56 protein-coding genes and 1 riboswitch (2 of these 57 cut by a window edge) are annotated in these 54,981 nt (G+C 65.9%); of the genes, 27 read left to right on the top strand and 29 right to left on the bottom strand.

Annotation, left to right across the window (positions count from 1 at the left end; all coding sequences use genetic code 11):
• Nucleotides 1–545, bottom strand: partial view of a 3-oxoadipyl-CoA thiolase gene (pcaF, locus tag AC1DS0_RS21230; RefSeq protein WP_476816263.1) — the 5' end (the start) only. The gene continues 664 nt to the left of window position 1, outside the view; the window shows 545 of its 1,209 coding nt (coding positions 1–545); the start codon lies at nt 543–545; its stop codon lies off the left edge, out of view.
• Nucleotides 546–732: 187 nt separating this feature from the next.
• Between pcaF and pcaQ the strand changes: the two genes are divergently transcribed.
• Nucleotides 733–1,683, top strand: a complete 951-nt coding sequence (gene pcaQ, locus AC1DS0_RS21225) for a pca operon transcription factor PcaQ (protein WP_476816262.1) — start codon at nt 733–735, stop codon at nt 1,681–1,683.
• Nucleotides 1,684–1,914: 231 nt separating this feature from the next.
• Here the strand turns inward: pcaQ and AC1DS0_RS21220 are convergent, their stop codons facing one another.
• Together AC1DS0_RS21220 and AC1DS0_RS21215 are read right to left on the bottom strand one after the other, a co-directional pair.
• Nucleotides 1,915–2,157, bottom strand: coding sequence for a DUF2312 domain-containing protein (locus AC1DS0_RS21220; protein WP_152011935.1), 243 nt, complete (start codon nt 2,155–2,157; stop codon nt 1,915–1,917).
• A gap of 79 nt (nt 2,158–2,236) precedes the next feature.
• Complete coding sequence (locus AC1DS0_RS21215) at nt 2,237–3,022, bottom strand: N-formylglutamate amidohydrolase (protein ID WP_476816261.1); 786 nt, start codon at nt 3,020–3,022, stop codon at nt 2,237–2,239.
• Nucleotides 3,023–3,278: 256 nt separating this feature from the next.
• Between AC1DS0_RS21215 and AC1DS0_RS21210 the strand changes: the two genes are divergently transcribed.
• The 5 genes from AC1DS0_RS21210 to AC1DS0_RS21190 all read left to right on the top strand — a co-directional run bounded on the left by AC1DS0_RS21210 (nt 3,279) and on the right by AC1DS0_RS21190 (nt 9,051).
• Nucleotides 3,279–4,577: a glycerate kinase type-2 family protein gene (locus AC1DS0_RS21210; protein ID WP_476816312.1), complete on the top strand. Its 1,299-nt coding sequence runs from the start codon at nt 3,279–3,281 to the stop codon at nt 4,575–4,577.
• 47 nt (nt 4,578–4,624) lie between these two features.
• A complete protein-coding gene (locus tag AC1DS0_RS21205; protein WP_476816260.1) occupies nt 4,625–5,011 on the top strand; it encodes a DUF1036 domain-containing protein in 387 nt (128 codons plus the stop codon).
• Between the two features lie 93 nt (nt 5,012–5,104).
• Nucleotides 5,105–6,544 carry a pyruvate kinase gene (gene pyk, locus AC1DS0_RS21200; RefSeq protein ID WP_476816259.1) on the top strand — a complete coding sequence of 480 codons (1,440 nt, stop codon included), beginning with the start codon at nt 5,105–5,107 and terminating at the stop codon, nt 6,542–6,544.
• A 349-nt stretch (nt 6,545–6,893) separates the two neighbouring features.
• On the top strand, nt 6,894–8,393 hold the full coding sequence (locus AC1DS0_RS21195) for an SLC13 family permease (RefSeq protein ID WP_476816258.1): 1,500 nt from the start codon (nt 6,894–6,896) through the stop codon (nt 8,391–8,393).
• A 52-nt stretch (nt 8,394–8,445) separates the two neighbouring features.
• Nucleotides 8,446–9,051, top strand: coding sequence for a histidine phosphatase family protein (locus AC1DS0_RS21190; protein ID WP_476816257.1), 606 nt, complete (start codon nt 8,446–8,448; stop codon nt 9,049–9,051).
• Nucleotides 9,052–9,053: 2 nt separating this feature from the next.
• Here AC1DS0_RS21190 and AC1DS0_RS21185 read toward each other — a convergent pair whose 3' ends face one another.
• Nucleotides 9,054–9,968 (bottom strand): LysR substrate-binding domain-containing protein, encoded by a 915-nt coding sequence (locus AC1DS0_RS21185; RefSeq protein ID WP_476816256.1) that lies wholly within the window; start codon nt 9,966–9,968, stop codon nt 9,054–9,056.
• 188 nt (nt 9,969–10,156) lie between these two features.
• Here AC1DS0_RS21185 and pncB point away from each other — a divergent pair, with 188 nt between their 5' ends.
• Nucleotides 10,157–11,461, top strand: a complete 1,305-nt coding sequence (gene pncB, locus AC1DS0_RS21180) for a nicotinate phosphoribosyltransferase (RefSeq protein ID WP_476816255.1) — start codon at nt 10,157–10,159, stop codon at nt 11,459–11,461.
• Nucleotides 11,462–11,529: 68 nt separating this feature from the next.
• Here pncB and AC1DS0_RS21175 read toward each other — a convergent pair whose 3' ends face one another.
• Nucleotides 11,530–11,868 carry a hypothetical protein gene (locus tag AC1DS0_RS21175; RefSeq protein ID WP_476816254.1) on the bottom strand — a complete coding sequence of 113 codons (339 nt, stop codon included), beginning with the start codon at nt 11,866–11,868 and terminating at the stop codon, nt 11,530–11,532.
• 119 nt (nt 11,869–11,987) lie between these two features.
• Nucleotides 11,988–12,518: a dihydrofolate reductase family protein gene (locus AC1DS0_RS21170; RefSeq protein ID WP_476816253.1), complete on the bottom strand. Its 531-nt coding sequence runs from the start codon at nt 12,516–12,518 to the stop codon at nt 11,988–11,990.
• Nucleotides 12,519–12,638: 120 nt separating this feature from the next.
• A riboswitch (FMN riboswitch) is annotated at nt 12,639–12,783 on the top strand.
• 77 nt (nt 12,784–12,860) lie between these two features.
• Between AC1DS0_RS21170 and AC1DS0_RS21165 the strand changes: the two genes are divergently transcribed.
• A complete protein-coding gene (locus AC1DS0_RS21165) occupies nt 12,861–13,295 on the top strand; it encodes a 6,7-dimethyl-8-ribityllumazine synthase (protein WP_476816252.1) in 435 nt (144 codons plus the stop codon).
• Between the two features lie 74 nt (nt 13,296–13,369).
• Here AC1DS0_RS21165 and AC1DS0_RS21160 read toward each other — a convergent pair whose 3' ends face one another.
• From AC1DS0_RS21160 to ykgO, 4 genes are all read right to left on the bottom strand, one after another.
• Entirely contained in the window at nt 13,370–14,080 is a 711-nt protein-coding gene (locus AC1DS0_RS21160) for an RES family NAD+ phosphorylase (protein WP_476816251.1), read from the bottom strand.
• Nucleotides 14,077–14,490 carry an MbcA/ParS/Xre antitoxin family protein gene (locus AC1DS0_RS21155; protein WP_476816250.1) on the bottom strand — a complete coding sequence of 138 codons (414 nt, stop codon included), beginning with the start codon at nt 14,488–14,490 and terminating at the stop codon, nt 14,077–14,079. Before AC1DS0_RS21155 ends, AC1DS0_RS21160 begins: the two co-directional genes overlap by 4 nt.
• A 182-nt stretch (nt 14,491–14,672) precedes the next feature.
• Nucleotides 14,673–15,314 (bottom strand): tetratricopeptide repeat protein, encoded by a 642-nt coding sequence (locus tag AC1DS0_RS21150; RefSeq protein WP_476816249.1) that lies wholly within the window; start codon nt 15,312–15,314, stop codon nt 14,673–14,675.
• Between the two features lie 167 nt (nt 15,315–15,481).
• Nucleotides 15,482–15,607, bottom strand: coding sequence for a type B 50S ribosomal protein L36 (gene ykgO, locus AC1DS0_RS21145; protein WP_038363015.1), 126 nt, complete (start codon nt 15,605–15,607; stop codon nt 15,482–15,484).
• 277 nt (nt 15,608–15,884) lie between these two features.
• Between ykgO and AC1DS0_RS21140 the strand changes: the two genes are divergently transcribed.
• Together AC1DS0_RS21140 and AC1DS0_RS21135 are read left to right on the top strand one after the other, a co-directional pair.
• Complete coding sequence (locus AC1DS0_RS21140) at nt 15,885–16,778, top strand: tellurite resistance TerB family protein (RefSeq protein WP_476816248.1); 894 nt, start codon at nt 15,885–15,887, stop codon at nt 16,776–16,778.
• Between the two features lie 70 nt (nt 16,779–16,848).
• A complete protein-coding gene (locus tag AC1DS0_RS21135) occupies nt 16,849–18,162 on the top strand; it encodes an MFS transporter (RefSeq protein WP_476816247.1) in 1,314 nt (437 codons plus the stop codon).
• Nucleotides 18,163–18,168: 6 nt separating this feature from the next.
• On the opposite strand, the gene AC1DS0_RS21130 is transcribed toward AC1DS0_RS21135, so the two are convergent.
• Both AC1DS0_RS21130 and AC1DS0_RS21125 read right to left on the bottom strand, forming a co-directional pair.
• Nucleotides 18,169–18,504, bottom strand: coding sequence for an NIPSNAP family protein (locus AC1DS0_RS21130; RefSeq protein WP_476816246.1), 336 nt, complete (start codon nt 18,502–18,504; stop codon nt 18,169–18,171).
• 2 nt (nt 18,505–18,506) lie between these two features.
• Nucleotides 18,507–19,691 carry a pyridoxal phosphate-dependent aminotransferase gene (locus AC1DS0_RS21125; protein WP_476816245.1) on the bottom strand — a complete coding sequence of 395 codons (1,185 nt, stop codon included), beginning with the start codon at nt 19,689–19,691 and terminating at the stop codon, nt 18,507–18,509.
• A 229-nt stretch (nt 19,692–19,920) separates the two neighbouring features.
• Between AC1DS0_RS21125 and AC1DS0_RS21120 the strand changes: the two genes are divergently transcribed.
• From AC1DS0_RS21120 to denD (AC1DS0_RS21080), 9 genes are all read left to right on the top strand, one after another.
• On the top strand, nt 19,921–21,981 hold the full coding sequence (locus AC1DS0_RS21120) for a C1 family peptidase (RefSeq protein WP_476816244.1): 2,061 nt from the start codon (nt 19,921–19,923) through the stop codon (nt 21,979–21,981).
• A 341-nt stretch (nt 21,982–22,322) separates the two neighbouring features.
• Complete coding sequence (locus AC1DS0_RS21115; RefSeq protein WP_476816243.1) at nt 22,323–24,161, top strand: IlvD/Edd family dehydratase; 1,839 nt, start codon at nt 22,323–22,325, stop codon at nt 24,159–24,161.
• A 147-nt stretch (nt 24,162–24,308) separates the two neighbouring features.
• Entirely contained in the window at nt 24,309–25,148 is an 840-nt protein-coding gene (locus tag AC1DS0_RS21110) for an isocitrate lyase/PEP mutase family protein (RefSeq protein ID WP_476816242.1), read from the top strand.
• Entirely contained in the window at nt 25,145–25,471 is a 327-nt protein-coding gene (locus AC1DS0_RS21105; protein WP_476816241.1) for a hypothetical protein, read from the top strand. The genes AC1DS0_RS21110 and AC1DS0_RS21105 overlap by 4 nt, the downstream gene beginning before the upstream one ends.
• Nucleotides 25,468–26,142, top strand: a complete 675-nt coding sequence (locus AC1DS0_RS21100; protein ID WP_476816240.1) for a GNAT family N-acetyltransferase — start codon at nt 25,468–25,470, stop codon at nt 26,140–26,142. Before AC1DS0_RS21105 ends, AC1DS0_RS21100 begins: the two co-directional genes overlap by 4 nt.
• 1 nt (nt 26,143) lies before the next feature.
• Nucleotides 26,144–26,590, top strand: coding sequence for a GNAT family N-acetyltransferase (locus AC1DS0_RS21095; RefSeq protein WP_476816239.1), 447 nt, complete (start codon nt 26,144–26,146; stop codon nt 26,588–26,590).
• A gap of 38 nt (nt 26,591–26,628) precedes the next feature.
• Nucleotides 26,629–27,375: an SDR family oxidoreductase gene (locus tag AC1DS0_RS21090; RefSeq protein WP_476816238.1), complete on the top strand. Its 747-nt coding sequence runs from the start codon at nt 26,629–26,631 to the stop codon at nt 27,373–27,375.
• 9 nt (nt 27,376–27,384) lie between these two features.
• A complete protein-coding gene (gene denD / locus AC1DS0_RS21085; protein WP_476816237.1) occupies nt 27,385–28,377 on the top strand; it encodes a D-erythronate dehydrogenase in 993 nt (330 codons plus the stop codon).
• Nucleotides 28,378–28,405: 28 nt separating this feature from the next.
• A complete protein-coding gene (gene denD / locus AC1DS0_RS21080) occupies nt 28,406–29,389 on the top strand; it encodes a D-erythronate dehydrogenase (protein ID WP_476816236.1) in 984 nt (327 codons plus the stop codon).
• 89 nt (nt 29,390–29,478) lie between these two features.
• On the opposite strand, the gene AC1DS0_RS21075 is transcribed toward denD (AC1DS0_RS21080), so the two are convergent.
• The 3 genes from AC1DS0_RS21075 to AC1DS0_RS21065 all read right to left on the bottom strand — a co-directional run bounded on the left by AC1DS0_RS21075 (nt 29,479) and on the right by AC1DS0_RS21065 (nt 32,201).
• On the bottom strand, nt 29,479–30,303 hold the full coding sequence (locus AC1DS0_RS21075; RefSeq protein WP_476816235.1) for an AprI/Inh family metalloprotease inhibitor: 825 nt from the start codon (nt 30,301–30,303) through the stop codon (nt 29,479–29,481).
• Entirely contained in the window at nt 30,288–31,262 is a 975-nt protein-coding gene (locus AC1DS0_RS21070; protein WP_476816234.1) for a 2-hydroxyacid dehydrogenase, read from the bottom strand. The genes AC1DS0_RS21075 and AC1DS0_RS21070 overlap by 16 nt, the downstream gene beginning before the upstream one ends.
• 177 nt (nt 31,263–31,439) lie before the next feature.
• The gene (locus tag AC1DS0_RS21065; RefSeq protein WP_476816233.1) at nt 31,440–32,201 is read right to left on the bottom strand and encodes a FadR/GntR family transcriptional regulator; all 762 of its coding nucleotides are present in this window, start codon (nt 32,199–32,201) and stop codon (nt 31,440–31,442) included.
• Nucleotides 32,202–32,445: 244 nt separating this feature from the next.
• Here AC1DS0_RS21065 and AC1DS0_RS21060 point away from each other — a divergent pair, with 244 nt between their 5' ends.
• The 5 genes from AC1DS0_RS21060 (at nt 32,446) to AC1DS0_RS21040 (ending at nt 37,763) form a co-directional block, all read left to right on the top strand.
• On the top strand, nt 32,446–33,498 hold the full coding sequence (locus AC1DS0_RS21060) for an ABC transporter ATP-binding protein (RefSeq protein ID WP_152011907.1): 1,053 nt from the start codon (nt 32,446–32,448) through the stop codon (nt 33,496–33,498).
• A 106-nt stretch (nt 33,499–33,604) separates the two neighbouring features.
• Nucleotides 33,605–34,912, top strand: coding sequence for an ABC transporter substrate-binding protein (locus AC1DS0_RS21055; RefSeq protein WP_476816232.1), 1,308 nt, complete (start codon nt 33,605–33,607; stop codon nt 34,910–34,912).
• A gap of 59 nt (nt 34,913–34,971) precedes the next feature.
• Complete coding sequence (locus AC1DS0_RS21050) at nt 34,972–35,925, top strand: carbohydrate ABC transporter permease (protein ID WP_476816231.1); 954 nt, start codon at nt 34,972–34,974, stop codon at nt 35,923–35,925.
• Nucleotides 35,918–36,823 (top strand): carbohydrate ABC transporter permease, encoded by a 906-nt coding sequence (locus tag AC1DS0_RS21045; protein WP_476816230.1) that lies wholly within the window; start codon nt 35,918–35,920, stop codon nt 36,821–36,823. Before AC1DS0_RS21050 ends, AC1DS0_RS21045 begins: the two co-directional genes overlap by 8 nt.
• Before the next feature lie 49 nt (nt 36,824–36,872).
• Nucleotides 36,873–37,763 (top strand): NAD(P)-dependent oxidoreductase, encoded by an 891-nt coding sequence (locus AC1DS0_RS21040; RefSeq protein WP_476816229.1) that lies wholly within the window; start codon nt 36,873–36,875, stop codon nt 37,761–37,763.
• 109 nt (nt 37,764–37,872) lie between these two features.
• On the opposite strand, the gene AC1DS0_RS21035 is transcribed toward AC1DS0_RS21040, so the two are convergent.
• The gene (locus AC1DS0_RS21035; protein WP_476816228.1) at nt 37,873–38,958 is read right to left on the bottom strand and encodes a LacI family DNA-binding transcriptional regulator; all 1,086 of its coding nucleotides are present in this window, start codon (nt 38,956–38,958) and stop codon (nt 37,873–37,875) included.
• Nucleotides 38,959–39,062: 104 nt separating this feature from the next.
• On the opposite strand from AC1DS0_RS21035, the gene AC1DS0_RS21030 reads away from it, so the two are divergent.
• Nucleotides 39,063–39,965, top strand: coding sequence for an NAD(P)-dependent oxidoreductase (locus AC1DS0_RS21030; protein WP_476816227.1), 903 nt, complete (start codon nt 39,063–39,065; stop codon nt 39,963–39,965).
• 132 nt (nt 39,966–40,097) lie between these two features.
• Here the strand turns inward: AC1DS0_RS21030 and AC1DS0_RS21025 are convergent, their stop codons facing one another.
• The 6 genes from AC1DS0_RS21025 to AC1DS0_RS21000 form a co-directional block, all read right to left on the bottom strand.
• The gene (locus tag AC1DS0_RS21025; protein ID WP_476816226.1) at nt 40,098–40,970 is read right to left on the bottom strand and encodes a DMT family transporter; all 873 of its coding nucleotides are present in this window, start codon (nt 40,968–40,970) and stop codon (nt 40,098–40,100) included.
• A gap of 149 nt (nt 40,971–41,119) precedes the next feature.
• Entirely contained in the window at nt 41,120–41,593 is a 474-nt protein-coding gene (locus tag AC1DS0_RS21020; RefSeq protein ID WP_091836494.1) for a MarR family winged helix-turn-helix transcriptional regulator, read from the bottom strand.
• Nucleotides 41,594–41,674: 81 nt separating this feature from the next.
• Entirely contained in the window at nt 41,675–42,268 is a 594-nt protein-coding gene (locus AC1DS0_RS21015) for an NAD(P)H-dependent oxidoreductase (protein WP_476816225.1), read from the bottom strand.
• Between the two features lie 8 nt (nt 42,269–42,276).
• Complete coding sequence (locus AC1DS0_RS21010) at nt 42,277–43,704, bottom strand: FAD-binding oxidoreductase (protein ID WP_476816224.1); 1,428 nt, start codon at nt 43,702–43,704, stop codon at nt 42,277–42,279.
• The gene (locus AC1DS0_RS21005) at nt 43,701–45,029 is read right to left on the bottom strand and encodes a cytosine deaminase (protein WP_476816223.1); all 1,329 of its coding nucleotides are present in this window, start codon (nt 45,027–45,029) and stop codon (nt 43,701–43,703) included. The genes AC1DS0_RS21010 and AC1DS0_RS21005 overlap by 4 nt, the downstream gene beginning before the upstream one ends.
• 1 nt (nt 45,030) lies before the next feature.
• The gene (locus AC1DS0_RS21000) at nt 45,031–45,255 is read right to left on the bottom strand and encodes a hypothetical protein (protein WP_476816222.1); all 225 of its coding nucleotides are present in this window, start codon (nt 45,253–45,255) and stop codon (nt 45,031–45,033) included.
• On the opposite strand from AC1DS0_RS21000, the gene folD reads away from it, so the two are divergent.
• Both folD and AC1DS0_RS20990 read left to right on the top strand, forming a co-directional pair.
• A complete protein-coding gene (folD, locus tag AC1DS0_RS20995) occupies nt 45,254–46,108 on the top strand; it encodes a bifunctional methylenetetrahydrofolate dehydrogenase/methenyltetrahydrofolate cyclohydrolase FolD (RefSeq protein ID WP_476816221.1) in 855 nt (284 codons plus the stop codon). The two genes, AC1DS0_RS21000 and folD, sit on opposite strands and share 2 nt — an antisense overlap.
• A gap of 101 nt (nt 46,109–46,209) precedes the next feature.
• Nucleotides 46,210–47,001 (top strand): class I SAM-dependent methyltransferase, encoded by a 792-nt coding sequence (locus tag AC1DS0_RS20990; protein ID WP_476816220.1) that lies wholly within the window; start codon nt 46,210–46,212, stop codon nt 46,999–47,001.
• 142 nt (nt 47,002–47,143) lie between these two features.
• Here AC1DS0_RS20990 and lpdA read toward each other — a convergent pair whose 3' ends face one another.
• From lpdA to sucC, 7 genes are all read right to left on the bottom strand, one after another.
• Nucleotides 47,144–48,544, bottom strand: a complete 1,401-nt coding sequence (lpdA, locus tag AC1DS0_RS20985; protein ID WP_476816219.1) for a dihydrolipoyl dehydrogenase — start codon at nt 48,542–48,544, stop codon at nt 47,144–47,146.
• A gap of 21 nt (nt 48,545–48,565) precedes the next feature.
• A complete protein-coding gene (locus AC1DS0_RS20980) occupies nt 48,566–48,997 on the bottom strand; it encodes a VOC family protein (RefSeq protein ID WP_476816218.1) in 432 nt (143 codons plus the stop codon).
• Nucleotides 48,998–49,015: 18 nt separating this feature from the next.
• Nucleotides 49,016–49,399: an MAPEG family protein gene (locus AC1DS0_RS20975; RefSeq protein ID WP_476816217.1), complete on the bottom strand. Its 384-nt coding sequence runs from the start codon at nt 49,397–49,399 to the stop codon at nt 49,016–49,018.
• A 9-nt stretch (nt 49,400–49,408) separates the two neighbouring features.
• Nucleotides 49,409–50,632 (bottom strand): 2-oxoglutarate dehydrogenase complex dihydrolipoyllysine-residue succinyltransferase, encoded by a 1,224-nt coding sequence (gene odhB / locus AC1DS0_RS20970; protein ID WP_476816216.1) that lies wholly within the window; start codon nt 50,630–50,632, stop codon nt 49,409–49,411.
• Between the two features lie 37 nt (nt 50,633–50,669).
• On the bottom strand, nt 50,670–53,627 hold the full coding sequence (locus AC1DS0_RS20965) for a 2-oxoglutarate dehydrogenase E1 component (protein WP_476816215.1): 2,958 nt from the start codon (nt 53,625–53,627) through the stop codon (nt 50,670–50,672).
• Nucleotides 53,628–53,760: 133 nt separating this feature from the next.
• Nucleotides 53,761–54,645, bottom strand: a complete 885-nt coding sequence (gene sucD / locus AC1DS0_RS20960; RefSeq protein WP_476816214.1) for a succinate--CoA ligase subunit alpha — start codon at nt 54,643–54,645, stop codon at nt 53,761–53,763.
• Nucleotides 54,646–54,654: 9 nt separating this feature from the next.
• Nucleotides 54,655–54,981, bottom strand: the end of a protein-coding gene (gene sucC / locus AC1DS0_RS20955; RefSeq protein WP_152011888.1) for an ADP-forming succinate--CoA ligase subunit beta. 870 nt of this gene lie beyond the right edge of the window; only the last 327 of its 1,197 coding nucleotides appear in the window; its start codon lies off the right edge, out of view — the gene reads right to left on this strand; the stop codon is at nt 54,655–54,657.

Genomic DNA, 54,981 nt, shown 5'->3' with positions numbered 1-54,981 from the left:
TCCTGGTCGGCGCGGCTGATCTTGCAGTCGGCCGCGACGTTCTCGCCGGTCTCCGGCATGGAATCGACGCCGTACTGCGCCTTCATCAGCGGGTTGATGAAGCGCCAGCCGATGGTGGTGTCATGGATCTCGGCATGGCGCGAGAAGGCGCTGTCGGCCTTGGGCAGGACGAAGGGCGCCCGCGACATGCTCTCGACGCCGCCGGCGATCATCAGTTCGGCCTCGCCGGCCTTGATCGCCCGGGCCGCGGCAATGACCGCATCCATCCCTGAGCCGCAGAGCCGGTTCATGGTCGTGCCGGGCACCTCCTTCGGCAGGCCGGCGAGCAGCAGCGACATCCGCGCGACGTTGCGGTTGTCCTCACCCGCCTGGTTGGCGCAGCCGAAGATCACGTCGTCGACGGCGCCGAAATCGACGCCCGGATTGCGCTCGACCAGGGCCTTCAGCGGCACAGCGCCGAGATCGTCCGCCCGCACCGAAGACAGGGAGCCGCCGAAACGGCCGATCGGCGTGCGGACATAGGCGCAGATGAAGGCTTCGCTCATGCGGGAAAACCCTTGTTGTTTCCTCGAAGTCCACTCGTCGCCGGACGCGACGAAGGCGATTGTCTTTTTGCCTGGGCCGCTGGTGCCAAAGCGGCAGGCCCTTGTTTGTGCCGGGAATATGCAGCAGCGAAACTCTTATGTTAAATGAAATCACCGCCTAAGATAATAACCAGGGGGTTATCGAGCCATGGCCGAGCCGCTCCTGTCGGCGATGGATCTGCGCATCAAGTTCCGCCATCTGCGCTGCTTCATCGAGGTTGCGCGGCTGAAGAGCGTCGTCAAGGCGGCTGCAGTGCTTCATGTCAGCCAGCCCGCGATCTCCAAGACCGTGCAGGAGCTCGAATGCGTTCTCGGCATCGCCCTGTTCGAGCCCAACCGCCGGACCATGCTGCTCACCAGCTCGGGCGAGATCTTCCTGCGCTATGCCAGCGCCAGCGTCACGGCGCTGAAGCAGGGCGTCCGGATGGTGGGCGGCGACGAGATGTCGCCCGAGCATGCCTTCACCGTCGGGGCACTGCCGACGGCGTCGGCCCGGATCCTGCCAGCAGCCATCGCCCATGTGACGCAGCGCTATGAGCGCCTCAGGCCGCGGGTCGTGACCGGGGCGAACGACGTGCTCATGGCGCAGCTCCGGCTCGGCGACCTCGATCTCGTCATCGGCCGCATGGCCGCGCCGGAGACGATGACCGGCTTCACCTTCGAGCACCTCTATTCCGAGCGGATCGGGCTGGTCGTCCGGCCGGGGCATCCCCTGCTTCATGCGGAGGCGTTCGCCCTTGCCGCGATCGCACAGTATCAGCTGCTCATGCCGCCGCCGGGATCGGTGATCAGCTCGACGGTCGAGCGCTACATGATCGCCAATTCGATCCAGCCCCGCTCGGGCGTGATCGAGACCGTCTCGGACTCCTTCGCCCGCGGCTATCTCAGGCAGACCGATGCGATCTGGTTCATTTCCGAAGGCGTGGTCGCCGAGGATATGGCCAGCGGCCAATTGGCCCTGCTGCCGGCCCATACCGAAGATACGCTGGGGCCGGTCGGCCTGACGACCCGCGCCGATGCCGTGCTGTCGCTGTCGGCCCAGATCTTCATCACGGCGCTGAGGGAGATCGCCGCCGGCTGGCGCTCGGGAGGCTCCTGAAGAGCCAAGACCGCAACGATTTCGAGGGCGCTTTCCAGCTGAAAAAAGCGCGGGTCGTCCCGGGCGACCGGAGGGAGACCCGGGACCCATTCCGGAACCTCTTTCGGAAAGGCTCCGGAATGGATCCCGGATCTCCGCTTCGCTTCGTCCGGGATGACGGCGTGATAGATATCGAAGCCTGAGCTCGCGAAAACGCGCGCCCTATTTTTTGGCCAGGCCCTGACGATGGCCTCAGGCGCTCTCGCCGACCGCCTGCAGATAGAGATCGAGGATCGCCTCTTCCTCCTTGCGCTCGTCGAGGTCGCGCTTACGCAGCGCGATCACCTTGCGCAGCACCTTGACGTCGTAGCCATTGGCCTTGGCCTCGGAATAGACCTCCTTGATGTCGTCGGAGATCGTCTTCTTCTCTTCCTCGAGCCGCTCGATGCGCTGCACGATGCTCTTGAGCTGATCGCCTGCAACCGGATCGTCCATTCTCAAAACCCTTCTTCGGAAATTGGCCGCAGGGGTTCGCAAGGATAGGCGGCAAGGTCAAGCAAGAACGGCCCGAAGTTCACATCTCTCGCGCCGCAGCCAGCGCTCCCGGCAGCAATCTGGCCAGCCTGAAGCCCCAGGCGCGGGCCGCATGCGGCTCGCCGATCAGGTCCTGCCTGATCTCGATCAGCGCATCGAGCAAGCCGCGACGCGTCGCATGGCGGTCGATCGTGTCGCCCGGCAGGCCGCCGTTGTAGGGCTCGTTGTCGCCGACGATCAGGTCGCCCTCCGCCTGAAGCGCCGCGATCAGCGCCTGCGCGAGGCGCCCTTCCCTGTCCCAGAGCACGCCGGCATGCCAGGGCCGCGGCACGCCCTTCCAGAACGGCGTGAAGGAGTGCAGCGAGACGATCGCCGGCGGATGGCCGATAGCGATCGCCGTCTCGATCGCGGCGTCGATCGCAGTGTCATAGGGCGCGTAGTAGCGTGCAGTCCGTTCGGCGATCCCGGCTTCGTCAATCCGGGCATTGCCCGGTACGATCGCGCCGTCGGAAATCCGCATCACCAGGGTCGGATCGTCGCGTCCGCGATTGGGATCGATCAGCAGGCGCGAGAAATTGCTGAGCACGGCGGGAGCGCCCAGCGCCTGCGCCATCGCCCGCGTCATCTCGGCGGCACCGATATCGTAGGCGATATGGCGTTCGAGCTGCTGCGGCGGCAGGCCGAGCAGGTTCAGCTCAGGCGGGATCGCATTGGTCGCATGGTCGCAAAGCAGCAAGATGCCGCTCGCCGGATCCCCCGCGATGATCTCGACATCGCCGGGCTGCCGCACCGGAGCACCACCCTGCAAGCCCTCGTCCGCACGCATCATGACCTCGGACCATCCGTCGCATCGCGAGCTGCGCCCGCGCCGGCGCGACATAGCGCGCTTTCGTCTCGCCCGGAACGGCAGGGTGGCAAGAATCCACGCTGCCGCAACATCCTGGAACATGTGCTGATCGCAAAAGCGGTATCCACTTTTGCGGGACATGCTCTAGTAAGGGGCCGATAAGAGGCTAAGACGAAAGTCGATTGCCAGCAGCAGATTCGCACGGGGAAGGCGCTTGGAGCAGCGGCAGGACGCAATTGCAGAGCGGCATCGGGTCGCCCGCCGGATCTTCGACGCCGCCGTGGACAGAGCCCATCCACGCAGCTGGCTCGCCGCGCATCTGCCTCCTCCACCGCCGAAGGGGCGCCTGATCCTGCTGGCCGCCGGCAAGGCCGCCGGCAGCATGACTCTGCTGGCGGAAGCCCATTACCTCGACACGCTGAAGCTCTCGCCCGACCGCTTTCTCGGCCATGCCGTGGCGCGCCATGGCTACGAGGCGCAGACCCGCCACATCCCGATGCTGGCCGCCGGCCATCCCGTGCCCGACGAAGGCAGCATCGCCAGCGCGACGCGGGCGCTCGAACTCGCCGCTTCCGCCACCGCCGACGATCTCGTCCTGGTGTTGCTCTCCGGCGGCGGCTCGGCCAACTGGGTCGCTCCCGCCGGCTCGCTCGCGCTCGCCGAGAAGCAGGCGGTCAACAAGGCGCTGCTGCGCTCCGGCGCGCCGATCGGCGAGATGAACATCGTCCGCAAGCGTCTCTCGCGCATCAAGGGCGGCCGGCTCGCGCTCGCCGCCGCACCGGGCAAGCTGCTGACCCTCGCCGTCTCCGACGTGCCGCATGACGATCCCGCCGCGATCGCCTCGGGGCCGACCGTGCCCGATCCGAGCACGATGGCCGATGCCCGCGCCATCGTCGCCCGCTACGGGCTGACGCTGCCGCCCGCGGCGCAGGCCCTGCTCGCCGATGACGCCAGCGAGACGCCCAAGCCCGGCGATCCCGCCTTCGCCGGTGGCGAATATCGTATCGTCGCCCGCCCGGCCGACGCCATCGCCGCTGCGGTGAAGGCCGCTGCCGAGGCCGGCTACGAGCCGATCGATCTCGGCCCCGATCTCGAAGGCGAAGCGCGCGACGTCGCCGCCGCCCAGGCGAAGCGGGCACGCGAGCTGAAGGCGGCCGGGCGCCGCGTTGCGCTGATCTCCGGCGGCGAGCTCACCGTCACCATCGCCGGCAATGGCCGCGGCGGCCCGAACCAGGAATTCGCGCTGGCCTTGGCGATCGCGCTCGCTGGCGAACCTGGCATCGTCGCGCTCTCGGGCGACACCGACGGCACCGATGGCGGCGGCGGCGAGGCGACCGACCCGGCCGGCGCGGTGATCGACGAGACGACGCTGGCGCGCGCCCGCGGCCTCGGCCTCGATCCTGCCCAATCGCTGGCCCAGAACGACTCGACCGGCTTCTTCTCGGCTCTCGGCGACCTGTTGCAGACCGGCCCGACCCTGACCAATGTCAACGATTGCCGCGTGATTCTGATCGATCCAAGAAGCGATTCATGAGCCGAAGCGCACGTCTCCATTCGATGTTGCTGGCAGGAGGGCTGCTGATGGCCGGCGCCAGCCCGGCGCTGGCGGATCTGCGCATGTGCAACACGACCGGCAGCCGCGTCGGCATCGCGCTCGGTTATCGCGATGCGCAAGGCTGGATCACCGAGGGCTGGTGGAACCTGGCTCCGCGCGCCTGCGAGACCTTGCTGCGCGGCACACTGGCGGCGCGCTTCTACTACGTCCACGCCGTGGACTACGACAAAGGCGGCGAGTGGACCGGCAAATCCGTCATGTGCACGCGCAACAAGGAATTCACCATCCGCGGCATCGAGGACTGCCTGGCGCGCGGCTATGAGCGCTCCGGCTTCTTCGAAGTCGACACTGGCGAGCAGAAGGGCTGGACGATCCAGCTTACCGACACGGCCGGCGCCGCGCCGCGCCCGTGATTGCGGTGCAGCAAATCGCTTGCCCTAATCGGTTGAATCGGCGAGGCCTGCCGGAAGCGGGTCCAAATGGGTTTTTGAAGGGGGAATGACGTGATGAGGCGGGAACGGCGGATCAAGATCATCGCTACGCTGGGGCCGGCCTCGTCCACTTCGGAGATGTGCGCCGCCCTGTTCAAGGCCGGCGTCGACGTCTTCCGCATCAATATGAGCCACACCCAGCGCGAGGATCTGCCGGCAAGGATCGCGATGCTGCGCGGGCTGGAGAAAGAGTTCCGCCGCCCGGTCGGCATCCTCGCCGACCTGCAGGGGCCGAAGCTGCGCGTCGGCCAGTTCGGCGGCGATGGTGGTGTGATGCTGGAGAAGGATGCCCGCTTCATCCTCGACGCCGACCCCGCGCCCGGCACCGTCAAGCGCGTGCACCTGCCGCATCCGGAGATCCTCTCGGCGCTGGAGCCCGGCCATCACCTCATCCTCGACGACGGCAAGATCCGTCTCGTCGTCGAGAAGGCTTCGCCCAAGCAGGCCGTGACCAGGGTCGTCGTCGGCGGCCGCCTCTCCTCGCGCAAGGGCGTCAGCCTGCCCGACACCATCATCCCGGTCTCGGCCATGACGGACAAGGACCGCTCGGATGCCGAGGCCGCCGCCGATGCCGGCGTCGACTGGATCGCCCTTTCCTTCGTGCAACGGCCGGAGGACATGGCCGAGCTGCGCAAGATCGTTCAGGGCCGGGCGCTGGCGCTCGCCAAGATCGAGAAGCCGCAGGCGGTGCTGCGCCTGCAGGAGATCATCGAGGCTTCCGACGCGATCATGGTGGCGCGCGGCGATCTCGGCGTCGAGATGCCGCTCGAGAAGGTGCCGGGCACCCAGAAGCGCATCACCCGCATGGCCCGGCGCATGGGCAAGCCTGTCGTCGTCGCGACGCAGATGCTGGAGAGCATGATCACCGCGCCGGTTCCGACCCGCGCCGAGGTTTCCGACGTCGCCACCGCCGTGTTCGAGGGTGCCGACGCCGTCATGCTCTCGGCCGAGAGCGCCGCCGGCCAGTATCCGATCGAGGCGGTCGCGATGATGAACCGCATCGCCGAGGAGGTGGAGAGCGACTCCGTCTACCGTTCCATCCTCGAATCGCAGAAGGCCGAGCCGGAAGCGACCGGCGCCGACGCCATCGCCAAGGCCTCGCACGAGATCGCCGACGCACTGCACCTCAAGGCGATCGCCGCCTGGACCTCCTCCGGCTCGACCGCCTTTCGCATCGCCCGCGAGCGCCCGAACTCGACCGTGGTCGCGCTGACGCCGAACGCGGCGACCGCGCGCCGGCTCACCCTCGTCTGGGGCGTCCACTCGGTGGTGACCAAGGACGCCAGCGACGTCGACGACATGGCTTTCCGCGCCTGCAAATTCGCGGTGCGCGAGGGCTTCGCCTCCGAGGGCGACCGGCTCATCGTCGTCGCCGGCGTTCCGTTCGGCACGCCGGGCGCGACCAACATGGTCCGCATCGCCTTCGTCGCGAAGGAGCATGTCGAGCAGGCGTGAGCCGCCCAGCCATCCGCCACCTGTTATTCCGGGACTTCGCGGAGCGAAGGGCCCGGAATCCAGAACCGATACCGGTTGTGGAGAGGCGCGGCGGCCGGTGAGGCTTGTTCCCGATCCCATCGGTTCTGGATTCCGGGCTCAGGCCTGTTGGCCTGCCCCGGAAAGACGACGAGACTAACATGCAGCAACGCCCGGATCGCCATCGGTCCGGGCGTTTTCCGTTGTCCCGGCGCCGCTACTCAGCTTGCAAGCTCATAGCTAATTATTATCAAGTAAATAAAGATATTAAATTTTCGTTTTGAATGAGCCGAAGCTATCGTCCTGCGAAATACGGTCCGGGGAGGGACGCATGAGCGGCGAGGCAGTGAAGAGCTTAGGCTCCGCGGATTTCTCCGGCGGCACTGAGGCCGGCGGCGGGAAATCCGAATCTGTTCTGAAGAAGATCGGCATCCCGCTCGCGATTGCTGTCTTCGCCGCGCTGTTGCTGATGCCGACACCGGCGGGCCTCAGCTATTCCGGCCAGAAGGCGCTGGCGATCTTCTGCGCGGCCCTGACGCTCTGGGTCGCCGGCTCGATCCCGATCTACCTGACCTCGATGCTGGCGATCATCGCGCTGACCCTGACCGGGACGGTGAAGGAGCGCGTCGCCTTCGAGACGCTGGGCTTCGACGTGATCTGGCTGATGGTCTCCGCCTTCGTGCTGACCGCGGCGATGGTCAAGTCCAACCTCGCCCGCCGCTTCGCGCTCTGGATGATCACCTCCTTCGGCGGCACGCCGAAACGGACCCTGCTGGTCCTGATCTTCATCAACTTCGCGCTCGCCTTCTTCGTGCCCTCGACCACGGCGCGCGCCAGCCTGATGGTGCCGATCTGCGTCATCCTGCTGGAGATCTATCGCGCCGTTCCCGGCCAGAGCAATTTCGGCCGGCTGATGATGCTGCTCGGCGTCCAGGCCGACGCCGTCGCCACCTCCGGCGTGATGACCGGCACCGCCGCCAACATGATCGCAGTGAAGTTCATCAAGGAGCAGGCCGGCACCGATATCGGCTACATGGACTGGCTCCTGGCCGCGATGCCCCCGGCGATCCTGACCATGCTGCTGACCTTCTTCGTCGGCCTGAAGCTCTTCGATTTCCGCGGCGAGACCGGCTTCTCGGAGGGCATGGCCAAGCTCAAGGAGCAACTCGCCGGCCTCGGCAAGCTGACCATCCCTGAGAAGAAGGCGATGGCGATCTTCGTCCTGACGCTGCTGCTCTGGGCGACCGAGGACTATCAGGAGGCCTGGTTCAACGGCTTCGGCCTCTCGGTCTACATGACCGCCGTCATCGCCGCCACGCTCTGCCTGATGCCCGGGATCGGCCTGATCACCTGGAAAGAGGCGAACATCAAATGGGACCTGATGATCTTTGCGGCCGGCGCCTATGCCGCCGGCAACGCGCTCGAATCGACCAAGGGCGCGCAGTGGATCATCGGCAAGCTCGTCTACGGGCTTGGTCTGGAGGCGATGGCGCCGGCCACGGTCTATGTCGTCGTGATCTTCATGAGCATGTTCAGCCACATGATCTTCACCTCGAAGACCGTGCGCACAACGATCATGATCCCGGCCTTCATCGCGCTGGCCAAGACGCTCGGCATGAACCCGGTGACGCTCGCCCTCGCTGCATCGTTCACGCTGACCTACACGATCACCCTGCCGCCGCACTCGAAGGTCAACACGATCTACTTTGCGACCGGCTATTTCTCGGTGCTCGACCAGCTCAAATACGGGCTGGTGACCTGCTTCATCGGCGCCGTCCTGATCTCGCTGTCGGTGTTCACCTGGTTCCGGCTGCTGGGTTACGGCCTCTGACGCACCGACCAACCGCGCCGACAACCAACGCCCCGACGACAGAGCCGATCCGATGAGACTGATCCTGCTTCGCCACGGCGAAACCCTCTGGAACACGCAGAAGCGTCTGCAGGGCCATGACGACTCTCCCCTCTCCGAACGCGGCGTCGCACAGGCGCAGGCGATCGCGCCGAGCCTGCGCACGCTCGCCCCGGCCCGGATCGTCTCGTCCGATCTCGGCCGCGCCCGCCAGACGGCACGGCTCGTCGGCTATGGCGATGCCGTGCTGGAGCCGCGCCTGCGCGAGCTCGACATGGGCGCCTGGACCGGCCGGGCCAAGGACGAATTGATCGCCAGCCAGCCCGAGGACTATGCCGCCTGGCGCGCCGGCCGCCTGACCCCGGCCGGCGGCGAGAGCTGGCACCAGTTCACGGCGCGCATCCGCGATGCGCTCGCAGACTGGGTCGGGCGCGGCGGCGGCGATCTCCTCGCCATCGTCCATAGCGGCGTCGTCCGCGCCGCCTGCAACGTGCTGCTCGGCCTCGCCCCCCACCAGATCCTGCCGGTGACGCCGGGCACGCTGACCATCTTCGATTTCGCCGACGGCAATGCGGCAGCGCCCCGGCTCGAAGCCTATAACCTCGGGGCGTTCACGCCCGATCTCGACGTGGCCGACTGATATCAGCGCAGTGCCGCAACCCGCCCGGGCAAGGGCTCGCTGACCAGAAGATCGAGGAAGCGCGCCGTCGCCGGCGAGAGCAGCTTGCCGCGATGATGCGCGATCCTGATGCCGCGCTCGAAGGTGGCGCCCGCGATCGGCACCTCAGCGAGCAGGCCGCCGGCGATGTCCTGCGCCACCGCCATCCGCGAGACGATCGAGACGCCGAGGCCGTGCATCACGCCCTGCTTGATCGCTTCCAGGCTGGAGATATGCATCTCGGTGCCGAGCCTGATCCCGCTGCGGCGCATCCGTTCCGTCAGGAATTGCCGCGTCGCTGAAGGCTCGGGCTTGATCAGGAAGGTCTCCTTGGCGAACTCCCCCGGCATCATCTCGCCGCGCCGCGCAAAGGGATGGCCCGGCGCCGTGATCAGCACGAGCTCGTCGCGGCAGAGCTCGCGGAACAGGAAGCGCTGCGGATCGAGCTCGATCTGGTCGGAGACGATCAGGAACTCGACGCTGTTGGCTTCGAGCCGGCGGATCAGCTCAGAGGAAGAGGCGATGTCGAGCTCGAAGGCCAGTTTTGGCGCAAGCTGCTTGTGCCGGGCGATGATCGCCGGGACGAGATAGACCCCGATGAAATTGCTGGCGCCGAAATGGATGGTACCGCTCAGCGGGTCGCCCATCTGGCGCAGGTGCTCGCGCGCCGCGCCGAGCGCGTTGACGACCTGCAGCGCGTAATCGCGAAAGGCCACGCCCTGCTGCGTCAGATGCATCCGCTTGGCGATCCGGTCGAACAGCATCGTGTCGAGCTCCTGCTCGAGCATGCGGATGCGCATGGTCACGGCCGGCTGCGTACAATGCATCCTCCGGGCGGTCTCAGTGACGCTGAGGCACTCCGCCAGCACTAGGAAGGCCTCGATCTGGTTGATGTTCACCGGCCTGTCCCGACGGCTGCACGATGCTGCCATCGTTGTTTATCGATCGGAGAAGATCAATCAGGGATGATTATGACCCGGCGTAAGCCACTCAGGCTGGAGCGCCCTTGCCTCGCCCGCCGCCATTCCCCTGCGCCCATCCCTGCTCTACTGCTTGAACGTCTGCCCCCCGCGAGCCAGCGAGCCCCATGGCCCTCACCGACATCGCCACCCGGACCTATAACCACAGCTGGCGGCTCGACCCGATCATCCGGAGCCTGCTCGACACCGATTTCTACAAGCTGCTGATGCTGCAGATGATCAGGAGCTTCCACCCGGAGGTGCAGGTCACTTTCGGCCTGATCAACCGCTCCAAACAGATCCGCCTCGCCGACGTGATCGAGGAAGCCGAGCTGCGCGCCCAGCTCGACCATGCTCGCGGGCTGCGCTTCACCAAGAAGGAGCTGATCTGGCTCGCCGGCAACAGCTTCTACGGCAAGACCCAGATGTTCACGCCGGACTTCATCGCCTGGCTCGCCGAGTTCCGCCTGCCCGACTACGAACTGCGCAAGGTTGACGGCCAGTACGAGCTGACCTTCGCCGGCCCCTGGACCCATTCAATGATGTGGGAAATCCCCGCACTCGCCATCGTCAATGAATTGCGCTCGCGCCAGGCACTGAAGGGCTGGGACCGCTTCGCGCTCGACGTGCTCTATGCCCGCGCCAAGTCGAAGCTCTGGGACAAGGTCGAGCGGCTGAAGAAGCTGCCGGACCTGCGCATCTCCGATTTCGGCACGCGCCGCCGCCATGGCCATCTCTGGCAGCGCTGGTGCGTCGAGGCGCTGAAGGAGGGCCTGGGGCCGACCTTCACCGGCACCTCCAATGTCCTGCTCGCCATGGAACACGATCTCGAGGCGATCGGCACCAACGCCCATGAACTGCCGATGGTGCTGGCGGCGCTGGCCGACAGCGACGAGGAGCTGAAGCGCGCGCCCTATCGCGTGCTCGACGAATGGCGCCAGGTCTATGGCGGCAACCTCCTGATCGTGCTGCCCGACGCCTTCGGCACCACCGCCTTCCTGCGCGACGCGCCCGCCTGGCTCGCCGACTGGACGGGCTTTCGCCCCGACAGCGCCCCGCCGATCGAGGCCGGCGACCAGATCATCGCCTGGTGGAAAGCACAGGGCCGCGATCCCAGGAGCAAGCTCCTGATCTTCTCCGACGGCATGGACATCGACTCGATCGAGGAGGCCTATCGCCATTTCCACGGCCGCGTCCGCACCGGCTTCGGCTGGGGCACCAACCTGACCAACGACTTCGTCGGCTGCTCGCCGGTCGGCACGCCCGATCTCGACCCGATCTCGCTGGTCTGCAAGGTCGTCAGCGCCAATGGCCGCCCGGCCGTGAAGCTCTCCGACAACCCCAACAAGGCGACCGGCGACCCGGCCGAGATCGCCAGGTATCTGCGGGTATTCGGCGGGGCTGACCGGAAGGCGAAGGCGGTGAGGGTTTAGGGCGAGCTTTTGCGCGGGCGGCTGCTTTCGGCCCCGTAACGGACCGGGCGCCGACGCCCCGTACTGAACTATCGAGAGGTAGCGTAGGCGATAATTGCTCGGCACGCGATGCGGATCGGCTCAGCAAGCCGCTCCTCTGCCTCGGCTAACTCGGATTGCTTTTGATCACGCACGTCGGGGTGCCATGCCTCAATATTCTCGCCGATAAAACCAATTCGATCTGCTTCGTCGCAGGCCGCATAGATTATGGCGAGTGGTCCATGAGCACCTTTAGTTCCTTCCCAAATTGGTTGGGCAGGGTCGACATGCGGCACTAAACGCAGAGCAGCTTGGAGCGGTCTCAATCGGCCCTCTAGCATCGCCGATGCGATATTCGCCGCCGCCTTGATGTCGCCGCAGTCCGCCATGCCAGTGATCCTGATCCTTGCGCGATCCCGTTGCCGATACAGATTTCCAGCGCTGAAGTCTGCTTTCGACCGAGAGAAGACCTGCCGCTTCAGCTTGGACCAGCAAGCGCCCTGCACGACTAGCCAGGCACATACGTCAGCCTGATCACGCTCTCGCCAATGCGATCGCTGGCGACGGGGCGGAGCGGCGGCCGGGGGCCTGCGAAGAACGGCGTGCCGTGGCCGAGCACATAAGGGTGGAAGTAGAGCCGATACTCGTCGATGAGACCAAGCTCGGTCACGCTTCCCGCCAGTCTTGGCCCGGACACCGTAATCTCGCCGGCCAGCTCGTCTTTCAGCCTGCGGATCGCCGTCTCCAAGTCATCCACGACAAGGGTTGCGTTGGGGCCTACCGACGTCAGCGAGCGCGACACGACCCATTTCGGCAGGCGCCGCCATGCCGCCGCGAAGTCGCGATGATCCGCGGTCCATTCGGGATGGTCCTCGTCCCAATAGCGCATGATCTCGTACATGCGGCGACCGTAGACGCTGCCCGCCAAGCCCTGCACATGCTCGATCCAGTGACGGAAGAGCGTGGCATCTGGCGCGAAGGCCTCGTGATCGACATAACCGTCCAAGGACAGGTTCATTCCGAAGATGAGCTTAGCCACGCTGCAAGGCCTCCACGCCAGGTCGTTCAGGATAGCTTGAGCCGCAGCTAGGCAGAAGCGCGCCCGCTTCCAGCGCATGACGGCTGTTCCTTGCCGCGCCGTGCGAGTCGGCTATCGTTGAGGTGTTCTCAGGGCGGGGCGAAATTCCCCACCGGCGGTATGCGGCTCCGGCCGCGAGCCCGCGAGCGCCTTTCGCGAGGAAGGGTCAGCAGATCAGGTGCGATGCCTGAGCCGACGGTCACAGTCCGGATGAAAGAGAACGTGCCCGTCGTCCGCGCTTTCTGGCGTGGCGCGCGGCCGTGATCGCCTTGGGTGACGTGTCTGTCGCGAAAGGAGATCACTGTGACACTCGCCCGTTTTGCCTTCATCAAAGCCGCCTGGCACGCTGATATCGTCGACCAGGCCCTCAAGGGCTTCCTTGAAATCATCCCTCCCGATCAGGTCGATGTATTCAACGTGCCGGGAGCATTCGAGATGCCGCTGCTCGCGCGCGACCTCGCAGCGACCGGCCGCTACGCTGCCGTTGCCGCTGCGGCTCTGGTCGTGGACGGCGGCATCTACCGCCACGACTTCGTCGCACAGGCCGTGGTCGACGGATTGATGCGCGCCGGGCTCGATACCGGCGTGCCTGTGCTCTCGGTCTCGCTGACCCCGCATCATTACCGGGAGGCGCCGCATCACGCCGAGATCTTCCGGGCGCATTTCGTCACCAAAGGTCGCGAAGCGGCCGAGGCGGCCCTGATGATCATGCGAACGCGCGCCCGCCTGGCAGCCTGACAACAGCGACAGGTGAGACCGCTTCTCGCGCGATCGAGAGGCGGTCTCACGCCGATGTCATCGATGATCGCCACCTACCCGATCCGGAATACCTTACCGGTTCCGGCCTCGCGGTAGAGATCGACCCGCTCGCCGTTCCAGTGATAGTCGAGATGCCGGCCCTGGACGGGATTGCCGGCGAGATCGGGCCAGAACAGCCCGGCGCACTCCCCGCCCGGCCGACGCACGCTCGGATAGGCCACGCCATCCGAGCCGGCGGCGCGCAGCCTCAAACCCAGCGCCTGGCTTTCCGAATAATCCTCAGGCCGCAGCAGCGCGCTCTCGCCTGGCCGCTCGCCGCGCAGATCGTGCAGAGACGCCTCGATCGACAGCACCAATTCCCGGAACTGCGAGGTCCAGCCGGGCGGCTCCTTCGTCCGCGCCATGAAGCGACCATGGTGGTGGATCGTCTCGAACAGTGCCGTCTCGAAGCTCTCGGCGATATAGAGCACGCCGAAGCTGCCATCGCTGAACCGGCTCGGCCGGTCGCGGCTGACATGGGTGAACGGTGCCATCAGCCAGCTCGCGCCCAGTCCGGAGACGCGGCGGGTGGGTGGCACCAGGTCGAGATTGCCGATCGTCTCCATCAGCCGCGGATTGGTCTTCATCTCCGCCAGGATCAGCAGCGGCCAGTCGGCGGGATCGGCGATGTCCTCGAACAGGTCGATCGGCGGGAAGGCGCTGCGGATGATACGGACCGCGCCAGGCCAAGCGACCGGCGCGACCGGAAAGTCGTCCGTGCTCACCAGAGCCCGCGCTCCGCGTCGAGATAGCGCCGCACCCGCATCAGATCGGTGAGCTCACCGCCGAGCATGACCTCCAGCGCCGACCTGCCGGCGAAGGCCTCGTTACGCGCCTTGATCCAGGCATAGCCGCGCTGCGGCTCGCGGAAGATCAGGCGCAGCGCCTTGTGGATGCCCATCAGGTTGGAGAGCCGCGCTTTGGCATCGCGGTCGATGCGGCCGATCTCGCCTGCCTTCCAGCGCCGATAACTGCGCACCGGCTGGTCGAGCAATACGGCGGCCTCCTCGTCGGTCAGCCCCCAGAGGCGGAAGAGGTTCACCGACGCGCGGAACATCGCCGCAGCCTCGGCCTCAGTGATTGCAGCAGGCGAGAAGGCATCGGGCGAGGTCGGAACCGGTGAGAGCTGACTCATCAAGCAATCTCCATTTGGCAGAATATAGATAAAATGCTGCCAAATGGCAAGAGCGTGACCACGCGTCATTCTCGGACGCAGCGAAGCGGAGATCCGAGAATCTCAGGACGAGAAGGTGCCGATCAGAGTTTCATCCGGACAGAGATGCTCGGGCCAAGCCCGAGCACGACGCACGAAGCGACTCACGCGTCGCGGCCGTCGACCTCGAGCTTGAGCGATTCGACGGCGTCCTTCACCGCGTCGAGCTGCGGATAGATGACGAGCGCCCGCCGATAGGCGACCATGGCGCGCTTGTCGTCGCCTTGCTGGCGCAGGATCGTGCCGAGCCCCATCATCGCGCCGTAATGGCGCGGCTCGCGCTTCAGCGTCTCGGCGATGTCGAGCAGCGAGCGAATCGGATCGCCCGAGAGGAACAGCGCATTGGCCCGCTGATTCCAGCCCTCGGCCCAGTCAGGCTCCAGGGTGACGACCCGGTCGAGCAATTCGATTGCCAGCGGCAATTCACGCGCCTTGAGCGCATCCTGCGCCCGCGTCATCAGGAGATCAGCCGTATCCGACCCCGACCGCGCCCAGCGCCGCTGGATCAGATTGGCGATTCCCTTCGCCTCTTCCGGCGTCTTGGCGCCGGCAAGCCGCTCGAACAATTTATCGAGCGTGACGGGGCTGCGCGGCGGCGGCGCTTCCGGTAGGTTGGGCTTGTCGTCGCGATCGGCGTGCGGCACGGCGCCGTCACGCAGCGGTTTGTCCTGTGCAACAGCACCGGGGGCAGCCGCGAGCAGCAGCCCCGGAATCAGCGCAAGGCGGGCAAGACGAGCGAGTCTCATGCTCTCAAGGTGGGCCTGACGAAGCTCGGCGTCAATTCACGGCCCAGCGAGATCGCTGGAGAAGCGAGGTCGCGCACAAGCCAAAAAAGCGGGCCGCACACTGTGCAGCCCGCTCTTTCAATCTCGACAAGGAAGCTTCCAGCGCGGCCTGACGGCCGCGCGAAACCTCAGCCCTGACGCGCCTTGAAGCGCTTCTGGACCTTGTTGATGATGTAGACGCGGCCCTTGCGGCGCACGAGCTGGTTGTCGCGATGACGCGCGCGCAGCGACTTCAGCGAATTGCGGATCTTCATAACCGGTACTCCCATCGGCCCGCCCTACGGCAGAACCGGTCAAAAAACTGAAGGCGACGCGAACCGGAGGCCGGCTCTCATCGAGCAAACGACATGCGCGCCTGATGCGATGGCCGGCTGTATAAGGATTTTGCTGGGATTGGCAAGGCCCCGCCGCGTTTTTCCGCTACGCGATCGCATGCGTCATGCTCTCGTCGTAATTGCATGGCCGCCCTAGCATCCCGGTGGACGCATGCCTAGATTGCGGCCGCGGCAGACCTATCAGGGAGCTCTCTCGATGTTCAACGCCAAGTCCCTCCTCGATGCCCTCGTCAATGCGGGCAGCCAGGCCGGCGCCCAGGGCGGCCAGGCTGGCGGGCTGGGCGGCGTGCTCGGCAATCTCGCCCAGCAGGTCCAGCAAGCCGGCGGCGCCGGCGGCCTCGCCGGTATGGCCGGCCAGATCTTCGGGCAGGCCAGCCAGGGCGTGCAGGACGCAGCCCGCAATACCGGCTTGCAGCAGGGTGCGACCGACATCGTCGGCCAGTTCTCCGGCGGCAAGACACCCGAGCAGTTGATCGAGCAGGCCAAGGGCATGCTCGGCGGCAACCAACTCGCCGCCGGCGCTGTGCTCGGCGGCCTCGGCGCGCTGATCTTCGGCACCTCGGCGGGCCGCTCGATCGCCGGTTCCGCCGCCAAGATGGGCGGCCTCGCTCTGGTCGGCGGCCTCGCCTACAAGGCCTATCAGAATTACCAGGCCGGCAAGCCGCTGCTCGGCGCCGACCAGCAGGCCGCACTGCCAGCCCCCGCCGGCTCCGGCTTCGAACCGGAAGCGGCGAAGAACGAGCATGCGCTGCTCTTCATCCGTGCCATGATCGCGGCGGCTGCAGCCGACGGCAAGATCGACGCGACCGAACGCAACGCCATCCTCGGCGGCCTGCGCGAAGCCGGTCTCGATGCCGAAGCCAATCAATGGCTTAGCCAGGAGCTGGCGAACCCCGCCAGCGTCGATGCGCTGGTCGAAGGCGCCGAGACGCCCGAGCTCGCGGCGCAGATCTATACGGCTGCCCGGATCGCCATCAATCCGGATACCCCGGCCGAGAAGGACTTCCTCGCCGGCCTCGCCGGCTCGCTCGGCCTCGATGCCGAGCTGGTCGCGAACATCGATGCTGCTGCGAGCGCCGCAAAGGCCTGACCTCTGACGCAGGTCTGCAGTGCGCCGGGCAAGGATTGACCGCCCGGCGTACCCAGCCGTCCAATGCGGCATGCAATCATCGCCCCCGCATTGGTCGGCGCGCCTGCCGTTCTATTATGGCTGGCTCGTCATCGGCATCGCCTTCGTCACCATGGCGGTGGCCGTCAACGCGCGCACAGCATTCTCGCTGCTGCTGCCGCCGCTGATCGACGAATTCGGCTGGGATCGCGGCCTCGCCTCGGGCGCCTTCTCCTTCGGCTTCCTGCTCTCGGCCGTGACCAGCACCTTCGTCGGCCGCATGATGGACAAGCGCGGCCCGCGCGTGGTGATCGAGACCGGCGTGGCGATGCTGGCAGCGGGCATGCTGATCGCGCCTGCGATCGGCGCCGCCTGGCACCTCTATCTGACGCTCGGTGTCCTCGTCGGCTGCGGCGCCAACCTGATGAGTTTTTCGGCTCAGTCGCTGTTCCTGCCCAACTGGTTCGTGCGGCGCCGGGCCTTCGCGATCAGCATCGCCTTTTCCGGCGTCGGCGTCGGGGCGCTGCTGCTCCTGCCCTGGCTGCAATCGATCATCAGCCGGGACGGCTGGCGCGCCGCCTGCTGGATCATGGGCCTGCTCGTCCTGTTCCTCCTCGGCCCGCTCAACCTGCTGGTTCGGCGCCGGCCGCAGGATCTCGGCCTGCAGCCGGATGGCGAGACTGGCCCGGCCGGCGCCGTCGCCGCGCAACGGAAGGCGGCGGTGGTCGATCCGGCCTGGGTCGCGGTCGAATGGACGCTGGCGCGAGCACTGCGCACCGCCCGCCTCTGGTGGATCATGATCGGCTATTTCTGCGCGCTGGTCGCCTGGTACGCCGTTCAGGTCCACCAGACCAAGTACCTGATCGAGGTCGGCTTCACACCGCTCATGGCGGCCTGGGCGCTGGGGCTGGTCAGTGCCGTCGCCATTCCCGGCCAGATCGCTCTCGGCGCCCTGTCGGACCGGATCGGACGCGAATGGATCTGGATGATCGGCTGCCTCGGCTTCGCCATCTGCTATGCCGCGCTGATCGCGCTGGAGCATACCCCATCGCCCGCTCTGCTCTACCTGATGGTGATCACGCAAGGCTTCCTGGGCTATGCAATCACCTCGGTGCTGGGCCCGATCGTCTTCGAAATTTTCGAGGGGCCGCATTTCGGCGCGATCTTCGGAACGGTCACCGTGGCGCTGCTTGGCGGCGGCGCCGCCGGACCCTGGCTCGCCGGCACGATCCACGACGCCACCGGCAGCTACCGCCTCGCCTTCCTGCTGGTCATCGCCTGCTGCTTCATCTCGGCGGCGGCGATCTGGCTGGCAGCGCCGCGCAAGGTCAGATTGGTGCCAGGACGCGTCAAGTCTTCCGGGTGAACCGCTTCAGGGCGCGCGCTTGACGCCCTGATCGTCCTCGAACACCGGCCGGAAGAAGCTGCGCTCATAGCTGATGATGAATCGGTGCTTGTCGTTCTCGGCGACCACGGCAAGGCATTCGGCATCCTTGAACGAAGCCTCGCGATAGGTCTCGTATGCGGCGAAGGACGGGAAGCTGAACATCGCCAGCGCGACGTTCGACGTCCCTTCCGACGGCATGAAATAGCCGTGATGCTTGCCGCCGAACCGCTCGACCAGCCGAATCCAGGCCTTGCCATAGGCCTCGAAGGCCGGGAGCTGGTAGGGGTCGACGACATAGCGCAGATGGCAGGTGATCGTCATGGTCAGGCCGCCTTGGCGTTCTTGAGGAACTCGGCCATCCGCCCGAGCGCACGTTCGATATTCTCGAGCGAATTGGCGTAGGAGAGCCGGATATAGCCCTCGCCATGCACGCCGAAATCGGGCCCGCCGATCGTGGCGACGCCGGCTTCATCGAGCAGGGCCGAGGCCAGCTTCTTCGCCTTCCAGCCGGTCTGCGAGACATTCGGGAAGGCGTAGAAGGCGCCCTTCGGCACGATGCAGGAGACGCCGGGCAAGCCGTTCAGCCCGGCGACCACCGCCTTCCGGCGCCGGTCGAACTCCGCCAGCATCATCGCGACCGCGTCCTGCGGGCCGGTCAGCGCGGCGAGCCCCGCCCATTGCGCGGGAGCGTTGACGCAGGAATGCGAGTTCACTGCGAGCTTGCGGGCATTGTCGTAAAGCGGCTTCGGCCAGACCGAGAAGCCCATGCGCCAGCCGGTCATGGCATAGGTCTTCGACCAGCCATTGAGCAGGATCAGCCGGTCGCGGATCTCGGGATAGCTCAGCAGGCAGACATGCTTTTCGCCGTCATAGAGCATCTGGTCGTAGATCTCGTCCGACATCACGGCGACATCGGGGAAGCGGGCGAGCCCCGCGACGAGCTTGTCGACCTCGGCCTTGGGTGTGACGCCGCCGGTCGGGTTCGCCGGCGAGTTGACGATCAGCAGCCGGGTCTTCGGTGTGATCAGCGCCAGCGTCTCCTCGGCCGAGAAGGCAAAGCCGTTCTCCTCGCGGATCGGCACCGGCACCGGCGTCGCGCCGGTGTACTCGATCATCGAGCGATAGATCGGGAAGCCGGGATCGGGATAGAGGATCTCGGCGCCGGGCTCGCCGAACATCAGGATCGCCATGAACATGGTGACCTTGCCGCCCGGCACGATCATCACCTCCTCAGGCGAGACATTGACCGAGAAGCGCTTGTGCAGATCGGCGGCGACCGCTTCGCGCAGCGGCAGGATGCCATTGGCCGGAGTGTAGCCATGATGGCCGTCGCGCAGCGCCTTCACCGCAGCCTCGACGATATGCTCCGGCGTCGGGAAGTCCGGCTGGCCGATGCCGAGATTGATGATGTCCTTGCCCTGGCGCTGCAATTCGGTGGCGCGGGCGAGCACGGCGAAGGCGTTCTCCTCGCCGATCCGGCCGAAGGATGGGACGACGTGCAGCGTCATGGCAGTTTCCTCTTCGCTTGCGGCGCCACCCGGCCGCGTCTTTCACACTCTCTTCCGTGCAAAGCGCCGACCTGGCAAGAGGACCGCCCCCGTCGTCATCACGGCACGCCAAGCCCTGCGGCGCATCTCGACATGGGAGACCCGCGATGCAATCCTGACGTTCATAAGAACGGCCGGATACGCGGCTTCGCCATTGCTTGCCTCGACCGCGATCGTTTGGGGGAGAGACATGGCAAAAGCGACGACACCGGGGAAGCCGCCAGTCGGCCGCACCAGCAAGGCTCAAAAGCCGATCGAGCCGGTGACCCCTTCGGAAGCAGCGGCCAAGATCGGAGTGGAGCCTGCCCCGGCCCCGATCGAGATGCCGTCCGACACGGTTGCCGACACCGATGTCCCAGAGATCCGGATCGCCAATCGTAGTTTCAGCGCCAGTCCCAAAGAACTTTCGGGGCGCAGGCTGGATGTCCTGCCGGACCTGCCGGATATCCGCGACCGCGTCTACCAGCCCCATTTGCGGGCTTTGAGGCCGAGCAGATACCCGTCGATCCCCTTCAAGATCCGCGATCAGGGCAGCAGCAACAGCTGTACGGGCTACGCGCTCGCCCATGCGGTGGACATGCTGCTGCATCGCGCCGGCCTCGACGCGCCGGCGATAAGCGTGAGCGCCCGCATGCTCTACGAAATGGCCAAGCTCAACGACGAGTGGACCGGCACCCGTTATGAAGGGTCGAGCATTCGCGGCGCGATCAGCGGCTTCTACCGCAACGGCGTCTGCACCCAGGGACTGGTCGACGATGACGCGACCGATCCGTGGGTCCTGACCTATGAGATCGGCAAGGAGGCGCGCCAGAACCGGATCGGCGCCTACTACAGATTGATGCCGGACCTCGCCGACTACCACGCCGCCATCGACGAGATCGGCGTCATCGTCGCCTCCGCGCAGATTCATTCCGGCTGGGCCAGGCCGGAGAAAAACCAGATCGTGCCGAGCGGCGTATCCGCCGGCGGCCACGCCTTCGCCATCGTCGGCTATGATGCCACCGGCTTCTGGGTGCTGAACTCCTGGGGCAGTTCCTGGGGCGATGACGGCATTGCCCACTGGTCCTATGAAGACTGGGCCGCGACCGTCATGGATGCCTGGGTGTTGCAGCTCGGTGTCCACGCTCCAACCGCCTTCAGCGCCTTGCCGCGACGCACGCTCGCCAATGCCGGCATGCTCCGGGAAACCGCGTCGTCTCCGGTACGGACGGATATCGTCGGCCATTTCATCAATATCGACGACGGCGCCTACGTCACCGGCGGCCGCTACTATTCGCCGACGCCAGCTGAAATGACCGAAACCGTCAAACGCCTGATCGATGCGGAATCGAACGATGGGCAGGGTTACCAGCATCTCGTCATCTACGCGCATGGCGGCTTGAACAGCACCAACGACGAAGCCAACCGAATCGCCACGTGGAAGCGCAATGCGGTCTTCAGCGGCAACGGGATCTATAACTTCCATCTGATGTGGAACACCGAGGCGATCGGCGAGATCTTCGGCAAGATGTCCGAGGCGCAGGAGGGACGCGCCGCCGGCTTTCTCGGCGACCTCGCGCTCGAGACGCTGTTGCGCCCTCTTGGCCTGCGGGCCTGGCGCAACATGAAACAGGATGCCGCCATGTCCTTCGCCAGAGGCACGACCTATGACGGTGGCTTCTACGGGCTGAAGCCGCTGCTCCAGGGCCTCGACAAGGCCGCTGAACGGCCGTTGCTGCACCTGGTCGGGCATAGTGCCGGCGCGATCATGCTGGGAGAATTGCTTGCAGCGATGCCCCGCTTCGGCCTGTCGCAGCTCGAATTCGGCTCGATCCACCTGATGGCGCCGGCCTGCACCGCCGAGTTCTTCCAGGAGACTTACGCGCGCTATCTCGCCAAGCCCGGCGGACCGGCGCTGAAGGACAAGATCTACCTCTACAATCTCGATGACGAACGCGAGCGGAACGACGTCGTCGGCTGGGGTGGACCGTTCGGCTACAGCCGCTCGCTCCTCTGCCTCGTCTCCCGCGCTTATGAAGAGAAAGCCAACATGCCGTTGGCTGGCATGCAGCGCTTTCGCGACGAGTTGCGCCCCTCGAACAAGATCCAGATCGATTATTCGTCGAGCGCGAACGACAAGCTCAACCTGACCCGCTCGACCAGCCATGGCGGCTTCGACAACGATGTTGCGACGCTGACGACCATCATGACGCGAATTCTTGGCAAGGCCCCCAAAAAGCCTCCGACCAGCGACGAGTTGACGGGCTATTGAAAGCCGGCCACCGGTCTGCGGACACGGACCGATCCACATCAAGGCGGTGTGACGCGAGAATGCGGGTCGGCGATTTTCCTGCTCTCACGGCGCGCGGCTGCGCTGCCTGGGAGGCAGGGGCGCATTTGAAACACTTGCAAACTGCGCCGCAGCGACTTTTGCTGGCAGCGGCGCCCACCAAGCGATTGGCACGGCGCCATAAGCTGCTGTATGCAGAATACAGTAGCCGGCAAGCGCCCTTGCCGATCCGCTTGCGACCGGCATGACCTGCCGGTCAAATCGATTTAAAGACGATGCTGAAGCGGCGCGAACGCCGCCTGGCTGCGAGAGGGAATGACGGGATGGCCAAGACGCCTAATGGCAAGACGCCTAGTGGGAAGAAGCCGGCGCGGAAGATCAAGCCGGAGCAGTTGCGCTCGAAAGCCTGGTTCGACAATCCCGCCAATGCCGACATGACCGCGCTCTATATCGAGCGCACCATGAATTTCGGCCTGTCGCGCGAGGAGTTGCAGTCCGGCCGCCCGATCATCGGCATCGCCCAGACCGGCTCCGACATCGCCCCCTGCAATCGCCATCACCTTGAACTCGCTAGCAGAGTCCGCGACGGCATCCGCGAGATGGGCGGCGTGCCCTTCGAATTCCCGATCCATCCGATCCAGGAAACCTGCAAGCGGCCGACCGCCTCGCTCGACCGCAACCTGCAATACCTCAGCCTCGTCGAGATCCTCTACGGCTACCCGATCGACGGCGTCGTGCTGACCACCGGCTGCGACAAGACCACCCCGGCCCAGATCATGGCCGCCGCGACCGTCGACATCCCGGCGATCGCCCTGCCGGGTGGGCCGATGCTGAACGGCTCCTTCCGCGGCGAGCGTACCGGCTCGGGCACCATCGTCTGGAAGGCGCGCCAGATGATGGCCGCCGGCGAGATCGACTATCGCGGCTTCGTCGACCTCGTCGCCTCTTCGGCCCCGTCGGCCGGCCACTGCAACACCATGGGCACGGCCTCGACCATGAACGCGCTCGCCGAGGCCATGGGCATGACCCTGCCCGGCGCCGCCGCGATCCCCGCGCCCTATCGCGACCGCTACGAAATGGCCTATCTCACCGGCCGCCGCATCGTCGAGATGGTCTGGGAGAACCTGATCCCCTCGAAGATCCTGACACGCGAGGCCTTCGAGAACACCATCGTCATCAATTCGGCGATCGGCGGCTCGACCAATGCGCCGATCCACGTCAACGCCATCGCCAAACATATCGGCGTCAAGCTCGACAACGAGGACTGGACCAGGATCGGCTACGACACGCCGCTCTTGGTCAACATGCAGCCCGCGGGCGAATATCTCGGCGAGGATTACTACCGCGCCGGCGGCCTGCCGGCCGTGATCGCCGAGCTGATCGCCAAGGGCAGGCTCAAGCCCGCGATCACCGCCAACGGCAAGACCCATATCGAGAACTGCGAAGGCGCCTTCACCGGCGACCGCGAGGTCATCAAGGCCTATGATGAACCGATGAAGAAGGAGGCCGGGTTCCTCAACCTCTCCGGCAACCTGTTCGACTCGGCGATCATGAAGACCTCGGTGATCACGCCGGAGTTCCGCAAGCGCTATCTCGAGAACCCGAAAGACCCGATGGCCTTCGAGGGCAAGGCCGTCGTCTTCGACGGGCCGGAGGATTATCACCACCGCATCGACGATCCCGCGCTCGGAATCGACGAGCATACCGTGCTGTTCATCCGCGGCGTCGGCCCGGTCGGGTATCCCGGCGCGGCCGAGGTGGTGAACATGCGGCCGCCGGATTACCTGATCAAGAAGGGCGTGACGGCACTCGCCTGCGTCGGCGACGGCCGCCAGTCCGGCACTTCGGGCTCGCCCTCGATCCTCAACGCCTCGCCGGAAGCGGCGACCGGCGGCGGGCTTGCGCTCCTCAAGACCGGCGACAAGGTCCGCATCGACCTGAAGAAGCGCACCGCCAATATCCTGATCTCGGACGAGGAGCTGGAAAAGCGCCGCGCCGAGCTCAAGGCGGCCGGCGGCTACAAGTACCCGAAGAGCCAGACGCCCTGGCAGGAGATCCAGCGCAAGATCGTCGACGAACTCTCCGAGGGCATGGTGCTGAAGCCGGCGGTCAAGTACCAGAAGATCCACAAGAAGTTCGGCATTCCGCGCGACAACCACTGATATCGCGCATGACCGGCGGCGGGGCTCCTGCCGCCGGTCATTCCCGCCGTGCATCGCGCCTCGCCGGCAGATGCGTGGGAGCGGGGCTGACAAATCGGCTCAGGGACGACAGTATGACGCCCCTGAGCTCATTTGAAACGATTTAAAATGACTTACAGCCCGCAAGTCGACGCGTTTCGCAAACTCCACCAATCCGGCTGCTTCGTCATGCCGAACCCCTGGGACGAGGGCTCGGCCCGCTGGCTGCGCGGCCAGGGCTTCAAGGCGCTCGCCTCGACCAGTGCCGGCTTCGCCTTCACGCAAGGACGGGCCGACCAGGACGTGCCGCGCGACATGATGCTGGCGCATCTCGCCGAGCTGGTGAAGGCGGTGCCGGATCTCCCGATCAACGCCGATTTCGAGAACGGCTATGCCGACACGCCCGACGGCGTCGCCGCCAACGTCAAGCTCTGCATCGCGACCGGCGTCGCCGGCCTCTCGATCGAAGACGCCACCGGCCGCAGCGACGAGCCGCTCTATCCCTTCGAGCTCGCCGTCGAGCGCATCAGGGCCGCCCGCCGTGCTGTCGACGAGACTGGCACCGGCGTCGTGCTGACGGCCCGCGCCGAATGCTTCCTGACCGGCCATCCCGACGCGCTGAACGAGTCGGTGCGACGCATCCAGGCCTATGCCGAAGCGGGCGCCGATGTGCTCTACGCCCCCGGCCCGAAGACGACGGCCGATATCGATGCCATCGTCGCGGCGGCCGGCGGCAAGCCGGTCAATACGCTGGTCTATGGCGATTTCGGCCTCAGCGTCTCCGACATCGCCGCCACCGGCACGCGCCGCATCTCGATCGGCGGAGCCCTGGCCCGCGCTGCCTGGTCCGCCTTTATCGAAGCGACCCGCCTGATCAAGGACGAAGGCAGTTTCAAGGGCTTCGCCGGCAACGGCGCCTCGGCCCCGCTCAACCCGTTCTTCCGCGACGATCTCAAGGCGCGCTCGTGAGCGGGCAGCTTCTCATTGCCCCGGAATGGCTCGGCAAGAGCGGGCTCTGGCAGATCGACGCCAAAGGCAAGCGCAAGCCGGTCGATGCCGACGATGTCGGCTTGTCCGATGCGCTCGCCGACCGGCTGGAAAGCTGGATGGACGCCTTCGACGCGATCTATGACGAGGCCAACGAGGCCGCCTCCGACTTCGCTGGAGAGGCCGAGCGCATTGCGTGGGAAGCAGAAGGCGCAGCGCTCGCCGCCGCCATCGCCGCCGAGCTCGGCCCGGATTGGCAGATCACTCACGACTTCACCGCCTGGCGCAGGACGATCAAGGCATGACGACGCTGAACTGGACGCCCCGCTCCTTCCCGCCGGTGAAGGTGCTGCAGGGCCGCTATTGCCGGCTGGAGCCGCTCGATCCCTCCCGCCATCTCGACGAGATCTGGCAGGCCATGGACGGCCATCCTTCCGTCTGGGATTGGCTGCCCGCAACGCTGCCGCCGAGCCGCGAGGCCTATCGCGAACTGCTGACGATGATGGCGGGAAAAGCCGGCATCATCCCCTTCGCCGTGATCGACGAAGCCGACGGCAAGGCCAAGGGCCATCTCTGGATGATGGAGATCCGGCCCGAGCACGGCGTCTTCGAGGTCGGCTGGATCACCTATTCACTGTCGATGCAGCGCACCCGCATGGCGACCGAGGCCGTCTATCTCGTCGGTGAATACGGCTTCTCGCTCGGCTATCGCCGCTATGAGTGGAAGTGCAACAACCGCAACGAGCCCTCCAAGCGCGCCGCGCAGCGCTTTGGCTTCCAGTACGAAGGCCTCTTCCGCCAGCATCAGGTGGTGAAGGGCGAAAACCGCGACACTGCCTGGTTCTCGATCCTCGACGGCGAATGGCCCAAGGTCGGGCAGGCCTTCCGCAACTGGCTCGCGCCGGAGAATTTCAACGCGCAGGGCCAGCAGAAGAGCTCGCTGGCCGAGTTTATGAAGACTGCGGGGGCCGCCTGAGATGGCCCTGCGTCGCGCCACGACGGACGACATCCCGGCGATCGTCGCGCTGACGCAGGCCGCCTATCTGCCGAACGAGAACATCATCGGCGTGCCCTCCCTGCCGCGCATCGCCGATTATCGTGAGGTGCTGGCGGAGCACGAGGTCTGGCTCGCCGAGAGCGATGGAGCGCTCGACGGCGTCCTCGTGCTCGAGGAGGAGCCGGCGAAATTCACGCTCTGGAGCATCGCCGTCTCGCCCGCGGCTACCGGCAGGAAGATCGGCTCGCAGTTGATGGATTTCACCGAGGAGCGGGCCAAGGCGCTCGGCCACGACGCCGTCCATCTCTACACCCACGAGAAGCTCGCCGACCGCATCGGCTGGTACGAGCGCCTCGGCTACCAGACCACCCATTTCGAGGATCTGCCGGATCGCCGGCTGATCCATATGCGCAAGAACCTTCGGTAACCAGCCTTCCGATAATCGGACAAAAGGGAAGAAACGACATGGCAGGACGTTTGAAGGGCAAGGTCGCGGTCGTCACCGCTGCCGGCCAGGGCATCGGGCGGGCGATCGCCGAGGCCTTCGTCGCCGAGGGCGCGACCGTCTGGGCGACCGACAAGGACGTCGCCTTGCTCGACGGCATCCCGAAGGCGAAGAAGCGTAAGCTCGACGTGCTTTCGACCAAGGCGGTCGAGGCTTTCGCCGAGAAGGTCGGCACCATCGACATCCTCGTCAACGCCGCCGGCTACGTCCATCACGGCACGATCCTGGAATGCGACGACAAGGCCTGGGAATTCTCCTTCGACCTCAACGTCAAGTCGATGCACCGCACGATCAAGGCCTTCGTTCCCGGCATGCTCGCGGCCGGCAAGGGCTCGATCGTCAATATCGCTTCGGGCGCCGGCTCGGTGCGCGGCATCCCGAACCGCTATGTCTATGGCGCGACCAAGGCAGCGGTGATCGGCCTGACCAAGGCGGTCGCCGCCGACTACATCAAGAAGGGCATCCGCTCGAACGCGATCTGCCCCGGCACGATCCAGTCGCCCTCGCTCGACCAGCGCATCGTCGACCTCGCCAAGGTGACCAAGACGACCGAGGCGGCCGCCCGCCAGGCCTTCATCGACCGCCAGCCCATGGGCCGGCTCGGAACCGCCGAGGAAATCGCCTGGCTCGCCGTCTATCTCGGCTCGGACGAGGCGAGCTACACCACCGGCCAGATCCATCTCGCCGATGGTGGCTTCGCGCTTTAGAGCAGCGCCATGCACGTCCTGATCACTGGCGCCGCCGGCATGATCGGCTCGCGGCTCGCCACCCGCATCGCCCGTGAGGGCGTCTGCGCCGGCAAGCCACTTACCCGATTGACGCTGACCGACGTCGTGGCACCGCCGCGCCCGGCCGGCTTCGACGGGCCGGTCGAGAGCCGCACCGAGGATTCGAGTTCGGCTGCGGTCGCGGCTGAACTCGCGACCTTGCGGCCCGACATCATCTTCCATCTCGCCGCGATCATCTCCGGCGAGGCGGAGCGCGATTTCGACAAGGGCTATCGCATCAATCTCGACGGCATGCGCAACCTGCTGGAGGCGATCCGGCAGGAGAGTGCGCGCAACGGCGCTTACGTCCCAAAGCTCGTCTTCTCCTCGTCGAGCGGCATTTTCGGCGCACCCTTCCCGCCGGCGATCTCCGACGAGTTCCACGTCACGCCGCTGACCAGCTATGGCGCGCAGAAGGCGATCGGCGAATTGCTGCTCGCCGACTATTCGCGGCGCGGCTTCGTCGATGGCGTCGGCATCCGCTTCCCCTCGATCGTGATCCGGCCCGGCAAACCCAACGCCTCGGCCGGCGGCTTCTTCTCCGGCATCATCCGCGAGCCGCTACAAGGTCAGGAGGCGCTGCTGCCGGTCGCGGATGACGTCATCTTCACCCATGCCTCACCGCGCTCGGCCGTCGGCTTCCTGCTGAATGGCGCCTCGCTCAGCCGCGAGGAGCTCGGCCCGCGCATCAATCTCAGCATGCCCGGCGTCTGCGTCACCGTCGGCGAGCAGATCGAGGCGCTGCGCCGCATTGCCGGCGACAAGGCGGTGAAGCTGATCCGGCGCGCACCAGACAAGGCCGCCGCCGACATCGTCAAAGGCTGGCCGACGCGGTTCGATGCCCGCCGCGCTTTGTCGCTCGGCTTCCGGGCCGAGCAGGATTTCGACGAGATCATCCGCGTCCATATCGAGGACGATCTCGGCGGCCGCCTACCCAACTGAACGTAAGAAGCATAGATCGGACAAAAGCATGCATATCCTCGTCATCGGCGGCGCCGGCATGGTCGGCCGCAAGTTCATCGAGCGCCTGGCGCGCGACGGCGGCCTCGGCGGCAAGGCCATAGACAAGGTGACGGCGCAGGACGTCTTCCCGGCCACGGCGCCGGCGAACGCCCCCTTCACCTTCGAGTCGCTGACCTCCGATCTGTCGCAGCCCGGCGAGGCCGAGAAGCTGATCGCCTCGCGCCCCGAGTTGATCGTCCATCTCGCGGCGATCGTCTCCGGCGAGGCCGAGGCCGATTTCGACAAGGGCTACCGCATCAATCTCGACGGCACCCGCTATCTCTTCGACGCGATCCGCCTTGTCGGTGACGGCTACAAGCCGCGCGTCATCTTCACCTCCTCGATCGCCGTCTTCGGCGCGCCCTTCCATGACAAGATCGAGGACGAGTTCTTCACCACGCCGCTGACCAGCTACGGCACGCAGAAGGCGATCGGCGAGCTTCTGCTCTGCGATTATAGCCGCCGCGGCTTCTTCGACGGCGTCGGCATCCGCCTGCCGACGATCTGCGTGCGCCCCGGCGCGCCGAACAAGGCCGCCTCCGGCTTCTTTTCCAACATCATCCGCGAGCCGCTCGCCGGCCAGGACGCGGTGCTGCCGGTCTCCGACCAGGTCCGCCACTGGCACGCCTCGCCGCGCTCGGCGGTCGGCTTCCTCGTCCACGCCGCGACGATGGACACCAACGTGATCGGCCCGCGCCGGGTGCTGACCATGCCGGGCTACTCCGCCACCGTCGCCGAGCAGATCGAGGCGCTGCGCAAGGTCGCCGGCGAGAATGTGGTCAAGCGCATCAAGCGCGTGCCTGATCCGGTGATCGACGCGATCGTCGCCGGCTGGCCGCGCAATTTCGATGCGAAGCGCGCGCCCGCGCTCGGCTTCAAGGCTGAGTCGAGCTTCGAGGAGATCATCCGCGCCCATATCGACGACGAGCTCGGCGGCACCTTCGTCGCGTGACACAGAGCGTCATGGTCGGGCCTGACCCGACCATCTCGTCCCAATGAGCGAGAGATGCTCGGGTCAAGCCCGAGCATGACGGCAGTGGGCTAAGGCAGCTTCTTCAGCATCAGCGGCGCGCCGACGGCCGGATCCTTGCGCCATTGCCCGCCTTCGAAGACCAGCTCGATCTTGTGACCCTTGCGGGCGATCAGCTCGAGCCGGCCGGCCTCGTAGCGCCAGGCGATCGGCGAGAAGATCGTCAGCCCGGTATCGGGGCAGAGCCCGTCGAAGCTCGTCGTGAAGGCTCCCGCATTGGCGGAGGGCGAGGTCGAGAGCACGAGCTTGCAGACGTCGCGGCCGACCTGCCGCATCACCGCATAGCGCCCGGGCACCGTCGCCGAAGCCGGCGCGCTGGCAGGATCCACCGTCGTCGGGCGGGCGGCCGCCGTTGCAGCGACCTCGGCCCGGCCAGGCGCCGGGCGCTGCTGCGCCCGCACATAGCCGGCCGGGTCGAGCCCGTATTCCGCGCCATCGCTGCCTTTGCCGCGCCGCCCCGGATCGGCCTTCCCGCTGAAGACGATCACCGGCTTGCCATGGCCGTCGAGCAGCCTGGGCGCGCCTTCGGCCACATCCCAGGCGACGACCCCGGTGAGGATCGGCAGAGCCCGCCGGCACGTCGCCGGGAACCTGACCTGCCGGCCCTGCCCGGCCGTCTCGGCCCCGAAGGTCACCGTGCACTCGCGGGCCGAGCCGAGCTTCTCGAGGTCCCAGGCGCCGATGAAGGGCTTGAGGCCCTCGGGCGCCTTCTCGGCACCGCGTGGCAGCGATTGCGTCTGCGCCCCCACCGGCGAGGCGGCGAGCAGCGCCAGAGCGGCGATCGCTACGCCCCGGTGCATCCAGTGCATTCCCGTCTTGATCAGGCTTTTGTCCATGGCGTCTCGGCAACCGGTGTCAGAGGACCCTTGCCATCGAACCATGAAACAAGATTGTCGACCAGAAGCTGGCCCATCTGTTCGCGCGTATGCACCGATGCCGAGCCGACATGCGGCAGAAGCACGATGTGATCCATCGAGATCAGCTCGGCCGGCACGCGCGGCTCGTCCTCGAACACGTCGAGGCCGGCGGAGAGGATGGTCTTGCTCTTCAGCGCCTCGATCAGCGCCTGCTCGTCGATCACCGTGCCGCGGCCGACATTGACGACGATGCCGTTCGGCCCGAGCGCCTTCAGAACCTCGGCATTGATGATGTGATGGGTCGAATCGCCGCCCGGCGCGACCGAGACCAGCGTGTCGACATCCTGGGCCATTTCGACCAGCGAGGGATAATAGCGATAGGCGACATCGGCCTGGCGCGAGCGGCCGTGATAGGCGATCGGCACGTCGAAGGCTTCGAGCCGGCGCGCCACAGCCTTGCCGATCCGGCCGAGGCCGACGATGCCGATCTTGCGCTTGCGCAGCGAGGTGGTGAGCGGATAGGCGCCTTGCAGCCACTTGCCGGCGCGCAGATAGCGGTCGACCTGCGGCAGCTGGCGCACGGTCGACAGGAGAAGGCCGATGGCGAGATCGGCGACCTCATCGGTCAGCACATCCGGCGTGTTGGTGACGATGAGGCCGCGCTTGCCGGCGGCCTTGGCATCGACATTGTCGTAGCCGACGCCGAAATTCGAGACGACTTCCAGCTTCGGCAGCGCATCGAACAGCGCATCGTCGATCCGCACATGCGCGCCGCCGCCGGCGACGCCGCGCACCCGGTCCTTCACCGCAGCCAGCGCCGCCGGGCGGTCCTGCTCCTTCCAGAGCTCGTGCACGATGAAGCGCGCCTTCAGCTGGTCGGCGGCATAGGCCATCAGCGGCCCGGTCATGACGATCTCGATCTTGTTCTGTGTGGTCATGGTCCTGCTTTCGTGGAACGCTTGCTGGCTTGATTTCAAATTCTTAAAACGATTAGATCAACCTAGCTGCTCGCGTGCCGCCGGGGAATTCCCACAACCGCAGACAGGGGCTGCTCGCAGAGCCGGTTATGCCATCCCGGCTCCGCTGTCGATTCAGCCCGATATAGTATGATTTAATCACGCGATTTTGCCCGCATCTGCATCAGCTCGACCGGCGAGCAGACGCAAGGTGCTGTTCAGGCTGTCGATCACCAGCCCACTCATCCGCGCCGCCGCGAGGTCGCCGTCGCGCTGCACGATCGCCTCAAGCACACGCTCATGATCGATCAATGACGCCGTGAAAAAGAAGCGGTCGTCGGGCGCCTTCAGGAACAACGACCATTGGATCGTCGCACACACAGCGGGCGCGAGGCATTGCAGCGGCGGATTGCGGGTCGCGGCGAAGATCGCCTCGTGGAAGGCAAGGTCGGCATTGACGGTCGGCTCGGCATAGGGCGGGTTTTCGGCCATGCCACGAAAGGCCGCCTCGATCCGGCTGAGATCGGCATCGCTGCGCCGCTGCGCCGCCAACCGGGCCGCGCTCGGCTCGACGAAGAGCCGAAGCTCGAACAGATCGCGGATGAATTTCTCGTTGGGATCGGCCTTGAAATGCCAGGCGAGCACATCGGGGTCGAGCAGGTTCCAGGTCTCGCGCGGCGCCACCCGCGTGCCGCTCTTCGGCCTGGCCTCGACCAGTCCCTTGCCGGTCAGAAACTTCACTGCCTCGCGATAGGCGGTGCGCGAGACCGAGATTTCGTCCTTCAGGTCGTCCTCGTTCGGCAGCAGTGCTCCCGCTGGCGAGGCGCCGGTGATGATTGCCACCGCGAGCCTGTGCGCAACCTGGCCGAACAGCCGGTCGGGATTGAGCCTCGTCGCGCGCGCTTTGACATGAAGCTGCATCGAACCGCGCTTTCCTCCGTGATCGCCAGCCTGCGAGAGCTCGCCCCGCTGCTGGTCCAGCGCTTGACACGCCTGTTTCTATCGTATGACTTTATCCGGGAACGGGGTTGACGCAACAGGCGCCTTGCCTGGGTTGCGCGGCCTCGTCTCGATCGGCCGTCAGAAGCCGATGTTCTGCAACGCCGCCGGCGGGGATTGTGTCAGGCACCCCGGGGCAACCTGAAGAGCGGGAGAAACAACCAAGATGGCATCCGTCCAGATTGCCGACGTGCGCAAGGCCTATGGCTCGACGCAGGTCATTCATGGCGTCGACATCGACATCAACGACGGCGAATTCGTCATTCTCGTCGGCCCGTCGGGCTGCGGAAAATCGACCTTGCTGCGCATGATCGCCGGCCTCGAGAACATCTCGGGCGGCGAGATCCGCATCGGTCCGCGCGTCGTCAACGATGTGCCGCCGAAAGAGCGCGACATCGCCATGGTGTTCCAGAACTACGCGCTCTACCCGCATATGACGGTGGCCGACAACATGGCCTTCTCGATGAAGCTGCGGAAAGCGCCGAAAGCCGAGATCGACGAGCGCGTCAACAAGGCCGCCGGCATTCTCGGCCTCGACAAGCTGCTCGACCGTTATCCGCGCCAGCTCTCCGGCGGCCAGCGCCAGCGCGTCGCCATGGGCCGCGCCATCGTGCGCGATCCGCAGGTCTTCCTCTTCGACGAACCGCTGTCGAACCTCGACGCCAAGCTGCGCGTGCAGATGCGCACCGAGATCAAGGAACTGCACCAGCGCCTCAAGACCACGACGGTCTACGTCACCCACGACCAGATCGAGGCCATGACCATGGCCGACAAGATCGTCGTGATGCATGACGGCATCGTCGAGCAGATGGGCGCCCCGCTCGATCTCTACGACAACCCGGCGAACCTCTTCGTCGCCGCCTTCATCGGCTCGCCTTCGATGAACCTGCTGAAGGGCACGATCCGCGCCAATGGCTTCGAGACCCAGGGCGGCGTGATCTGGCCGATCGGCAAGCATCCGGCGGATTCGAACGACCGGGCCGCCGTGCTGGGCATCCGTCCGGAGCATCTCATTCTCGATGCGAGCGGGCTTCCCGCAGAAGTCGTGGTCATCGAGCCGATGGGTTCGGAAACCCAGGTCGTCGTTCGCTGCGGCGGGCAGGACCTGACCTGCGTCTTCCGCGAACGCATCACCGCCAGGCCCGGCGAGACGATCAAGATTCGGCCCGATACCTCGGTGACCCATCTGTTCGACGCCGCGACCGGCAAGCGGATCTGATTTTCGTCGCCGCCGCACGGGGAACACTCCGGCGGCGGCGATGGCCCACAAAAAACGCGACGAGGCTCCCATGCAGGGCCTCGCGGCAACCCGGAGGAGACAAGCGATGAGCATTTCCAGACGTGACGTATTGATCGGCGGCGCAGGGCTCGCAGCCGGCGCTACCCTTGCCGCACCGTCGATCGCCCAGACCGCCAATATCGAGAAGGGCGCGACGCTGCGCGTGCTGCGCCCGACCAAATTCGTCGACCCCGACCAGACGATCTTCAACGAAAACACCGAAGCATTCACCAAGGCGACCGGCGTCCCGGTCCGTGTCGACTACGCGAGCTGGGAGGATCTGCGCCCGCAGACCGCCGTCACCGCCAATACCGGCGCCGGCCCCGACGTCGTTGTCGGCTGGGCCGACGACCCGCACATCTTCGCCGACAAGCTGATCGACCTGACGCAGGTCGCCGAGGACCTCGGCAAGAAATATGGCGGCTGGTACCCGGTCGCCGAGAAATACGGCAAGAAGGACAAGACCAACACCTGGATCTCGATCCCGATGGGCGGCTCCGGCGGCCCGGCGGTCTATCGCGAATCCTGGGTCAAGGAAGCAGGCTTCGACAAGTTCCCGACCGACCATGCCGGCTTCCTCGATCTTGCCCGCAAGCTCAAGGCCAATGGCCATCCGGCCGGCTTTGCGCTCGGCAACGCGGTCGGCGACGGAAACTCGTTCTGCAACTGGCTGGTCTGGTCGCATGGCGGCTACATGGTCGACGAGAACAACAAGGTCGCGATCAACAGCAAGGAGACGATCGAGGCGCTGAAATACGCCAAGGCGCTCTACGAGACCTTCATCCCGGGCACGCTGTCCTGGCTCGACATCAGCAATAACAAGGCGCTGACGGCCGGCGAAATCGGCCTGACCCAGAACGGCGTCTCGCTCTACTTCTCGATCAAGAACTCGAAGGACGAGAAGACCGCAGCGATCGGCAAGGACCTGAACCACGCGCCGATGCCGGTCGGCGCCGGTGTCGGGCGGCCAACCGAGACGGCGCTGGTGATCAACGCCATGGTGTTCAAGCACACCAAGTTCCCGAACGCCGCCAAGGAATATCTCCGCTTCATGATGGAGACGGAACAGTACGACAAGTGGCTGACCGGCTGCTTCGGCTACTGGACGCAGCCGCTGAAGGGCTACGCGAAGAGCAAGGTCTGGGAGGGCGATCCCAAGATCCTGGTCTACCGCGACACCTGGGAGCGGGCTCTGTGGAGCGGCTACAAGGGCGCGATCACCGAGGCTGCCGGCACCGTCAACGCCGAATACGTCATGGTCCAGATGGTCGCTTCCGTCTGCGCCGGGCAGGCCACGCCTGAAGAGGCGGCGGCCGAAGCCGAGCGCCGCGCCAAGCGCTACTACCGCACCTGATCGTCACGACCGCGCCGCCGGGATCTCCGGCGGCGCGGCTGCTTCACGGGAAGAGCGCCATGACGATCGCCGCTGAAGCCAGGACCGTTCACCATCTGCCACAGAACTGGCTGGTCCGGCTGCTCGACAACAAATCCTTTCTCATCTTCCTCTGCCTGCTTCCGGCGGCCACCCTGCTGCTCGTCTTCCTGAGCTATCCGCTGGGCCTCGGGATCTGGCTCGCCTTCACCGATACCCGCATCGGCCGCGCGGGCCACTTCATCGGCTTAGAGAACTTCACCTCGCTGATGCAGGACCGGGTCTTCATCACCTCGGTCTGGAACACGCTGCTCTATACCGGCGTCGCCACGGTCGGGAAGTTCGGCCTGGGCCTGTGGTTGGCGCTGCTGCTGAACAACCATCTGCCGTTCAAGTCGCTGCTGCGGGCCTTGATCCTGGTGCCCTGGATCGTCCCGACCGTGCTGTCGGCCATCGCCTTCTGGTGGATCTACGATCCGCAGTTCTCGATCATTTCCTACGTGCTGGTCGACGTGCTCGGCTGGCGCACCACCTATATCGACTTCCTCGGCGAGCCCTGGGCCGCACGTTGGTCGCTGATCGCGGCGAACACCTGGCGCGGCATCCCCTTCGTTGCGATCTCGCTGCTCGCCGGTCTGCAGACGATCTCGCCGACGCTCTACGAGGCGGCGATGCTCGACGGTGCCAATGCCTGGCAGCGCTTCCGGCATGTCACCCTGCCGATGCTGATGCCGATCCTGGCGATCGTGCTGACCTTCTCGGTGCTGTTCACCTTCACCGATTTCCAGCTGGTCTACGCCATCACCCGCGGCGGCCCGATCAACTCGACCCATCTGATGGCGACCCTCGCCTTCCAGCGCGGCATCCCCGGCGGCCAGCTTGGCGAGGGCGCGGCGATCGCGGTGGCGATGATCCCCTTCCTCGTGATGGCGACGCTGTTCAGCTACTTCGCGCTCGCCCGCCGCAAATGGCAGCAGGGAGAAGACAATGACTGATCAGGCCCCCCCTGCCCCGCGCCCGCATCTCGTCGACGAGGAGCGGACCGGAGTGATCGACTGGTCCTCGGGACCACGCCGCTTCATCACGCTCTATCTGCCGCTCTCGCTCTTCGTGATCGTGTTGCTCTTCCCATTCTACTGGATGGCGATCACGGCGATCAAACCGAACGGCGAATTGCTCGACTACAAGAACAACAACCCGTTCTGGGTGAAGTCGCCGACGCTGGACAACATCAACAAGCTGCTCTTCCAGACCGACTACCCGCAATGGCTGCTGACGACGATGACGGTTGCGACGGTCGCAACCGCGCTCTCGCTGTTCTCCAGCGTGCTCGCCGCCTATGCGATCCAGCGCTTGAAGTTCAAGGGCTCGCAATATGTCGGCCTCGCCATCTACCTCGCCTATCTGGTGCCGCCCTCGATCCTGTTCATTCCGCTGGCGACACTGATCTTCCAGTTCGGGCTGTACGACTCGCAGCTCGCGCTGATCCTGACCTATCCGACCTTCCTGATCCCGTTCTGCACCTGGCTCCTGATCGGCTACTTCAAGTCGATCCCCTACGAGCTCGAGGAATGCGCCATGATCGACGGCGCGACGAGGCTGCAGACGCTCTGGAAGATCACCCTGCCGCTGGCGCTGCCCGGACTGATCTCGGCCGGCATCTTCGCCTTCACGCTGTCCTGGAACGAGTTCATCTACGCGCTCGCCTTCATCCAGTCGGCTGAGAAGAAGACCGTGCCGGTCGCGGTGCTGACCCAGCTGGTCGAGGGCGACGTCTACCATTGGGGTTCGCTGATGGCCGGCGCGCTGCTCGGCTCGATCCCTGTCGCGATCCTTTATTCGTTCTTCGTCGACTACTACGTCGCCTCGATGACGGGTGCGGTGAAGGAATAGCTCCCGGCGGGCGGCCAGGCCGCCCGCCTTCCAACCAAGGCAAAGAATTGTGACTTCAATCGCCTTCGTCGGGCTCGGCGCCATGGGCGCGCCGATGGCCGAAAATCTCGTCAAGCGCCAGTTCCGCGTCACCGGTTTCGACATGAGGGAGAGCGCCCGAACCGCGCTCGTCGCGGCCGGCGGCCARGCCGCCGATAGCGCCGCCGCTGCGGCTGAAGGAGCCGAGACGCTCGTCCTGATGGTGGTCAACGCCGCCCAGGCCCGCTCGGTCCTGTTCGACGCCGGCGCGCTCAATGCGCTGGCTCCGGGCGCCATCGTCATCCTGATGGCGACCTGCCCACCCGGCGAGGTCGAGGCCATCGCCGACTCCGTGACGAAGACCGGCCGGCATTTCGTCGATGCGCCGGTCTCGGGCGGCGTGAAGGGCGCTGAAGGAGGCACGCTCACCATCATGGTCGGCGCCCCGGCCGAGAGCTTCGCCAGGGCCAAGCCTGTGCTCGACGCCATGGGCGACAAGGTCTTCCATGTCGGCGGGAAGCCGGGCCAGGGCGCCACGGTGAAGACCGTCAACCAGTTGCTCTGCGGCGTCCATATCGCGGTCGCGGCGGAGGCGCTCTCGCTGGCGCAGAAGGCCGGCATCGACGGCGCAGTGCTGTTCGAGATCATGGGCGGCTCAGCCGCCTCGTCCTGGATGCTCAGGGATCGCGGCCCGCGTATGCTCGAAGACGAGCCGCCGGTCGCCAGCGCCGTCGACATCTTCGTCAAGGACCTCGGCATCGTCCTCGATGCCGGCCGTGCCGCCAAGGCGGCTTTGCCGCTCGCAGCGGCCGCGCACCAGATGTTTCTCGCCGCCTCGGGCCTTGGCCATGGCGGACGCGACGACTCGCACGTGGTCCGCGCTTATCGGGCGCTGAACCGCAAGCCGGACAACGATGCCTGAGCTAAAGCATTTTCGAGCGAAGTGGATACCGGTTCGCGTGCGGAAAATGCGTCAAAACAAAAAGTTAGAGCATTTTCGCGTTTCGGAGAAACCCGGAAATGCTCCAGCTTCAGCGCGCCGTCTTGGGCGGCGCCGTGGTCCCGCGCACCACCAACTCCGGCGTCAGCACGGCACGCTGCGGCGGTGCCGCGGGATCGGCGATGCGGCGGAGCAGCATCTCCGCGGTCTTGCGGCCCATCTCGTCCTGGAAGTTCTTGACCGTGGTCAAGGCGGGGTACCACTGCGAGGCTTCCTGAACATCGTCGCAGCCGATGATCGAGAAGTCCGCACCAGCCTCCAGGCCGCGATGACGCAGGCCGAGCATCGCGCCGAAGGCGGTGAGATCGTTGAAGCAGACAGCGGCAGTCGGCGGGATCGCGGCGTCGAGCACCTTCTGGACACCCTTCAGCCCGTTCTCGCGCGTGCCATAGGCCGAGTAGACGATCGTGGGGTCGAGCGGCAGCCCGTGCTTGGCCAGGGTCTCGCAATAGCCGCGATAGCGGTTGCGTCCGGTCGAGATCAGCGGGCTTTCGCCGAGAAAGGCGATGCGGGTGTGGCCGAGGCCGATGAGATGCTCGACTGCCAGCACCGTGCCGTGCCGGTCGTCAGAGCCGACGAAGTCGAGCCCGATGCCGGGAATTTCGCGAGAGAGCTGAACCAGCGGCACCTGCGCCGCCATCAGATGCTGCAGCGTCTCCGCCGTGGTGCCGCCGGCCGGGCAGATGATCATGCCGTCGGGGCGATATTCCTTGAGTGTGGTGAGGACACGGTCCTGCCGCTGGAGGTTCTCGGCATAGGTGCCGAGCAGGATCGAGCGGCCATGCGCCGCCGCCGTCTCCTCGATCGCCGCGAGCAGCTCGGCGAAATAAGGATTGGTGATGTCGTGGAAGCCGACGCCGAGGATGTTGGTCCGGTCGGTCCGCAGCGAGGCCGCGCTGCGGTTGTAGCTATAGCCCATCTCGCGCGCGATCTGCTGCACCCGAAGGCGGGTGCCGTCGGCGACCAGCGGACTTTCGCGCAGGGCGAGCGAAACTGTCGCGGTCGAGACCTCCAGCCGATCGGCGATGATCTGCAAGGTAACGCGACCCCGGCCACCGGGCTTTACACCCGCCTTCCCCGCCCCCGAGGGGTCGCGCGAGTGTCCGTCATTCGCCATCGATCGCTTCTCCTGAAGCCGGTAAGCCGATGCATTCAACCAGTTCTTGGCCAAATCGTTCCGCATTGCTTTGTTCCATCTCATAGAATTCGGAGAAACTGAAGATGAGCACGACTAAAGAATCGATCGGCTTCATCGGCGTCGGTTACATGGGTCAGGGCATGGCGAGCTGCATTCTCGCCAAAGGCTTTCGCCTGACCGTGATGGGCCATCGCAATCGCAAACCCGTCGAGGAGTTGAAGGCGGCCGGCGCCACGGAGGCAGCCACACCCAGGGAACTCGCCGAGAAGGCGAGCATCATCTTCCTTTGCGTCACCGGCTCGCCGCAGGTGGAGCAGGTCGTCAACGGGCCTGACGGCATCGCTGCCGGCGCCCGGCCCGGAACGGTCATCGTCGACTGCTCGACCTCCGACCCTGTCTCGACGATCGCTCTGGCTGAACGGCTCGCTGCCATCGGCCTGCACCTCTGTGACGCGCCGCTGGGCGGGACACCCGCCCAGGCGAAGCTCGGTCAACTCTCCACGATGATTGGCGCCGACAGTGCGGTTTTCGAGCGCATCCGCCCGGTCTGCGAAGCCTGGGCCCAGAAGATCGTGCATCTCGGCCCGGTCGGCGACGGTCACAAGATGAAGCTGCTCAACAACTTCCTCTCCCTCGGTTACGGCGCCATCTATGCGGAGGCTCTGACGCTGGCCCAGAAGGTCGGCATCACCCCGCAGACCTTCGACAGCGTCATCACCGGCGGGCGCATGGAGTGCGGTTTCTACCGGACCTTCATGCAATACGTGCTCGAGCGCGATCCGGATGCGCACAAGTTCACGCTCTCCAACGCGCTGAAGGATGTCCGCTATCTGGAGAGCCTCGCCAACGCCGCCGGCGTTCCGAACCCGGTCGGCGGTGCTGTCAAGAACGTCTATGCGGCAGCCGTCGCCAGCGGCAAGGGCGAGGACTATGTGCCGATGCTCTCGGATTTCGTCGCCGCGCAGAGCAAGGTTTCGCTCGGCTGAGTCCGGCTGTGCCATGGCGGGACGCGCCCGGACCACATCTGTGCCGAACGCGACAGCCGGTAGCCAGTTGCGGTGCCAAACCGTCATCATGGCCTCCATCCACGGGTGGAGGCTTCAAGATGCGTGCCGGAATCAGTCCAAGCGGGCCGAGCCTTCGGGCACGTGCCGGACGCGCTCGCGGTAGAGCAGATAAAGTCCGGAGGCGATCACGACCGCTGCGCCGATGAAGGTGAAGCGGTCGGGGATCTGGCCGAAGACGAACCAGCCGAGCAGGATCATCCAGATGATCTGGGAATAGATGAACGGCGCCAGGATCGTCGCCGGCGCCCGCTGATGCGCCAGGATCAGCAGCCAATGGCCGACCGCACCGAAGAAGCCGGTGCCGCACATCAAGAGCCAGCTTTGCCAGTCCGCGGGCCATGACCAGTACAATGGCAGCAGCGGCAGCATGATCACCACCCCGCCGATGCCCGAATAGAACATCGTCGTCTGCGGCGAGTCGCTTGAGGCCAGCATCCGCGTCGCCAGGCTATAGAAGGCGTAGCAGAAGCAGCCGCAGACGCTGAGCAGGGCCGCCGGATGCAGCCCGCCCAGTCCCGGCCGCGTCACCACGAGGACACCGAGGAAGCCGACGCCGATCGCGATCAAGCGGCGCGGCCCGGCCCATTCCCCGAGCAAGGGCCCTGCCAGCAGGGCCACCAGCAGTGGCGCCGCGAACATGATCGAGACCGTCTCGGCCAGTTGCAGATATTGCAGGGCGACGAAGTTGAGCGCGGTCGAGCCGAGCAGCAGCAGCGAGCGGAAGCCCTGCAGCCAGGGACGCTTGGTCCGGGTGATGCCGGGATGGCTCCAGGGGTTGAGCAGGAGCGAGACCAGGGCGACGCTGATCACATAGCGCGCCAGGACCACCTGCATCGGCTGCATCGTCCCGCCGAGCCATTTCGCGCACGTGTCGAGCAGCGAAAAGCAGACGATCGCCCCACTCATCAGGGCGATGGCGGTCAAGCGTGTCCGGCGCGTATCCGGAAGCGGAGCGGGTGCGGCCGACACGATCTCGTCATGCTCTGGAGGAATGACAAGACATCAATGAACCGATTTAAGGCTTGAAACCAGCCCGCCAGCGCATGCGAGTCATACCGCCGACGCGTCTGGCGTCAGGCGGCGTCCTCGGCCTCGTCCTCGGCATCCTCGACATCGGCGCCAGCCTTGGACAAGCCTTTCGACGCCTTGCGTAGCAATTTGCGCAATTGCTTGCGTTCCTTGGCGTCGAGCTTTTCGAGCAGCTCTTCCTCGACTTGGTTCCAGACCGCATCGAGCGCCGCCGCGGTCTTCTGGCCGTTCTCGGTCAGCGCCACCTGCACCAGCCGGCCGTCGCGGCCGCCGCCCTCGCGCGTCACCAGCCCTTGCAGCGAAAGCCGGCCGATCGTCTTGGACACGGTCGGCGGCTTGACCCGCAACAAGGTCGCGAGCTCACCCATCGTCATCGGTGCGCCCTGCAGGGATTTGAGCGCCTGTTCCTGGCCTGGAAAGAGCCCGAGCGCGTTGAGACGCTCGCCCATCCTTGCCCTGTGAAGCCGCGCCGTCACCAACAGGGCACGGCCGACGCTTTTTTCGAGGGACTTGGTCATGAGCCGGCCCTTGGAAAAGGTTGCGGATACTTTTCGCCGGCTGTGCAATCGCTCGCCTTCATGACAAGCCGATGACAATTGTCAGACAGGCTTTTGAATCCGTGCGATTTCCTGCTCGACCCTGGCGAGAAAAGCCGCGCGGCTCTGCGGCGTCGACCGGTTCATGTCGTAATGCGCGAGATAGGAGACCCGCGCCGCCGGGTGGCACACCGCCCGCAAGCCGCGCTTGATCTGCCGGCGCGGCGGATCGCCCATCAGGAAAGTCCGCCAGCGCGAACCGCCATAGCTCGTCACCGTCGTCAGCCGGCGAATGTTCCAGAGATTCGGGCGGATCGAACCATCGACCAGCTTGAACGAGACGCCCGGCAGGAAGACGCGGTCGAAATAGCCCTTCATGATCGCAGGATAGCCGTAGTTCCAGACCGGGAAGCACAGGTACAGCGCTTCCGCTCCAAGCAGGCGCTCGACATAGCCGGCTACGTTTTTCTGGTTGCTGGCGAGATCATGATAGCCGAGGCGCTCCTCGCGGCTCAGCACCGGATCGAAACCCTCGGCATAGAGGTCGCAATCGTCGACCTCGTGCCCGGCGCGGCGCAGTGCGGAGACGAGCGTCTCATGCACCGCCGCCCCGAAGCTCCTGGGATCGGGGTGGGCGTAGAGGACGAGCGCGCGCATCGGACGGCTCAGGCGCCGACGCCGGCTTCGCCGAGTGCCTTGAACAGGAAGGTCTTGCCCGAGCGGTAATCGTAGTTCGGGTCCTCCCAGGCAATCATCTTGCCGGGATTGAGCAGCCCCTGCGGATCGGCCTCGCGCTTGAATGCGAGCTGGACCTCGTCGGTCTGCTTCATCCCGCCCTCCTCCAGCGTGTAGCGGTGCGGGTTGAAGATCGGCGCGCCCATCTCCTCATGGATCGCCATGATCTCCTCCAGCCGCTCCTCGCTGGTGAAGCGCACCAGCGGCAGGCCGAAGCAGGTGATCTTGCCGTCGAAACGGACGAATTCGAGATGGCAGGTCACCTCGTCGCCGAAGCGGGCATGGATCTTGTCGACGAGATCGACCTGGTTCGGGAAAGGATAGAGCACCTGCAGATAGGTGATCGACGGGTCGACGCGCAGCGCCCGCAAGGTGGTGTGGTTCCAGCCGAGCTCGAAGGTCGGCGGCAGGCCCTTGGCCTCCTCAGCCGTCAGCTTGTCGGAGCGCATCAGCAATTGCGAGCCGCCGAAGCGACGAGCGAAGGCCAGCATCGACTCGACGGCGAAGTCGGCGACCATCACCATCACGCAATGGCTCTCGCGCGGCAGGAACTTCCGGTGGCGCAGGAAATAGTCGTGCGGCGCCGGCGCGGCGACCACAGCGAGGTTCTTCAGCGCCAGCCCATCCTGCTCGCCGAGCGCATTGGCGAACTCGGTCGCGGCGCGCAAATCGCCAAAGCCGAGGATGACGTCGACCCAGGCATAGGCCGGGCCGAGCGGCATCTCGACCTCAGTGATAATGCCATTGGTGCCGTAGGCATGAGCGACCTTGTGCAGATCATCGCCCTGCAGCTCGAGGATGCGCGGCGTGCCTTCCATGGTCGCGACGCGCAGCGAGATGATGTTGCCCCAGTCGCGCAGGCCGCCCCATTTGATCGAGCCGACGCCGCCCGAGCCGCCGGCGATGAAGCCGCCGACCGAAGCCGTGTGGTAGGTCGAGGGGTGCAACCGGATCTCCTGCCGGGAATGGGCGCGCGTCTCCTGGTCGATCTTGGCCAGCACCGCGCCGGGCTCGGCGACATAGCGCCCGGCCTCGATGCTGGTCACCTTGTTGAAGCCGGAGAGGTCGAGCACGATGCCGCCCGAGAGCGGCATGGCCTGGCCGTAATTGCCGGTGCCGGTGCCGCGCGGCGTCACGGGTATGCCGAGCGCATGCGCCGCCGAAAGCGTCTCCAGCACCTGCGCCTCGCTCGTTGGCGAGACGATGATGTCGGCGACGACATGGTCGAGCTGACGCTTCAGCTTCGGCGAGTACCAGAAGAAATCGCGGCTCTTCTGCTTGACCAGCGCCGGGTTGTCCTCCGTGCGGATGCCGTTCAGGCGGCGCTTCAGGGCGTCGATGTCGTAGCGTGCGGTCATGCGGGGCGGCTCATCAGGGAATCGAGTTCGCGATAATCGGGCAGGGTACGGTCGATGGCGCGGCCGTTGACCAAAACGGTCCGGTCGGCCTGCGGCCGGGCGAAGAACTCGGTCCAGTCGCGGGCGCGGGTCAGGATCAGGTCGGCAGGGCCGCCAGGCACGAGGCGGCCAGCGCTGGAAAGCCCCATCAGCTCGGCCGGCGCCGTCGCAACCGCCCTCGCCCAGTCCCGGTCGGAATGGTCGAGCTGGAGGATGCGGGTGCCCTCGCGCAGCGTCTCGACGAGGTCGAGATCGCCATAGGCGTAGAACGGGTCGCGGGTGTTGTCGGAGGCGATCATCACCGGCACATCTGCTTCCTTGAGCTCATGCAGCGCGGTGACGCCGCGCCAACGCGGCGTGCGCCCGCGCTGCCGGTCCTGCAGATACATGTTGCACATCGGCAGCGAGACTACGGCGATGCCGGCCTCCCTGACCTTCCCGATGATGCGCGCCTCGTCCTGCGGCTGCTGCAGCGAAAGCGAGCAGCAATGCCCGGCCAGTATCTTGCCCGGGAAACGATGGCGCAGCGCCGCATCAGCGATGTGTTCGAGCGAGCGCGCCGCCGGATCATTGGTCTCGTCGACATGGAAGTCGAGGTCAAAGCCATGTTCGAGCGCGGTCCGGAACAGCGTGTCGAGCGCGGCGTCGAGCTCCGGCACCATATAGGTGACGGCGCCGAGCAGCCTGTCGCCATGATCAGTCACAGCCTTCGTGATCGCCTGCATATGCGCGGGATCGGCGACCGCATCGACACCGAACAGCGGCGACGCCTGCAAGGCGATGCGACCGGCCCATTCCGCGCGCAGTTCGGCATAGACCGGCCAGGAGATGCCGATCTGCTTGCCGAGCGAGTCGAGATGGGTGCGGATCGCCGCCGTGCCATGGGCATAGGCGCAGCGCAGGCCGAACTCCATGCGCGCCCGCACATCCCGCGCCGACCAGTTCGCCTCGCGATCGGCCGCGACCGCGCTCAGCGCGCCCATGAAGCTGCCGTCCGGATTGGGCCGGCGCGGCCAGATATGGCCCTTGTCGAGATGGGTATGGACATCGACCAGCCGCGGCAGCGCGATGCCGCCATCGAGATCGAGCGAGGGAGCAGCATCGAGCGCAGGCGTGCCCGCCGGCAGCAGCGAGGCGATGCCACCGTCCTCAATGGCGATGTCGAGCAGTGCCACGCCGTCCCGGTCGCTCGCCAGGCTGCCGGCCTCGACCAGGCAGGCAGGCGCCCTGGCATTGCGCAGCACATAGCTGCCGGAAGCCGGGATTGCTGCAAAGCCGGTGGTCACGTCAGTCGTCTCCGGCTTGCACGCCGCCCTGATGAATCACCTGTCGACCATGCTGGCTCGGCGCGCCCCGATCAAGCGGCGCCAGCGGCATCCCCACCCGCAAGGCATTCAGGGCAAAGCGGCCCTTGTCCGTTCTGTCGCAATGCAGCAAGAGAGCGGCGCAGGGCATCAAACCGGAAATTGGATTCCGCTTTTCGATCCGATGCCTCACCAAGGAGCTGGTCATGACGGCACGCATCATCGACGGCAAGGCGGCAGCGGCGGAACTCAGGGCCGAGATCGCCCGCGAGATCGCAGCGCTCAAGGTAGCCGGCAAGCCCGTGCCCGGCCTGCATGTCGTACTCGTCGGCGAGGACCCGGCCAGCAAGGTCTATGTCGCCTCCAAGGAGAAGCTCGCGGCCGAGATCGGGATGAACTCGGTCGCCCATCGCCTGCCGGCCGAGACCACGGAAGCAACGCTGCTCGCCAAGATCGCCGAGCTCAACGCCGATGACGGCGTCGACGGCATCCTCGTCCAGCTGCCGCTGCCCAAGCATATCGATACCGGCCGCATCATCGATGCGATCGACCCCGCCAAGGATGTCGACGGCCTCCACCCGATCAATGCCGGCCTGCTCGCCGGCGGCAAGAACGGCCTCGTGCCCTGCACGCCGCTCGGCTGCATGCTGCTGCTGAAGCAGGCGCTGCCCTCGCTGTCGGGGCTGGAAGCGGTCGTGATCGGCCGCTCCGAGCTGGTCGGCCGGCCGGTGGCGCAGTTGCTGCTCCAGGCCGATTGCACCGTCACCATCGCCCATTCGCGCACCCGCGATCTCGCCGCGGTCGTGAAGCGCGCCGACATCGTCGTCGCCGCGGTCGGCCGGCCGCGCATGGTCAAGGGCGACTGGATCAAGCCGGGCGCGACCGTGATCGATGTCGGCATCAACCGCATGCCCGACGGCAAGCTCGCCGGCGACGTCGACTATGCCGAGGCGGCCGAGGTCGCCGGCGCGATCACGCCCGTTCCCGGCGGCGTCGGGCCGATGACCATCGCCTGCCTGCTGCGCAATACGCTGACCGCCTATCGCGCCCGGCGCGGATAGGTCGGACGTCGACACCGGCGTTAACTATAGATTAACCAAGAATTTGTGCGGCGCCGCGGGCGGGAGCATGGTCGGGCTCTCGAACGACGTGGAGGCGCGCCATGCAAGGCTCGGCCATCGACATCGCCCGGCACAATGCCGGTCTGTTCGACCGGACCGAAATCGCCGAATGGTACGGCGGACAGAGTCTCTTTGCCTCCGAAGCGATGATCCTCGAACGCTTCCACGAGGCCTATGCCGGCAAGCGCCTGCTCGATCTCGGCGTCGGCTCCGGCCGCACCACGGGAGCGCTGCTGCCTGATGTTGCCGACTATGTCGGGATCGACAAGGCAGAAGCGATGCTCGCTTTCGCCAGGCGCCGCTTTCCGAGCGCGACCTTCCTCGACATGGATGTGCGCGCAATCAGCGAGTTCGGACCAGGTCGCTTCGACTTCGTGCTCGGCGCTCTCGCCATCCTCAGCGCCTTCGACCATGCCGAGCGCCTCGCGGTCATCGCAGCCGTGCATGAGGTGCTGGCGCCCGGCGGCGTCTTCGCCTTCTCCTTCCACAATCGCGCCTGGAGCCGCGCCGGCGGCATGCCGCTGCATGCGCGCTCCTGGCATCCGCGCGAGATCATGAACTCGGTGCACCCGCAGAGCTGGATCAACTATCTGCGCCTGCGCCCCTTCGCGCATGAGGAGGCCGACTACGCCATCCATGTCGACCCCGCCCACCGCTGGAGCGGGCTGTTCTATTTCGTCGACCTGGCGACGCAGGAACGCCAGCTCGAGGCAGCCGGCTTCGAGATCCTGGCCCGCTTCGGCGAGGATGGCCGCCCGCTCGCCGCGGGCGACGATACCAGCGGCGACGGGCTCCTGAACCTCGTCTGCAAAAAGGTCGGCGCGCCACACTGACGCGCCGGTCACATCCGACGGAATTCGGAAGCAGTCATGGCCGGACTTGGCCCGACCATCTCAGGACAAGAAAGCGCCGTATCTGCACGAGATTCTCGGATCGGCGCTACGCACCGCCCGAGAATGACGTGCATACCTCCGATCACATATGGATCGGGCGCTTGTCGACGGCGAGCGCCGCTTCCTTGACCGCCTCGGCCAGCGTCGGATGGGCGTGGCAGGTGCGGGCGAGATCCTCGGCCGAGCCGCCGAACTCCATCAGCACGGTCACCTCGGCGATCAGGTCGCCGGCATGCGGGCCGATGATGTGGCAGCCGAGTACCTTGTCGGTTGCCACATCGGCGAGGAACTTCACGAAGCCGTCGGTATGCCGCATCGCCCGCGCCCGGCCATTGGCAGTGAACGGGAACTTGCCGACCTTGTAGGCGACGCCCGCAGCCTTCAGCTCCTCCTCGGTCTTGCCGATCGCTGCAACCTCGGGGGCGGTGTAGACGATGCCGGGAATGGCGTCGTAGTTCACATGGCCGTGCTTGCCGGCAAGGATCTCGGCGACGGCGACGCCTTCATCCTCGGCCTTGTGCGCCAGCATCGGCCCGCGCACCACGTCGCCGATCGCGTAGATGCCATCTACATTGGTCTTGAAGTGGTCGTCGATGATGACGCGGCCGCGCTCGGTCGCGACGCCGGCCTTGTCGAGCCCGAGGCCATCGGTGTTCGGACGCCGGCCGATCGCGACCAGCACGATGTCAGCGTTCAGCGTCTTGGCCTCGCCGCCGGCGGCGGGCTCGACGGTGACGGTGGCGCCGCCCTTCTTGCCGGTCTCGACCTTGGTGACCTTCGAGCCGAGATGGAAGGTGAAGCCCTGCTTCTGCAGAATGCGCTGGAACTGCTTGGCGATCTCGTCATCCATGCCGGGCAGGATGCGGTCGAGATACTCGACCACCGTGACCTTGGCGCCGAGCCGGGCCCAGACCGAGCCGATCTCAAGGCCGATCACGCCGGCGCCGACAACCAGCAGCTCCTTCGGCACGGCGGTCAGCTCAAGCGCCCCGGTCGAGGTCACCACCGTCTTCTCGTCGGTCGTGACACCCGGCAGCGCCGCCGATTCCGAGCCGGTGGCGATGACGATGTTCTTGGTCGTGAGCTCCTGCGTCTTGCCATCCTCGGCGGTGACGACGACCTTGCCGGCGGCCGGAATGGAGGCCGTGCCGTGGAACGGGTCGATCTTGTTCTTCTTCAGCAGGAAGGCGACGCCGTTGACGTTGGCATCGATGGTCTCCTGCTTGTGGACCAGCATCTGCTTGAGGTCGAGCTTCGGCTTGCCGACGGTGATGCCAAGGCTCGGGAAAGTATGGCTGGCCTCCTCGAACATCTCGGAAGCATGCAGCAGCGCCTTGGAGGGGATGCAGCCGACGTTGAGGCAGGTGCCGCCATGGGTCTTGCGCTTCTCGACCACCGCGACCTTGAGGCCGAGCTGGGCAGCACGGATGGCGCAGACATAGCCGCCGGGGCCGGTTCCGATGACAACGAGATCGTAGGACATGGTCTCTCTTCCGTTCAGACTTTACGATTGCTGTTGCGCCAGCGGCGCGTTGAAGGCCCAGACATGGCCGAAAGGATCACGCAGGCGGCCATAGCGGGCGCCCCAGAACACGTCGCTCGCCGGCATGACGACATCGGCACCGGCAGAAGCGGCCCTGGCGATGGCGGCATCGACATCGGCCGGCTGCGGCAGGTTGATGCTGATCGCCATACTGGCGCCACTACGCGAGTTCGGCGCCAACACATCGCCGCCGAACTCCGGGAATTCATCGTGCAGCATCACCTCGCTGCCGAAGAGCGCGAGATTGGCATGCATGACGCGCTCGCTGTCTTCGGCCATCGCCTTGAAGGTGCACTGTGCGCCGAAGGCCTTCTCGTAGAAGGCGATCGCCGCTTCACCGCCCTTGACGCAGATATGCGCCTGGATCGGCGGCGGATTGGGTCCGAATGCCATGCTCCGTCCCCCTTCCGCTCAGGCCAACAGGCGGATTGCCATCAGCGCCAGGCCGATCACAGCAGCCAGCCAAACCAAGCTGCGCCAATATGGGATGCCGGTGAGATAGAGCGGGAGGTAGACGATGCGGGCGATGAGCCAGACCGCACCGCCGATGAAGCCGATGCCATCAATCCGACCGCTCGCGACCAGTGCCACGGCCAGCACTGCGAAAGCCGGGTAGGTCTCCAGATAGTTGCGCAGCGCCCGCTCGGCCCGTCCGGCGACGACGCCTTGCGGCCTCACGCCTTCGTCACGCGGCCCGGCATTCCAGGCCGAGCCCAGCTCGCTGGTCGCCGCGATCGCCTGCGCTCCGATATGGACGAAGAGCAGGGCGACGCTCGCGACAATCAGCGAGAGCATGGGTTCGCCTCAGAGGTCGAGGACGAGGCGCGCCGGGTCCTCCAGGCCTTCCTTGATGCGCACCAGGAAGGTCACGGCTTCCTTGCCGTCGATGATGCGGTGGTCATAGGAGACCGCCAGATACATCATCGGCCGGATCACGATCTGGCCGCCGACCACCATCGGGCGCTCCTGGATCTTGTGCATGCCGAGGATCGCCGACTGCGGCGCATTGAGGATCGGCGTCGACATCAGCGAACCGTAGACACCACCATTCGAGATGGTGAAGGTGCCGCCCTGCATGTCCTCGATCTTGAGCGAGCCGTCACGGGCCTTCTTGCCGAGGGCGCCGATCTCCTTCTCGACACCGGCGATCGAGAGCTGGTCGGCGTCGCGCACCACAGGCACGACCAGGCCCTTGTCGGTGCCGACAGCGACCGCGACATGGTAGTAGTTCTTGTAGACGATGTCGGTGCCGTCGATCTCGGCGTTGACCGAGGGGATTTCCTTCAGCGCCTGCACGCAGGCCTTCACGAAGAAACCCATGAAGCCGAGCTTCACGCCGTGCTTCTTCTCGAACACGTCCTTGTACTGGTTACGCAGCGCCATGACGTTGGTCATGTCCACCTCGTTGAAGGTGGTCAGCATCGCGGCGTTGGTCTGGGCTTCCTTGAGGCGGCGCGCGATGGTCTGGCGCAGCTTGGTCATCTTGACCCGCTCTTCGCGCGAGGCATCGTCCGGAGCCGACGGCGCCCGGACCTGAACCGGGGCTGCCGGCGCGGCAGCGGCGACGGCCGGGCCGGTCGCGATCGCAGCCAGCATGTCGCCCTTGGTGACGCGGCCATCCTTGCCGGACGCTGCGACCTTTGAGGGGTCGACGCCGCTCTCGGCCGCAAGGCGCGAGACGGCCGGGCCGGAATCGGCGGCCTTGGTCGCCGGCGCGCTGGCGGCCGGAGCCGGAGCAGCCGGCTTGGGCGCTTCGGCAGGCTTGGCCGGAGCGGCCGCCGCCTTGCCGTCGCCGGCCGCGATCGTGCCGAGCAGCGCACTGACGCCGACCGTCTCGCCTTCCTTGGCGACGATCTCGCCGAGCACGCCGGCGGCCGGGGCGTTGACCTCCAGCGTCACCTTGTCGGTCTCGAGCTCGACCAAAGGCTCGTCCGCCTTCACCGCGTCGCCGGGCTTCTTGAACCACTTGCCGATAGTGGCCTCGGAGACGGATTCGCCGAGGGTCGGAACGCGGATTTCGGTCGCCATGTCAGGCCTCTTCTCGTGTCTTATGTCAGGCGTCGGGTCAGACCGCGAAGGTCTCGTCCAGGAAGGCGTTGAGCTGGGCGACGTGCTTCGACATCAGGCCGGTCGCAGTCGCGGCCGAGGCCGGGCGGCCGACATAGCGCGGCCGCTTCGACTTCGAGCCGGCATGGCCCAGCACCCACTCCAGATAGGGCTCGACGAAGGTCCAGGCGCCCTGGTTCTTCGGCTCCTCCTGGCACCAGACGACGTCGGCGCCCTTGAAGCGCGCCAGCTCCTGCGCCAGCGACTTCAGCGGGAACGGATAAAGCTGCTCGACGCGCATCAGGTAGACATCGTCCAGCCCACGCTTCTCGCGCTCTTCCAGCAGGTCGAAATAGACCTTGCCCGAGCAGAGCACGACGCGGCGGATCTTCGAATCCTTGACCAGCTTGGTGGTCGACTTGCCGCGCTCGGCATCGTCGTGCAGCACGCGGTGGAAGGTCGAGCCCTCGGCCAGCTCGCTGAGGTCGGAGACGCAGCGCTTGTGGCGCAGCAGCGACTTCGGCGTCATCAGGATCAGCGGCTTGCGGAAGTCGCGCTTCAGCTGCCGACGCAGGATGTGGAAATAGCTCGCCGGCGTCGAGCAGTTCGCCACCTGCATGTTGTCCTCGGCGCACATCTGCAGGAAGCGCTCGAGACGGGCCGAGGAGTGCTCCGGACCCTGGCCCTCATAGCCATGCGGCAGCAGGCAGACGAGACCCGACATGCGCAGCCACTTGCGCTCGCCCGAGGAGATGAACTGGTCGAACACGACCTGCGCGCCGTTGGCGAAGTCGCCGAACTGCGCCTCCCAGCAAGTCAGTGCGTTCGGCTCCGACAGGGTGTAGCCGTATTCGAAGCCGAGCACCGCCTCTTCCGAGAGCATCGAATTGATGACCTCATAGCGCGACTGGCCCTCGCGGATATGGTTCAGCGAGGTGTGACGAGCTTCGGTCTCCTGGTCGATCAGCACCGAATGGCGCTGCGAGAAGGTGCCGCGCTCGCAATCCTGGCCGGAGAGGCGCACCGGATTGCCGTCGAGCAACAGCGAGCCGAAGGCGAGCGATTCCGCCGTCGCCCAGTCGATGCCCTGCCCGCTCTCGACCGCCTTGCGGCGGTTGTCGAGGAAGCGCTGGATCGTCTTGTGGACGTTGAAGCCTTCCGGGACCTCGGTGATCTTCTGCGTGATCTCTTTCAGCACGGCTTCGGGCACGCCGGTCGCGCCGCGACGCGGATCGTCCTCGTCGGCGCGGATCGCCTTCATGCCGGCCCAGCGACCGTCGAGCCAATCGGCCTTGTTCGGCTTGAAAGCCTGGCCGGCGTCGAACTCGACCTCGAGCTTCTCCTTCCAGGCCGCGCGCATCTGGTCGAGTTCACCCGGCTGGATCACGCCCTCGGCTTCGAGCTTGGCGCTGTAGAGCTCGAGCGTCGACTTGTGGCCGCGGATCTTGCGGTACATCAGCGGCTGGGTGAAGCCCGGCTCGTCGCCTTCGTTATGGCCGAAGCGGCGATAGCAGAACATGTCGATCACGACCGGCTTGTGGAACTTCTGCCGGAATTCGATCGCGATCTTGGCGGCGAAAACGACCGCTTCCGGATCATCGCCGTTCACATGGAAGACCGGTGCCTCGACCATCTTCGCCACGTCGGACGGATAGGGCGAGGAGCGCGAATAGCGCGGATAGGTGGTGAAGCCGATCTGGTTGTTGATGATGAAGTGCAGCGAACCGCCGGTGCGGTGGCCCTTCAGTCCCGACAGGCCGAGGCATTCGGCCACGACGCCCTGGCCGGCGAAGGCGGCATCGCCATGGATCAGCAGCGGCAGCACCTTGGAGCGCTCGACGATGTCGCCGAACTGGTCCTGCTTGGCGCGGACCTTGCCGAGCACCACGGGGTCGACGATCTCGAGATGCGAGGGGTTGGCCGTCAGCGAGACGTGGACGTTGTTGCCGTCGAACTCGCGATCGCTGGAGGCGCCGAGATGGTATTTGACGTCGCCCGAGCCCTCGACGTCGTCGGGGGCGAAGGAGCCGCCCTTGAACTCGTGGAACAGGGCGCGATGCGGCTTGCCCAGAACCTGGGTCAGTACGTTGAGGCGGCCGCGATGAGCCATGCCGAAGACGATGTCGCGCACGCCGAGCGCGCCACCGCGCTTGATGATCTGCTCCAGGGCCGGAACCAACGACTCGCCGCCATCCAGGCCAAAGCGCTTGGTACCGGTGAACTTCAGGTCGAGGAACTTCTCGAAGCCCTCGGTCTCGACCAGCTTGTTCAGGATCGCCTTCTTGCCCTCGCGGGTGAAGGCGATCTCCTTGTCCGGCCCCTCGATCCGCTCCTGCAGCCAGGCCTTCTGCTCCGGGTCGGAGATGTGCATGAACTCGATGCCGACCGTGCCGCAATAGGTCCGCTGCAGGATCGCCGTCATCTCGCGGATGGTGGCGAACTCCAGGCCGAGCACGTTGTCGATGAAGATCTTGCGGTCGAGATCGGCCTCGGTGAAGCCGAAGGCGGCCGGTGACAGCTCCTCCGGATCCTTCTGGCTCTCGATTCCCAGCGGGTCGAGCTGGGCATGCAGGTGGCCACGCATGCGGTAAGCGCGGATCAGCATGATCGCGCGAACCGAGTCGCGGGTCGCCTGCTGCACATCGGCAGCGGACAGGGTCGCCCCGGCAGCCTTGGCCTTGGCGCCGAGCTTCTCGCCGACAGCCTTCTCGACCGCGGCCCAGTTGCCGTCGAGCGCCGAGACCAGCTCGCCACCGGCCGGGATCGGCCAGTTCGGCTTCTTCCAGGACGCGCCCTTGGCGTTGTCGACGACGACCTGCTTGTCGTCGTTCAGCGCGGAGAAGAAGCCCTGCCACTCCGGATCGACCGACTTGGGGTCAGCCTGATAGCGGGCGTAGAGGTCCTCGATATAGGCCGCGTTGCCGCCATAGAGGAAACCCGTCTGCGCGAGAGCCTCGTTGATGTCCTGGCGAGCCATGGTCGTCCTGCCTTCTGCCTAACCTGCCGCTTCGTCTTGCCGTCATGCTCGGGCAAGGCCCGAGCATCTTTTTGTCGAGCCTGGCTGGTCATGAGATGGTCGGCTCAAGGCCGGCCATGACGCAGCCTGTCTCTCAGCCCTTCAATACTTCGACCAAGGTCTTTCCAAGGCGCGCCGGCGACGGCGAGACCCGGATACCGGCCGCTTCCATCGCCGCGATCTTGTCTTCCGCGCCGCCCTTGCCGCCGGAGATGATCGCGCCGGCATGGCCCATGCGGCGGCCGGGAGGAGCCGTGCGGCCGGCGATGAAGCCGACCATCGGCTTCTTGCGCCCGCGCTTGGCCTCGTCCTTGATGAACTGCGCCGCCTCTTCCTCGGCCGAGCCGCCGATCTCGCCGATCATCACGATCGACGTGGTCTTCTCGTCCGCGAGGAACATCTCGAGCATGTCGATGAACTCGGTGCCCTTGACCGGGTCGCCGCCGATGCCGACGGCCGTGGTCTGGCCGAGGCCCTCGTTCGTGGTCTGGAACACCGCCTCATAGGTCAGCGTGCCGGAGCGCGAGACGATGCCGACCGAGCCGGGCTTGAAGATGTTCGCCGGCATGATGCCGATCTTGCTCTCGCCGGCGGTGACGACGCCCGGGCAGTTCGGCCCGATCAGGCGGGTCTTCGAGCCCGAGAGCGAGCGCTTGACGCGAACCATGTCGAGCACCGGGATGCCCTCGGTGATGCAGATCACCAGCGGGATCTCCGCGTCGATCGCCTCGCAGATCGCGTCGGCGGCGCCCGGCGGCGGCACGTAGACGACGGACGCAGTGGCGCCGGTCTTCTCGCGTGCCTCGGCGACGGTGTCGAAGACGGGCAGGCCGAGATGCAAGCTACCGCCCTTGCCGGGCGAAGTGCCGCCGACCATCTGCGTGCCGTAGGCGATCGCCTGCTCGGAGTGGAAGGTGCCGTTCTTGCCGGTGAAGCCCTGGCAGATGACCTTGGTGGTCTTGTCGATCAGGATGGACATTGGTTTACCTCAAGCCTTCTTGATCGCAGCGACGATCTTCTGCGCGGCGTCGTCGAGGTCATCCGCCGGGATGACGTTGAGGCCGGAGTCGCGGATGATCTGCTTGCCTTCCGCCACGTTGGTGCCTTCGAGGCGCACCACCAGCGGCACTTCGAGCCCGACCGTCTTCACCGCTGCGATCACGCCGCGGGCAATGACGTCGCACTTCATGATGCCGCCGAAGATGTTGACCAGGATGCCCTTCACCTTCGGGTCGGCGGTGATGATCTTGAAGGCCGCGGTGACCTTCTCCTCGGAGGCACCGCCGCCGACATCGAGGAAGTTCGCCGGGCTTTC

Source organism: Allobosea sp. P4_H5, from assembly GCF_056400825.1.
The sequence above is the reverse complement of the archived record's forward strand: the minus strand, read 5'-3'. Positions and strand labels throughout refer to the sequence as shown.

Bases quoted from the DNA above. Each gene is read 5' to 3' on its own strand.
- AC1DS0_RS21010 (WP_476816224.1), bottom strand. From the start codon at position 43,704: ATGACCGCACGCTACGACATCGACGCCCTGAAGCGCCGCCTGAACGGC.
- AC1DS0_RS21130 (WP_476816246.1), bottom strand. From the start codon at position 18,504: ATGACGATCACCTGCCATCTGCGCTATGTCGTCGACCCCTACCAGCTC.
- AC1DS0_RS21035 (WP_476816228.1), bottom strand. From the start codon at position 38,958: ATGGCGAATGACGGACACTCGCGCGACCCCTCGGGGGCGGGGAAGGCG.
- AC1DS0_RS21070 (WP_476816234.1), bottom strand. From the start codon at position 31,262: ATGACCACACAGAACAAGATCGAGATCGTCATGACCGGGCCGCTGATG.
- AC1DS0_RS21095 (WP_476816239.1), top strand. From the start codon at position 26,144: ATGGCCCTGCGTCGCGCCACGACGGACGACATCCCGGCGATCGTCGCG.
- AC1DS0_RS21190 (WP_476816257.1), top strand. From the start codon at position 8,446: ATGAGACTGATCCTGCTTCGCCACGGCGAAACCCTCTGGAACACGCAG.
- sucD (WP_476816214.1), bottom strand. From the start codon at position 54,645: ATGTCCATCCTGATCGACAAGACCACCAAGGTCATCTGCCAGGGCTTC.
- pyk (WP_476816259.1), top strand. From the start codon at position 5,105: ATGAGGCGGGAACGGCGGATCAAGATCATCGCTACGCTGGGGCCGGCC.
- AC1DS0_RS20965 (WP_476816215.1), bottom strand. From the start codon at position 53,627: ATGGCTCGCCAGGACATCAACGAGGCTCTCGCGCAGACGGGTTTCCTC.
- AC1DS0_RS21065 (WP_476816233.1), bottom strand. From the start codon at position 32,201: ATGCAGCTTCATGTCAAAGCGCGCGCGACGAGGCTCAATCCCGACCGG.
- denD (WP_476816237.1), top strand. From the start codon at position 27,385: ATGCACGTCCTGATCACTGGCGCCGCCGGCATGATCGGCTCGCGGCTC.
- AC1DS0_RS21155 (WP_476816250.1), bottom strand. From the start codon at position 14,490: ATGAGTCAGCTCTCACCGGTTCCGACCTCGCCCGATGCCTTCTCGCCT.
- AC1DS0_RS21045 (WP_476816230.1), top strand. From the start codon at position 35,918: ATGACTGATCAGGCCCCCCCTGCCCCGCGCCCGCATCTCGTCGACGAG.
- AC1DS0_RS21220 (WP_152011935.1), bottom strand. From the start codon at position 2,157: ATGGACGATCCGGTTGCAGGCGATCAGCTCAAGAGCATCGTGCAGCGC.
- odhB (WP_476816216.1), bottom strand. From the start codon at position 50,632: ATGGCGACCGAAATCCGCGTTCCGACCCTCGGCGAATCCGTCTCCGAG.
- AC1DS0_RS21140 (WP_476816248.1), top strand. From the start codon at position 15,885: ATGTTCAACGCCAAGTCCCTCCTCGATGCCCTCGTCAATGCGGGCAGC.
- ykgO (WP_038363015.1), bottom strand. From the start codon at position 15,607: ATGAAGATCCGCAATTCGCTGAAGTCGCTGCGCGCGCGTCATCGCGAC.
- AC1DS0_RS21000 (WP_476816222.1), bottom strand. From the start codon at position 45,255: ATGACCAGCTCCTTGGTGAGGCATCGGATCGAAAAGCGGAATCCAATT.
- AC1DS0_RS21050 (WP_476816231.1), top strand. From the start codon at position 34,972: ATGACGATCGCCGCTGAAGCCAGGACCGTTCACCATCTGCCACAGAAC.
- pncB (WP_476816255.1), top strand. From the start codon at position 10,157: ATGGCCCTCACCGACATCGCCACCCGGACCTATAACCACAGCTGGCGG.
- AC1DS0_RS21120 (WP_476816244.1), top strand. From the start codon at position 19,921: ATGGCAAAAGCGACGACACCGGGGAAGCCGCCAGTCGGCCGCACCAGC.
- AC1DS0_RS21030 (WP_476816227.1), top strand. From the start codon at position 39,063: ATGAGCACGACTAAAGAATCGATCGGCTTCATCGGCGTCGGTTACATG.
- AC1DS0_RS21075 (WP_476816235.1), bottom strand. From the start codon at position 30,303: ATGGACAAAAGCCTGATCAAGACGGGAATGCACTGGATGCACCGGGGC.
- AC1DS0_RS21135 (WP_476816247.1), top strand. From the start codon at position 16,849: ATGCAATCATCGCCCCCGCATTGGTCGGCGCGCCTGCCGTTCTATTAT.
- AC1DS0_RS21090 (WP_476816238.1), top strand. From the start codon at position 26,629: ATGGCAGGACGTTTGAAGGGCAAGGTCGCGGTCGTCACCGCTGCCGGC.
- AC1DS0_RS20980 (WP_476816218.1), bottom strand. From the start codon at position 48,997: ATGGCATTCGGACCCAATCCGCCGCCGATCCAGGCGCATATCTGCGTC.
- AC1DS0_RS20990 (WP_476816220.1), top strand. From the start codon at position 46,210: ATGCAAGGCTCGGCCATCGACATCGCCCGGCACAATGCCGGTCTGTTC.
- AC1DS0_RS21205 (WP_476816260.1), top strand. From the start codon at position 4,625: ATGGCCGGCGCCAGCCCGGCGCTGGCGGATCTGCGCATGTGCAACACG.
- AC1DS0_RS21100 (WP_476816240.1), top strand. From the start codon at position 25,468: ATGACGACGCTGAACTGGACGCCCCGCTCCTTCCCGCCGGTGAAGGTG.
- AC1DS0_RS21150 (WP_476816249.1), bottom strand. From the start codon at position 15,314: ATGAGACTCGCTCGTCTTGCCCGCCTTGCGCTGATTCCGGGGCTGCTG.
- AC1DS0_RS21125 (WP_476816245.1), bottom strand. From the start codon at position 19,691: ATGACGCTGCACGTCGTCCCATCCTTCGGCCGGATCGGCGAGGAGAAC.
- AC1DS0_RS21110 (WP_476816242.1), top strand. From the start codon at position 24,309: ATGACTTACAGCCCGCAAGTCGACGCGTTTCGCAAACTCCACCAATCC.
- AC1DS0_RS21195 (WP_476816258.1), top strand. From the start codon at position 6,894: ATGAGCGGCGAGGCAGTGAAGAGCTTAGGCTCCGCGGATTTCTCCGGC.
- AC1DS0_RS21175 (WP_476816254.1), bottom strand. From the start codon at position 11,868: ATGGCGGACTGCGGCGACATCAAGGCGGCGGCGAATATCGCATCGGCG.
- AC1DS0_RS21015 (WP_476816225.1), bottom strand. From the start codon at position 42,268: ATGCGCGCGCTCGTCCTCTACGCCCACCCCGATCCCAGGAGCTTCGGG.
- AC1DS0_RS21215 (WP_476816261.1), bottom strand. From the start codon at position 3,022: ATGCGTGCGGACGAGGGCTTGCAGGGTGGTGCTCCGGTGCGGCAGCCC.
- AC1DS0_RS21055 (WP_476816232.1), top strand. From the start codon at position 33,605: ATGAGCATTTCCAGACGTGACGTATTGATCGGCGGCGCAGGGCTCGCA.
- AC1DS0_RS20975 (WP_476816217.1), bottom strand. From the start codon at position 49,399: ATGCTCTCGCTGATTGTCGCGAGCGTCGCCCTGCTCTTCGTCCATATC.
- AC1DS0_RS21020 (WP_091836494.1), bottom strand. From the start codon at position 41,593: ATGACCAAGTCCCTCGAAAAAAGCGTCGGCCGTGCCCTGTTGGTGACG.
- lpdA (WP_476816219.1), bottom strand. From the start codon at position 48,544: ATGTCCTACGATCTCGTTGTCATCGGAACCGGCCCCGGCGGCTATGTC.
- AC1DS0_RS21060 (WP_152011907.1), top strand. From the start codon at position 32,446: ATGGCATCCGTCCAGATTGCCGACGTGCGCAAGGCCTATGGCTCGACG.
- folD (WP_476816221.1), top strand. From the start codon at position 45,254: ATGACGGCACGCATCATCGACGGCAAGGCGGCAGCGGCGGAACTCAGG.
- pcaQ (WP_476816262.1), top strand. From the start codon at position 733: ATGGCCGAGCCGCTCCTGTCGGCGATGGATCTGCGCATCAAGTTCCGC.
- AC1DS0_RS21115 (WP_476816243.1), top strand. From the start codon at position 22,323: ATGGCCAAGACGCCTAATGGCAAGACGCCTAGTGGGAAGAAGCCGGCG.
- denD (WP_476816236.1), top strand. From the start codon at position 28,406: ATGCATATCCTCGTCATCGGCGGCGCCGGCATGGTCGGCCGCAAGTTC.